Source organism: Shuttleworthella sp. (assembly GCF_057251025.1).
In genome coordinates this window covers 1-57671 of sequence record NZ_DBHIDN010000008.1, presented here as the reverse complement: position 1 = coordinate 57671, position 57671 = coordinate 1, and the positions used below count along the sequence as shown (strand labels likewise).

The following is a 57671-nucleotide window of genomic DNA, read 5'->3' as shown; positions in this document are numbered from 1 at the left end:
CGCCGCCCTGCTTTATTTTCTCATCCCGCTCGGATCCAACGGTTAAGATCTCCAACTCCCTCCGGATGATGGAAGCCCTGGATGCGGCGGGAATTACCTTTGAGAGTCACATCTATGCCGGAGGCCCCCACGGATTCAGCACAGGAGAGTATTGGCTTCATACCAGGTCAGACAAATTCTGTGATCGGATTCCCCATTGGGTAGATGATGCGCTTGGCTTCCTGGCTGATGTCATGGGAGAGAACCGGCCCTTCGCCGGCAAGATCGAACCCAGGTACGGCCGTCATATCAATGGGGATTGGGATGCCTATCTGTCCGCGGATTGCACCGTGAAGCGGATCCTGGGGAATCCCCGGGCGGTTGAGGCCATAAAACCCTTGCTTGAGCGGATACGAAGGGAGATGGAGTCTTTTGTCCCGATGATGGCCCCTGAGGATATGCTGCGGGCGGTCGAGGGGATGACTCTGGCGGAACTGCTCGCCGAGAGACAGATCCGCTATCGGGAGGAGGAAGTGAGGGGGCTTCAAGCAATCCCAAATGACAGGGCAGGAGATCTCTCGGACGGATCGGACAGATAGCCAAAAGCGAGGCGGCGCCTCGCTTTTATTAATTCTTCCAATATGAATTGCGGCAAAGTAAACCGCTTCATAAACAGATTGCTTCAATTGATTATTTCTTAAAATGATTACTTCTTAAAGCCACTCCTTTTTCTCAGCAGGGGGTCCAAGATCTTCTTTCGGATCCGCAGGGACTCGGGCGTGACCTCCAGGAGCTCGTCGGTGTCGATGAAGTCGATGGCCTGCTCCAGAGACATGATCTTAGGAGGGGTCAGGGTCAGAGCCTCATCGGCGGAAGACGACCGGGTATTGGTCAGGTGCTTCTTCTTGCAGACATTGAGCTCGATATCCTCAGAGCGGGAGGACTGGCCGATCACCATGCCGGAGTATACCTTCTCACCGGGTCCGATGAAGAGGGTGCCTCTGTCTTGCGCGGCGAAGAGACCGTAAGCGACGGAAATACCTGTCTCAAAGGAGATGAGGGAGCCCGTAGCCCGGTACTCGATGTCGCCCTTGTAGGGTTCGTAGCCGGCGAATTCCGTGTTCAGGATCCCGTTGCCCTTGGTATCTGTCATGAAGTCGCCCCGGTAGCCGATCAGCCCTCTGGAGGGGATCTTGAACTCCAGGCGGGTATAACCGCCCTGGATGGGGTTCATACTGCGAAGCTCTCCCCTGCGGGCGGACAGCTTCTGAATGACAGCTCCCTGGAACTCATCGGGGACATCAATATAGGCGATTTCCATGGGCTCTAACTTCTTGCCCTTCTCGTCCTGCTTATAGAGAACTTCTGCCTTGGAGACGGCAAATTCGAAGCCCTCGCGGCGCATCTCCTCGATCAGGACGGACAGGTGAAGTTCGCCGCGGCCGGATACCTTGAAGGTATCGGCGGAGTCCGTGTCCTCGACCCGGAGGGAGACATCCGTGTTGAGCTCTCGCATGAGACGGTCCCGGATGTGGCGGGAGGTGACATATTTACCCTCCTGTCCGGCCAGGGGAGAGTCATTGACGATGAAGTTCATGGCGATGGTGGGGTCGGAGATCTTCTGGAAGGGAATTGCCTCCGGCTCACCGTCCGTTCCGCAGATGGTGTCTCCGATGTGGAGGTCTGAGATGCCGGAGATAGCCACGATAGAGCCGATCCTGGCCTCCTCGACCTCGACACGGTTGAGACCGTCGAATTCAAAGAGCTTGGTGATGCGGACATTCTGTCTGGCATCCGGATTGTGGTGGTTGACAACAACAGCCGTCTGATTGAGCTTGAGAGAGCCGTTTGAGATCTTGCCGACGCCGATGCGGCCGACGAACTCATTGTAGTCAATGGTGGAGATCAGCATCTGCGCATTGGCGTCCGGGTCTCCGGTGGGAGCCGGGATCTTATCGATGATGGCGTCGAAGAGGGGCGTCATGTCCTTCTTCTCATCATCCAGGTCAGCAATGGCATAGCCCTCCCGCGCAGAGGCGAAGAGGAAGGGAGCATCCAGCTGTTCCTCGGTGGCGTCCAGATCCATGAGGAGTTCCAGGACCTCATCCTCGACCTCAAGAGGACGCGCATCCGGACGGTCCAGCTTATTGACAACAACGACAATGGGAAGCGCAAGAGCCAGGGCCTTGCGCAGGACGAACTTGGTCTGGGGCATGACACCCTCAAAGGCATCGACCAGGAGAATGACGCCGTCGACCATTTTCAGGACGCGCTCCACCTCCCCGCCGAAGTCGGCGTGCCCCGGGGTATCGATGATGTTAATCTTGGTATTCTTATAGGTAACAGCCGTGTTCTTAGAGAGGATGGTGATACCGCGCTCGCGCTCGATATCATTGGAGTCCATGACACGCTCCTGAACCTCCTGGTTCTCGCGGAAGATACCGGATTGCCGTAAGAGCCCGTCGACCAGGGTGGTCTTGCCGTGATCAACATGGGCGATGATGGCTACGTTGCGTATGTCGTCTCTAGACTGAATCATTGTGACCTCTTTCTCTGCCGTAAAATCGACTTTCCTATATTAGCACAATCTATTAAAACTGCAAGAAGCCGGGGGCATATCGCGGCAATTGATTCTTGCAGGGGGCATATGATAGAATTTTCACAAGTTCTATACAGCCGGCTGCAAGTGTCAGCGGAGCTTATACAGAGGCAGAAGGGGTCCGGATATGCCGCAGGGCAGGACCTGATCCGCTTCGACAGGAGCAAATATGCAAGAAGGAAAGATAACCGTCTATTACGGAGAGGGCTACGGTAAGACCTCTGCCGCGATCGGAAACGCGATCAAGGTGGCCTCCACCGGAGGTTCCGCTACGATGATTCAGTTCTTAAAGGGGCAGCTGAGTGAGGACTTCTTCAGCCGCCTGGAACCGGAGATCAAGGTCTTTCGTTTTGAACAGAACATCGAGGGCTATGATGACCTGACCCGCGAGGAGCAGGAAGAGGAGAAGAAGAACTTCGAGAATGCCATCATGTTCGCCAAGAAGGTCCTGACCGTGGATGAATGTGACCTTCTGGTCCTGGATGAGGTACTCGGTGTCATAGAGCGAGGCCTGATTCCGGCAGAGGCCCTGGTGGAGGTCCTCTCGGTCAAGTCTCCCCCGGTCTCCGTCATCCTGACCGGAAATCACCTGCCGGATGCCATTCGGCAGATCGCGGACACGGTCTATGACATTGTGCCAGAGAAACTGCCTGCCGGCAGTTGACACCGGCGGCCCATAGAGAGTATATTGCTAGTGTCGAGCAGGTCTCGGCAGACAACTGAATTCTGTCGAGAGATCGACAGCACAAGGTAGAGGTTGCGCAGATTAAGAGTAGCTGAGTGGATGCGGCAGACGCAGGTGAAGTTCAGTGGAAGGAATCCGTGCCGAAGGGAGCGCTGTTGCGGGCGACTCCCTGGGTGCAGTCTGAAGAAGGCTGCAACTGTCATCTGATAAGATGGGGCGCTATCAGTGATCATTTAGAGGAATGATGACCGGCTGTGCCCCAGCCGGTCTTATTTTATGATCCCTTCCGGGGGCTCGTCCCGGCCGGGGATGAAAGGAGAGCATATGCCTGTTTTCAGAGGAAGCGGAGTCGCCATTGTCACTCCCATGAACGAGGATCAGACGGTCAATTACGCCAAGCTCAAGGAATTGATCAACTACCACATTGATCATGGAACCGACGCGATCATCATCACCGGGACCACCGGTGAGAGCCCGACCCTGTCCGAGGAGGAGCACAAGGAGGTCATCCGGGCGGCAGTTGATTATACCGGGGGCAGGATTCCTGTTGTCGCGGGCACAGGATCCAACTCGACGCTCACAGCCATCCAGCTGACTCAGGCCGCAGAGGAGGCGGGCTGTGACGCTGCTCTTGTCGTGACGCCCTATTACAACAAGGCGACCCAGAAGGGCTTGATCGAGCACTACGAGGCGATCGCGGACGCCACAAGGCTTCCCATCATTGTCTACAACGTGCCGGGCAGGACCGGGACTAATGTCCAGCCCCAGACCATGGCAAAGCTCTTTTGGGAGAGGGACAACATTGTCGGACTCAAGGAGGCAACCGGGAATATGGCGCAGGCCTCAGAGACCATGCGCCTGTGCGACGGGAAGCTGGAGCTCTACTCCGGAGAGGACGGACTGGTTGTCCCCCTGCTCTCGATCGGCGGCGTCGGTGTTATCTCAGTCATCGCAAACATCGCGCCCCAACACACCCACGACATGGTGCAGGCCTTCTTCGATGGGGATGTGAAGCTGGCGGCCAAGATGCAGCTGGAGTCCTTGGACATGGTGAACGCCCTCTTCTGTGAGGTCAACCCCATCCCGGTTAAGACAGCCATGAATATGCTGGGCGCCGACTGCGGTCCCCTGCGGGCCCCCCTGTGCTCGATGGAGCCTGAAAATGCGGCTCGACTCAAGGCTTCTCTCGAGGCCTTCGAGGAGCATATTGATCTGTAAGAGAAGGAGGAAAGAAGCATGGTGAAGGTGATTATGCATGGCTGCAAGGGTCATATGGGAAGAATGATCACAGAGATCATTGAAGAAGACCCTGAGATAGAGATTGTGGCCGGTGTGGACCGCTGTACGGAACCGGAGGACTCCTACCCGGTATTTACGGATATCAGGGATTGTCATGTAGATGCGGATGTCATTATTGATTTCGCAAATGCCTCGGCCGAGGATGCCCTGCTCGATTACTGTGTGGCAGAGCAGATCCCCCTCGTCCTCTGTACGACCGGACTCTCGCAGGCGCAGCTTGACCATGTGAGAGAGGCGGAGAAGGAGGTGGCGGTTCTCAGGTCTGCCAATATGTCCCTGGGAATCAATACGCTGATTGACCTGCTTCACAGGGCCTCGGATGTATTCTGCAGGGCAGGATTTGACGTCGAGATCGTGGAGAAGCATCACAATCGGAAGCTGGATGCACCCTCAGGCACGGCCATCGCCCTGGCGGACGCGGTCAATGAGTCGCAGGAGAATTCCTACCACTATGTCTATGACAGGAGTCAGCAGCGCCGGGCCCGCGATCCGAAGGAGATCGGGATTTCCTCTGTCCGCGGGGGGAATATTGTCGGGGAGCATGAGGTCATCTTCGCGGGCATGGATGAGCTGATCAGCTTCCGCCACACCGCCTACTCCAGGGCCGTCTTCGGCAAGGGGGCGGTTGAGGCAGCCAAATTCTTGGCGGGAAAGCGGGCCGGCCACTATGATATGGCGGACGTGATTGCGGCCGGAAGTTCGTCGCAGCTGTGACGGCCACTTGTCAATTCTCGAATGAATCGGCAAAGAGAGGCTTGCCCCCAGGTGGAATGGGACCATCCGGGGGCAAGCCTCTTTTCTTATAAAAAGTCCCCTATATATGGATTGAGACCGGAATCGTCGGGCCGGGTCAAAAGCGACTCAGATCAGAAGAGGAGTTTTCGCACATCCTCCGCCTGATAGACAACCTGGTTTGGACCCGATTCATCCGTCTCAAGCAGGTAGAGGGCATGAGCGACCAGGTGCTCTGCGGCCTGCTCTAAGTCACGGACTCCGGAGACCTTGGAATAGCGGTCAATGATGGCGTCAATGGCCTCATCCGTGAAGCGGATCTCAGATCGGGACAGTCCCATCCGGTCCATGGTCTTGCGCAGGGAGTAGTCGCGGAAGATGACCTTCTTCTCCGCGGGACTGTAGTCCGGGATGTCGATCTGGGCAAAACGGGTCAGAAGCGGAGCGGAGATGAACTGGCGGTCGTTGGCCGTTGCGATAGGATAGACGCCGGAGGTTGGGATCATGCACTCCATATAGTTGTCCGTGAAGCCGATGTTGTCCAGGAGGGTCAGGAGGGCGTCAGCGGGGTTGCCGCTGTTGGCATTGATTCCGGCCTTATCAAGCTCGTTGATGATGAAAACCAGGTTAGAGGAACCTGCCTGCTGGAAGGCCTCCATGATCTTGCCGGGCTTGGCGTTGGTGTAGACGCGGGGAGACCCGGTCAGAGCCTCTGTGTCCCGGATAGCACTCATATCCAAGGAGGTCCAGGGGAGTTTCAGGATGCGGGCCACGGCGTAAGCGACACGCGACTTGCCGGTTCCCGCGGGCCCGACCAAGAGAAGTCCGTAGGCCGGAAGCGTGTGGGTCCGGTTGATCTGGATGATGGTCTCGATGATCCGCTGCTTGACCGCCTCCATGCCGTAGAGCTCCTCGTCGAGGATCCGCTTGGCCTCTGCCGGATCAATTGGGGGGAAATAGTTGCCCTGCCACTGGACATTGAGCATGATGGAGAGAGCGCGCTGGGCGTGCTTTTGCTCCTCGGTGCTGACGGACTCAGACTTGACCATGGCGATCTGTCGGCGGGACCAGTTCAAGATATTGGAGGGCAGGGCATCTTGGGCGCAGTTGACATAGTCGATGATGGCCGGCATGTCGGTCATCAGCATGGTCTGGTCGGATAAGTCCAGCTCCTCCTCGGTCTCCTTAGGCAGAGTTTCCTTGGGATTGGAGGCCAGCATGCGGCGGATGACCAGTTGGAGGAAGTCATTATTGGCCGTCTGCAGGATGCTGTTGGCATTCAGGTCGACGGCGGTGATCTTGTAGACCGCATAGCCGCTGACATGGGTCAGACCGTGGCGGTCACGGAGCGGATCGGTCCGGGAGGCATCGAAGTGGCGGCCGGACAGCTTGACTGCGATGTGGCAGCCGCCCAGCCAGGAGAGCAAATGGACAAAGCGGCGGTCCAGCTGGAGGATCTTGACAGAGGTCGCAGAGCCCTGGTAGATGAATTCGAAGGCCGTCTGCCGGGCGGGATCCGTGAAGGCTCCGACCTGGTGATGGGGGATCCGGTTCATAGGGTCGGAGAGGATCATAAGGGGATGCCTCTCATCCGCCTGACGATTGGTCTGGAAGAGCAGTTGCCAGGAGGCTTCCAGCCCGGGATGGTCTGCCTTCGGACCAGGGGGGAGGGTCGGCAGCTTGGAAATCCCATCCATCTTGCTTACAGGGGAGGTCGCGGGACTTGCTCCGGCTTGATCCGGGGGGAGGGAGGCCGCCGGATCGATATTGGCTCCGGTCAAGGCTGCGCCGGCCTTCCTGTCATTTCCGCCGGCAGTGGAAGATTGGATTTCCTGCGTCAGGGCATCCAGGAGGTCGTCGGCCTTTTTGTCGGCTGACCGAAGCGCCTCCTTGCCGGCCCCGATGATATCAGAGGTCTTGTCGATCAGACCCTTCTTGAAGTCATTTACGGCCGCATCAGGATCTTTTTGGTCCTCGATCTCCGGCTGATCATAGCCCCCGTTCAGCCAGTGGGCGATGGCGGATCGGGTCGGCTTATGACCTCTTGCGCCGGCCTCCCAGGTCCGGTCGAGCGCCCGCAGCTCCTTCTCCTGGTCGCTGTTGATGCTATCGGCGGGCACAATGACGCCCAGTCCCTTGTAAGTACTCAGGACGGAGTCGATTTCCGCATCGGTCACAGACCCACGATCGCCTACAAGATTATCCCAGAAAGCGCGGATTTCATCCTTTCCGGCATCATCCAGGAAATCGCTGAAGCGCAGGCCGTCCTGCTCTAATATCATGTCAAAGAGATTGCTCATAGCCGTCCTCCAAATCTGCCTCTCATCATAGCAGATCGCGCAGTGGATTTCGTGAGCAAAAAGGACAAATGCCCATTTGCTGAGAAGGACCTGTCGAAACTTTTGCCTTTACTTCTTGAGATAATCTTTATACTAAGATGATATATTGCCATAAGATAAGACCTCCTTTCGTTTTTCTGATACTTTGATGTGGCGATGGATAAGACTTCCCCAAAAAATCGGATAGCTTTTATCCGATTTCTTTTGGGAAGTACACAAGGGGTAGGAAATTTATTTCCGTAGGGGAGTGTAGCTCCCCTGTATCAGCGTTAGCTGATATGCCCTCTGCTAAGAGCCTTCGGAGAACGCACACACCCTTTAGGGTGTATAAGTGCACCCTTGTAAACAAGGGACTATTCCTCGATGTCCGTTACTTTCTCTTGTGTTTCTGTATTTTGATTTTCGCTTTGTCCTCGCTTCCCTATGATTTTTAGAATTTTTCGATTGACTTCTTCTTTGATGTTTGGGAATGTGATGAGCTGATAGAATTCATCTTTGGTAAAATTCTTACTCTCGGTAAAGATACTTTCAAAGCCTGCTCCTTTTTTATAAAGCCGTCTATCTCTTTTCTTTCGTTCTTCCTGTTTCTGCTGACTGATGAGCTTTTTTCTTTTGTTTTGTAACTGCTTGATTTCTTCTTCTGCCATTAAAATTTTTTCGTCTATATTTTTCATTTTCTGTTTTCCTTTCTTTCTGTTTTCAGGCAAAGAAAAAACAGTAAACCATTTTTGATTTACTGTTTCTCATAAATTGTTTCTTACCTGACTGTTATCTTGCTTCACTAACATACTTTTGAATTGAATTGCAAGCATATTCAGCTGTTCCAACTCCAAATCTATCTATATTACTTTTGAATTCAGGGTTTTCTTTATATCCATAACCTATACCTGAAAATGCTTCTATTGAACAATCAAAAGAATACTGACGGATGTATTCATGTAAACTCTTTGCAAGCTCAACATTTTCTTTTGATGTTGCTTCAACTCCTTTAGCCATATTTTCTGCAAATGAAGTGAATATTTGATTTAGCTTTTCTGTAAATTCTACTTCTTTTCCCTTTAGAGTTTTCATAGATTTTTCAATTACATCTTTTCCATACTTATCAATTGCCATTTCTTCATACTTCTGATTGTCTTGATAAACAAATCCACTAAATTTTTCTTTTGTTGACATAGTAATTTTCCTTTCTTCATAATCAATAGTTTTTTGTAATGTTTCCATCAATGTTAAGAGCTTCTCTTTTTCCTTTTGCATTAAGTTCAATTGTCTTTTCAAGTGAGTTAATATTTCGGTATTATCTTTTTCTATTAGTGATTTAATCTTTTTTAATGGAAACCCCAAATATTTGTAAAATAGTATTGTTTGTAAACATGCCATATCTTCTTCTGTATAATACCTATATCCATTCTCTGATTTTTGGGGAGACAGCAAACCAATCTTATCATAATGATGTAACATTCTTACTGACACACCACTAATCTCACTTGCTTTTTTTATCATGTACATGTACCTACCTCCTAACAATTTATATTCTAAACTATGACATTATGTTATAGTCAATATTTTTTTTAGAAATATTTTTATTTTATTTTTCTTGCTTAGAATGTATTACCTTAAACAGTTTATCTTGAAATGTTTCCTTGCTGTTTTTGTCAAAATATATCTCCGTTACAAAGGTCTTGCCCTTTATATTTTTTGTTAGAATACCGTCGGGCTTTCGGTGTCGGGGTTGTTCTTCTATCTGTTTTTCTTTGATGTCTGTTTTCTCACTTTCTGCCATTCAGTTCCTCCTTTCGACTTGCACAAAAAAAGATTTCCTGTGATTAGGAAACCTCTTTTTGTATTGGTTGATATTTGATTTTAGGTTGTTGCTTGTAGCTTCTTTCTTGCTCTGTATTCTCGTGCTTTTATCCGTTCATACTCTCTCAACTTTTCAAGATTTTTAGCTTGGTATTCTTTGGAATATGCCCTGTGATATGCTCTTGATTTTTCTTATAATGGGTCAGTTTTCAAGACAAAAATCCGAGATTTTTATAATGAACTGATATCCATAGTTATGAGAGTATTGATACCCTGAGTTACGGATGTTCAAGCTATATTCCTGGCTTCCTCATAAAGCATTGCCGGGTAATACACAGAAGCCATAGATTTTTATCATCAGCTAAAGGGCGCTGTCCTCGACGCTGTGGACGAAGGACTGATTCCGCGTGATCCCACCAGGAAGGTGATTATTAAGGGGAGAGCCCCTTCACAGAAGAAGATCAAATTCTTGAATCGGTCAACGGCATTCTGGAGAGGCGCTGCAAGAAGGCGGGGATTCCGGTGATTTCAGTCCACGGGCTTCGCCATATACATGCCTCTATTCTCCTGTATGCCGGGGTCTCCATTGCAAGTGTGGCCAGAAGATTGGGACATGCCAATATGACAACAACGCAGAAGACCTATCTCCATGTCATTCAGGAATTAGAAAATCAGGATATCGGTCTTGTCATGAGGTTGCTGTCGAATTTGATATAAGGAAGCGGGAAAATGCCGGCGAGGGACTTACATTTTTCGAGAGAGGAGGTTATAATGTCTTCAGTTAGCAATGACTAACAATGAAGACGTCCACAGAATGGAGGAAGGAAAATGAGCAAGGTTGCAATTGTGTACTGGTCTGGCACAGGGAATACGGAGGCCATGGCCAAGGCGGTCTCAGAGGGCGTGCAGAAGGCAGGCGGCCAGGCAGACCTGATCGCAGCGGCAGATTTTAACTCTGCGCAGATCGCTTCTTATGATGCTTTCGCCTTCGGCTGCCCCTCAATGGGAGCTGAGGTCTTGGAGGAGACTGAGTTCCAGCCCATGTGGGATGAGGTCAAGGACTCTCTCGGCGCCAAGAAGGTGGCCCTCTTCGGCTCCTGGGGCTGGGGCGGCGGCATCTGGATGGACGACTGGAAGGCCGATGCAGAGGGAGCCGGCATCAGCCTGGCCTGTGATCCGGTCATCTGCAACGATGCTCCGGACGATGAAGCGGTTGAGGCCTGCAAGGACCTGGGCGCAGCTCTGGTGTAAGCTGAAGCCCAAAGAAACCGGATGAAGCCGAATCGAATCTTAAAATTGTTACAGGCCATACAAAGCCAGGAAGAATCCCCCGGGGCATAAGAGCTCCGGGGGATTCTCTCGTGGTGCGCCCGGCGGCGCACGTTTCTAACCGGTGCAAGTCCGGAATCCGCCCGGTAGTGGGAAGGATATAGCCGAAGGCAAGGGTGTCCGCCGTGAGGTGGAATCTGAAGGAAGCCGGATTCTGGGAACCTACTAACCCGAGGGCAAACCTCTGGCCTGACGAACAGAAATCTCATATAAGGTTGTCGCTGAGGGTAAGACTGCCATACAAGCCGAAGCCCAATAACTACACGGAATCAGCGAAAATAGATGAGGCAGGTAGATGGAGGGAAAGAAACGTGTGGTACCCGGGGAGGCCTGTACGATAGGCTCTGAAAGGAGTAACCACCGTCGCAAGACAGTGCTGAACGTACAGGAGTCAGCAGAGGTCATAGTAGCGGCATAACCGTGAAGGACCGAATCAACAGGAGTCTTAAGTACGACCCGGAAAGGAAGAACGGGCACATGATTGCAGAAAACAAAGACAGCTGCTCGCAAAGAGATAGCGCGGAACGCAAAGGGTATGTGAGAGCGCACCGCTCGTTCAACCGGATATGGAAGGAAAGAGACAGTGCAGAGCCGGATATTCTCGGAAAGATCCTGGATAAGGGCAACCTGAACCGGGCCTATAAGAGAGTAAAGGCAAACAAAGGAGCGCCCGGAATCGATGGGATGACCATCGAGGACGCGCTTCCATGGCTGAGGGAACATCAAAGCGAGCTGATCGCAAAAATACGGAGTGGACATTACACCCCATCGCCTGTGAGGCGTAAAGAGATCCCGAAGCCGGACGGCGGAGTACGAAAGCTTGGTATTCCGACGGTAATCGACCGCATCATCCAGCAGGCAATCGCCAGCAGTTGATGCCCATCTATGAGCCGTTATTTTCGGACGGAAGCTATGGCTACCGGCCGGGAAGAAGCGCGAAGGATGCCATTCAAAAGATCAAAGAGTACGCGGAAAAGGGATACACAAGGGCGGTAGTTCTTGACCTATCCAAGTACTTTGACACGATCGATCATGTAAAACTGCTTAATCTTCTGAGACAGAATGTCAAAGATGAAAGAGTGATTCAGATGATCAAACGGTATCTGAAGAGTGGCGTGATGGAGGACGGTGTTGTTGTTCGGACAACGGAAGGTTCCCCGCAGGGCGGAAATCTATCGCCATTGCTTGCGAACATCTATCTGAACGAATTCGACCAGGAATTCAAGAGACGAGGGGTGCCATGCATCCGCTATGCGGACGATATTGTTCTGCTGGCGAAAAGCGAGCGGGCATCTCAAAGACTATTGGAATCCGGTGTGAAGTATCTTGAGGGAGCCCTGAACCTGAGGGTGAACCGGGAGAAAAGCAGAACGGTCAGCGTGTTTGCAATCCGAAATTTTAAGTACCTTGGCTTCTGTTTCGGGAAAGGGAAGAACGGAGTATATATCCGCGTACACCCGAAGTCATACAGGAAGTTCAAGGATAAACTGAGGATGCTTACTTCCCGGAGCAGATGCGGCAGTATCGTAAAAGCCATGAAGCGAATAGAGGTTTCTGCGCGCGGATGGCTGAACTATTATGGAATTGCGGACATGAAGAGCAACATCGAAGACCTGAACGGGTGGCTGTACAGACGCATACGGATGTGTATCTGGAAGCAGTGGAAACTGCCACGGACACGTAAACGGAAGCTTCTCGGTCTGGGATTGCCAGAATGGGCCGCATGCAAGGGAGCATACAGTCGAAAGTCGTATTGGAGAACGGCGCATACGCCGTCGTTACAATGGGCTTTAAGTAAAGAAAGACTGATACACTGGGGCTATTATGATCTCGCCTCAGCGTACCAGTCCATGCACGTCAACTGTTGAAACCGCCGTGTACCGAACGGTACGCACGGTGGTGTGAGAGGACGGCGGCTAATCACCGCCTCCTACTCGATCGCCCGGCGGCTAATCACCGCCTCCTGCTCGATATGAAGTGCCAGGGGACTCTCTCATGGGAGGACGAAGGACAAGGTCCTTGTCTCTTCCTTGTGCTAAAATAATAATTTCTAAAAGAAAAGCGGACAGGCTGAACCGAGGTGGACCATGACAGCAGGTTGGAAGGAATATTTCTCAGGAGCAGAGTTGGAAGAGGGTGTCCGTCTCTGTCACAAGAAGGCGGTCAAGGGATTCATAGCCACGAAGGACAGCTGCATGGCCAGGGTCCTGGCGGACCGGGTCTATGATGTCTCGATTCGGGGCCTTTCAGAGGGAAGGCTCTCCATGGGCTGTAACTGCCTAAAGGCCCAGGAGGGGAAGAATTGCGCACATATGGCGGCGGTGCTCTTGTTCCGGCAGCAGGAGAAGGGAATCGACCTTTCGGAGAAGGAGGTCTTGTTCGGGGATGAGACAGAAGGCTACTTGGAAGAGGCGGACGCCTTCTTTCAGATCAGAAAGCTGACCGCCGACTTCAAGGCATCTCCGGACTTAAAAAGCCGGGCCAACGAGCTGATCGAACAGGGGAGAATGCGGGTCGATTTCTTCAAGATGCACTATGGATCCGGAGGCCGGGCGGACACGGCCTGGGCGGAGTTTCAGGCCCTCTATCGGCCTAATAGTTCCACATCTTTCGCCAGGCATCCGGGCAAGGTATACTTTTGCTTCTCACGAGATCGCTTTACGGATATCCGATGTGAGAACTGCCGGAGCTATCTCTTCGGTTACCGGAAGCATGAGATCTGCGTCCACGAGATGGCAGCGATCTACCTGCTCCAGGACTACATCAGACAGTACAATCCCGGAGATGCCACGGATGAGAGGGGAGACCGGTTCCTGTCCTCTTTCTCCCGCCTGGTGACGGCGCAGGAGGATGGAAGGCAGGGGGCAAATCCGATCATTCGGCTGATTCCCCGTCTCATTCAGGATGCAGAGGGGCTCACGCTCTCCTTTCGGATCGGGGTGAATCAATTCTATGTGGTCAAGGATCTGACGAATCTGGTGGACCTGGTCGAGGAGGGAGGTTCTCTGCCCCTGGGAAAGCGGGATACCCTGCATTTTCAGCAGGAGACCTTTCATGAGAGCTCCCGCGAGGCCTATTCCCTGATCCGGAGCCAGGTGGATGCCAGACTGCTTCTTGAGAAGCGCCTGAGTGACAGCTATCCCTATTACAAGCAGTCCTCCTTTCAGCTGGCTCAGGGGATGCCCTTGGAGGGGGATGCGGCGGACTTCCTCTACCGGTATCTCGAGGCGGGCCGGTCTGCAGAACTGCGTGATAAGACAAGGAGTGCAGGATATACGAGCCTGCGGCCGGGAAAGCATATTCCAAAGATCCGGCTTCGCATAGATCCTCTCCTGAACTTGGACAAGCTCGGCCCGGATCAGTTGGACAAGCTCTATCACAGGGCACTTGCGCAGGAAGGAGATGCCTATGCGGAGATCGAGGCCCATGAGCCCCACGCTGCTTCTGAGATGGCGGAGAGACTGGAGAATCTGGTCAGGCCGGAGGACCTCTATCGCCTGGCCGGTGGCACAGACATCATCTCGGCCTCCGATGTCCAGGGACTGATCGTAACCGGCGATCTGCCGGTGCAGATTCGGGGCAGGGAGGCCTCTTATGCGGTTTACGACGGGAAAATGGTCCGCTTCTCCAGGGAGGATGAGGAATCTCTGATGCCTTTGACCAAGGCGGCGGAGGGGAGATCTCTGCGGCTCTTTATCGGGAAGAAGCACCTGGCGGAGTTCTACTATAGGGTACTTCCCCGTCTGGAGGAAAATCCGAGGATCGCCATTTTAAAAGCAGCTGATTACGAGGCCATGGGAATTCTGCCGGAAGAGGCCGAGTTCTCCTTCCGGCTGGACATAGAGGACGGCCTCCTGCTGGCAGACGGCAAGGTCAGCTACGGGGACAGGACCTTTCCCCTGCTGCCGCAGGAAGACCGGCGGGATGTCTATGACGCGGGGAGGGATCCGGAGCAGGAGGCAAGGGCTCTGGCCGCCTTGCAGGCGGACTTCCCCTTCTATGAGAGAAAATGGGCCTCTTTCTGTAGAGAGGCGACGGACGACGCCATCTATGAGATCCTGGATTCCGGGATCGCTCGTCTTAAGCGCCTGGGCCGGGTGGAGGGGTCGGAGGCCTTCCGAAAGTTGTCCATCCACAATATGCCTCGGATTCGGGTTGGCGTGTCTGTGACCTCAAATCTCATGGACCTGGAAATTTCCACCGAAGACATGTCGACGGGAGAACTGATGGAGCTCCTGGACTCCTATCGGCGCAAGAAGGCCTACCACAAGCTCCGCAGCGGGGCCTTCATCCGCCTGGACCAGGAGGATTCCATGAAAATGCTAGTCCGGCTCATGGATGACACGGGGGTGAAGCCCGAGGATTTCACAGAGGGGAAGATGCGCCTGCCGCTCTACCGGGCCCTCTATATCAATCAGATGTTGGAGGATCACGACGCCATTGCCGCAGACAGAGACCGGGGCTTTCGCAAGCTGATCAAGGGCTTTAAGACCGTGGCAGAGTCGGATTATGATGTGCCCCGGAACCTGTCCGGGGTACTCCGCAAGTATCAGACTTATGGCTACAAGTGGATTCGGACTCTGGCGGCCAATCACTTCGGGGGGATTCTGGCCGACGACATGGGCCTGGGAAAGACCCTGCAGATGATTGCCGTCCTGGCAGCAGAGAAGAGGGAGCGCAGTGAGGGGGGAGGAGAGGTCAAGCGGCCGTCTCTGATTGTCTGTCCGGCCTCCCTGGTCTACAACTGGCAGGAGGAGTTGACCCGCTTTGCCCCGGAACTTCTTGCGGTTCCCGTAACAGGAATGGTCTCACAGAGGAAGGAGATTCTGGCCGACTGGAAGCAGACGGATGTCCTGATTAGCTCCTATGACCTGCTCAAGAGAGATATAGCCATCTATCGTAAGATGACCTTTGATTTTCAGGTCCTGGATGAGGCGCAGTACATCAAGAACCCCGGAGCGGCGGTCTCCAAGGCGGTCAAAATCATTCACAGCGACCATCGATTTGCGCTGACCGGGACGCCGATTGAGAATCGTCTGTCGGAGCTCTGGTCCATTTTCGACTTCCTCATGCCCGGCTTCCTCTATCGCTATGAGACTTTTCGGACGGACTTTGAGCTCCCGATCGCAAGAGAGGAGAATGAGGCGGTGATGGCCAGGCTGCGGCGGATGACAGGGCCCTTTATCCTGCGCAGGTTGAAGAAAGATGTCTTGAAGGACTTGCCGGCCAAAATAGAAGAGGTTCGCTATGCGCGTCTAGAGGGAGAGCAGAGAAAACTTTACGACGCCCGGGTGATCAGAATGCGATCTATGCTTGCGGTGACCGGAGAGGTCTATAACCGGAACAGAATCCAGGTCCTGGCGGAGCTGACCAAAATCCGGCAGATCTGCTGCGATCCATCGATCCTGATGGAGGGGTACAAAGGGAAGTCTGCCAAGCGGGAGGCCTGCCTGGACTTGATCACATCTGCCATTGACGGAGGACACAAGATGCTGGTCTTCTCTCAATTTACCTCCATGCTGGCCCTTCTGGAGGAGGACCTGGCCCGGGAGGGGATCTCCTTTTACAAGATTACGGGCGCTACCAGTAAGGAGGACCGCCTTCGTCTGGTGCATGCCTTCAACGAGGACGAGACCCCGGTCTTTCTGATCTCTCTGAAGGCGGGGGGGACCGGTCTGAATCTGACCGGGGCAGACCTGGTGATCCACTATGATCCCTGGTGGAATCTGGCGGCACAGAATCAGGCGACGGACCGGGCCCATCGGATCGGTCAGACCAGAGACGTCTCTGTCTTTCGCCTGATTGCAAAGGACACCATAGAAGACCGCATTCTCGACTTGCAGGAGAAGAAGAAGGACTTAGCGGATGCCATTCTGAGCGGGCGGTCAGATTCTCTGGGCCGGCTGTCTCAGGAGGAATTGCTGGACCTTCTGTCCTGAGCGGGTGAGACCTTCGAATCCCGGCAGAGCGGCTTCGGCCGTCGTGTGGTAGAATAGCGGAGTATCTACAACTGACTCGGAATGGATTCATCAGATCCGGCCGGGTCCAAGAAGAGATGGATCTGATTCAGACCGGAGAGGAAACGCAGGAAGAAGCATGACCAGGCATCAAGAGAAAAAAGACAGCTTTGCCCGGGAACTGACTCCGATGGAGAAGGAAGCCTATCAGGCCTATCGCCGGCTGATGGACGCCCTCTGCAAGTCGGATACAGTCCTTCTTCGCAGTCTGATGGATGAGAATGTCCGCATGAGCGGCGTCAACGGCAGAGACCGAAAGCTGGAGGAATTTCTGGAGGAACTGAAGCGGGGAGACATCTCCTATTCCGGGATTGAGCTGCAGAGGGTGCAGGTCCATCTTGTGTTCGAGGAAAGCGGGGAGGACGAACCGGCGGAGGACGAACCGGCGGAGGACGAACCGGCGGAGGTCGAATCAGCGGAGGCCGAATCAGCAGGGGCCGAGTCAGTTCAGCTTGAATCGGCAGAGGAAGAAGCTGAGGAGAATTCGGATCCGGGAGCGGATTCGGCTGCAGACTGCTATGCCACCGTCACCGGAGTCAGCCTGCAAAGGGCCAGGATTTATGGCATGAAAGGCTTTTTTCATCGGCATTTTGTCGCGAGGCTTCGCCGAAGGGATGGCCGCTGGACTTACATTGGAGAGTAGCAGATGAACTTGATTCACATCATTGTGCTGGTGGTCGCGATTGCCCTCGCAGCCCTCTGCCTGCTTGCTGCGGGCTTAGCTATGTACATCACCGGGATCAGGCGCCAGACCATCGAAGAGGCCAAGGCCTGGCAGGATGCCCACTATGATACTTCCTACTGGGACTCGCTTGAGAAGAAGGAGTACCGGGTCAGAGGATACAGGGACTACCTGCTTCACACCCTTTTCGTCGCCAATCCCAAGCAGCCGGATTCTAAGAAATACGTCATTCTCTCCCATGGCCATACGGACAACCGCATGGGAGATCTCAAATACCTGCCGACCTATCTGAGCCTGGGGTTTCACTGTATCATCTACGACCTGCGCGGGCACGGATGCAACAGTCCCTCCCCCTGCTCCTATTCCATTCGGGAGAGGGAGGACCTGCTTGCCCTGATCAGGGACAGCAGGGACCGCTACGGAGAGGATATCATCCTGGGCCTGCACGGAGAGTCTCTGGGAGCGGCAACGACAGTCGCATGCCTCTATGCCAGGCCGGAGGTCGCCTTTGCAGTTGCGGACTGCGGCTTCGCCGATATAGAGAATGTCCTAAGAGGCGCCGGTTCCAAGGCCCGTATCCCGGACTTCCTTCTGACCCTTGCCATGTTCATGGCTAAGCTTTTCTTCGGCTTCGACCTAAAGAAAGCAAGGCCAATTGACAGCTTGCGGGGCAATCAGGTGCCCATCCTCTTCATGCATGGAAGGGAAGACCGTCTGATCTCTCCGGAGAACAGCCGGAGAATGGAGGAGGCAACAGAGGGTGAGACCGGCCTTCACCTGTTTGAGGGAGCGGGACACGCCGAGAGTGTTCTTGTGGATCCGGAGCGCTACCGCCGCTATGTCGGAGCCTTCCTGGGCCGGATCATGCCCGAGGATATGCGGCCCCACAGGGAATAAGCCATCTGTGCCGTTTCGCGACTCCCCATCGGCTCTCTCAGGAGAAGGGGGAGGACGCTTTCTGACTATGAAGGAGAAGTTCATGCCTGTCTTTCAAATAAATGATTACGAGAAAGCACATCTGGAACAGGTGCTTGCGCAGGCCTCCGAGTGCGCGGTCCTTTTGAAGAAGAAGGGAGATTTTCCCCTCCGGGAACCGGGAAAGCTTGCCCTCTATGGTTCCGGCGCCCGCCGGACCATCAAGGGGGGGACCGGGTCAGGGGATGTGAATTCCCGTTTTTCCATCAATATCGAGGAAGGGCTGAAGAGGGCCGGATTTATCATCACGACCAGGGCCTGGCTGGATGCCTATGACCGGATCAAGAGGGCGGCGGTCCTTCCCTGGATCAGGAGGCTCAGGAGAGAGGCCCGTGCGGCCCACCAGTTTCTTGCGGTATACGGGATGGGGGCTGTCATGCCTGAGCCGGTTTATGATCTGCCCTTGGAGGGCAAGGGGGATACGGCGGTCTATGTCTTAAGCCGTGTCTCCGGAGAGGGGAGTGACAGGAAATTTCTGCCCGGCGACTTCCTCCTGACCGAGACGGAGATCCGGGATATCCTCGCGTGCCAGTCCCGCTATCGGCACTTTATGCTGGTATTAAATGTCGGCGGGCCGGTTGATTTGAGTCCCCTGGCAGACCGGGTCGACAACATTCTTCTGCTCTCTCAGCTGGGGGCTGTGACCGGGCAGGTGCTGGCCAGAATTCTCCTGGGCATTGCCTATCCGTCAGGAAAGCTTACGACCAGCTGGGCGGGACAGAAGAGCTATCCTCAGATCGGGGACTTCGGCGGGAAATACGACACCCGCTACCGGGAGGGGGTCTATGTTGGCTACCGCTATTTCGACAGCCTGAATAAGCCCGTTCTCTTCCCCTTCGGCTATGGACTCAGCTACAGTGAATTTGCGCTGGGACAGACACGCGCTTTCCCTGAGCCCTCGGGCCATGTCAGAGTGGATGTCTCTGTGAAGAATATCGGGAGCCGGGCCGGCAAGGAGACCGTCCAGGTCTACGTCTCAGCTCCGGAGGGTCGGCTCGATAAGCCCTATCAGGTCCTGGCGGCATTTGCCAAGACGGGAGAGCTGGCAGCCGGAGAGGAAGTTCTTCTCCACCTCGAATTCGACCTGGCGGACCTGGCCTCCTATGACAGTGACAGGTCCTGTTATCTGCTGGAAGAGGGCCTCTATGTCCTCCGCGTCGGAAGGGACAGTCGGAATACCCGGCCGGTTCTGGGCTTGGAATTAGACCGCACCTGTGTCACCCGCCGGGTGAAGAAATTGCCGGGGACCGTTGATTTCAGAGATTTCAGGCCGGAGAAGGCTCGGCGAAGACTGCCGGAGGAGGACCTCCCGGTCTTAAAATTAAGCGGAGAGGGGATCCGCTGCCAAGAGGTCTCTTATGAGAGGAAGGAAAAGATCGATCCGCTGGCGGAGAAGCTGACCAATGAGGAGCTGGTCCTGGTGACAACGGGGGCCTTCCAACCCGGGGCGCGTTTTCTCACGGCGATCGGCGAGGCCTCCTCGCATGTCTCCGGCGCCGCGGGAGAGACGACCGGATGCTTTCGGGCGAGAGGACTCAAGCCAATCATCATGGCGGACGGACCGGCCGGTCTGCGCTTGAACCCTCACTATGTCGTCAATGAGAACGGATCTGTGACCAGTTACGGTCATAATCCCATGATTGACAGCATGGGACATCTCCTGCCCGGTGTGGCCATCTGGTGGCTTCGGTATTCCTCCAATCGGACCATGCGAAGAATTCGAAAGTCCGGAATGACCATCTATGACCAGTTCGCCACGGCCATCCCGATCGGGACGGCCATTGCCCAGACCTGGAACCTGTCTCTGGCAGCCTCCTGGGGTGCCATTGTGGGGGATGAGATGCAGCGCTTTGGGGTCCAGCTCTGGCTGGCGCCCGCCCTGAATATCCAGAGAGATGTGCGCTGCGGTCGCAACTTTGAGTACTTCTCGGAAGACCCCCTGGTCTCCGGCAAATTCGCAGCCGCGATCACGAAGGGCGTTCAGGGGAATCCGGGATGCGGCACGACCATCAAGCACTTCGCGGCCAACAACCAGGAGACCAACCGCTACGGAAATAACTCCCTGGTCTCCGAGCGGGCCATGCGGGAAATCTACTTGAAGGGATTTGAGATCTGCATTCGGGAGAGCCAGCCCTGTGCCCTGATGACCTCATACAACCTGCTGAACGGGAGACACACCTCCTGCAGCAAGGCGCTCAATGAGGACATTCTCCGGTCTGAGTTCGGATTTGAGGGGATTGTCATGACGGACTGGCTGATCGAGGGGGGAACCGTCCCAAGGAAGGGGAAGTATCCTGCTCCGGATCCGGCTCTGGTGGCCGCGGCCGGGAATGATCTCTTCATGCCGGGAAGCAAGAGGGACTATCAGAGGACTCTGGCGGGACTGGCTGAGGGCAGAGTGACCAGGGAGGACCTCCTGAAGGACGCTTCCCGCCTGGTCCGTATGGCGGAACGGCTTACAGCTGCCACAAAGAGGGGAGAAAAGGGTAAAATAAGACGGTCATAGTGCAGGAGATCAGCGTGGAATAAACCGGATCCCGCGCAGAGCAGGAGATCCGCAGGAGAACAGGGAGAGTGTTATGGAACTTCATTTCGGTTCAGATGAGGGAAAGAAGAGTCGGCGGTCGATCAGGTCAACCTACAGTGACTTCTTCAGCCCCTCCGATCGACGGAAGAAGCCAGCAGAGGATATGCCAAGCTCGGCAGATCGATTGACCCAGTCGCAGAATGCGCTGAGACAGGCGGAGGAGGCCTTGAGGCAAGTCAAGGACCGATTCGGTACATTGAACCGGGACCGGTCGGATTCCGGACCGGCCGGGCTTGGGCCAAGTTATGCAGATCACCTGGACCGAATCCAAGGAGGATCGGATGAGGGAGAGGGGCTTGACAGGGCGCCTGACCTTCAGAGTGAGGGGACAGAAGCCGGCAAGGAGGCATCTGAGAAGAAGATAAAAGGGACTGAGGAGGCTGGAAATAAGGAGCCTGAGACGGATCCCATGGAGGACCTGGACGCTCTGGTGGGGCTTTCTTCCATTAAGCATGATGTCAAGGAACTCTATGATTTCGTCAAGGTCCAGAAGATGCGCCGGGATGCCGGCATGAAACTGGCTCCGGTCTCCCTGCACCTGGTTTTCTCAGGGAATCCGGGTACCGGCAAGACGACAGTCGCCCGCATCATTGCCCGTCTCTACAAGCAGATCGGTGTCCTCTCCAAGGGGCAGCTGGTTGAGTGTGACAGGTCCGGTCTTGTGGCCGGATTCGTGGGGCAGACGGCCCTGAAGACCCAGGAGAAGATCCAGGCTGCCCTGGGCGGCGTCCTCTTTATCGATGAGGCATATGCCCTGACGCCGGGAGACGGAAGCAATGACTATGGGCAGGAGGCGGTGGAGACCATTTTGAAGGCGATGGAGGACCACCGGGACGATCTGGTCGTCATTGTTGCCGGATATACCGAGCCCATGAAGCGGTTTGTGGAGTCGAACCCGGGTCTGAGGAGCCGCTTTAATAAGTACATTGATTTTCCCGATTACAGCATCGAGGAACTTCTGACTATATTTGAGGGCAACTGCAGAAAATACGAGTATGTTCTGGCAGATGACGCAAGAGACCGGGTCAAGAGCCTGCTCCTGCTGAAGAAGGCGCAGAATCCCAGGAATTTCGCGAATGCCCGTGAGGCAAGGAACCTCTTTGAGACGGTTATCACCAACCAGGCCCGCCGCATCGCAAGGCTTGAGAACCCCGGAGCGGAGGAGATGAAGCAGATTCTTCCGGAGGACCTAAGAGATGAGTTGGATCCTGGAAAAGACCCGGGAAAGGACCCTGGAAAAGACCCGGGAAAGGACCCCGGAAAGGACCCCGGAAAGGGCCCGGAAAAAGATGAGGGAAAATCCGATCATTCGTGAGTGGATCAGGACTTGCCCAAGAGGCGCGGATCGCAGTTGATGGGCAGACTGCTTTGTGAATATGTCTTGTGAGAGGGAGTGCCCGCAAAAAGGAAAGAGATATGGAAAGAGAGAGATTAGGAAGTCGGCTTGGTTTTATTCTGATTTCGGCGGGCTGCGCCATCGGAATCGGCAATGTGTGGAAGTTCCCCTATATGGTGGGACAGTATGGGGGCGGGATATTCGTCATTATCTACCTGCTCTTCCTCGTCATCCTGGGAGTCCCGGTTCTGACGATGGAGTTCTCCCTGGGCCGCGCCTCACAGAAGAGCCCGGTCAAGCTCTATCAAGAGCTTGAGAAGCCAGGGTCCAAGTGGCATATTCACGGTGTCTTTTCCATGCTGGGCAACTACCTGCTTATGATGTACTACACCACGGTTGCCGGCTGGATGCTCCAGTACTTCGTCTACATGGTTCAGGGCCGCTTTGAGGGCATGGACGCCGGTGGGACGGCGGAGGCCTTCTCCTCTATGCTGGGAAGCCCGGCGGCGAACGTGATCGCTGTCCTTGCGGTTGTGGTCTTCGGCTTCGTCATCAATATGGGTGGACTCCAGGGCGGCCTGGAGCGGGTGACCAAGTGGATGATGCTGGCGCTTCTGGCAGTCATGATTGTCCTCGCCATCAACTCCGTTCTGCAGCCGGGAGCGGAAGAGGGGCTTAAGTTCTATCTCATGCCCTCGGCCGAGCATATCAGGCAGGCCGGTCTCTTCCGGGTTATCGTCGGCGCCATGAACCAGGCCTTCTTCACCCTGAGCCTGGGCATCGGGTCTATGGCCATCTTCGGATCATATATTGACAAGAAGCGGAGTCTGATGGGAGAGGCCGTCAATGTGGCAGTCCTTGACACCTTTGTGGCAATCACGGCCGGTCTGATTATCTTCCCGGCCTGCTTTGCCTACGGGATCCAGCCGGATCAGGGCCCCAGTCTCATCTTCATCACCCTTCCCAATGTCTTCAATCACATGGCCTTTGGCCGCTTCTGGGGGAGCTTCTTCTTTGTCTTCATGTCTTTCGCGGCCATGTCCACCGTTCTGGCGGTCTTCGAGAATATCATGGCCTGCTATATGGACCTGACCGGCTCTTCCAGGAAGAAGGCCGGGATTATCAATATGCTGATCGTCGGCATCCTCTCCCTTCCCTGCGCTCTGGGCTTCAACGTCCTCTCCTTCATTCAGCCCCTGGGCAAGGGGACGGGCATCCTGGACCTGGAGGATTTCCTGGTGTCCAACATCCTTCTGCCCGGCGGAGCCCTGACCTTCATCATCTTCTGCGTCAGCCGCTACGGCTGGGGCTGGAAGAAGTTCACGGATGAGGCCAATGAGGGCGAAGGCCTTAAGGTGGCCGGTTGGATGAGAGGCTACATGACCTATGTCCTGCCTGCGATTGTCGCCCTGATTCTGATCTACGGACTGGTCAATGCCTTCATCTGAGCGCGGTCAAGAGGAGGATATGAAAGAAGCCAAAGCCCTATTGAAAGCGTATTTTGGCTATGAGGATTTCCGACCCGGCCAGGAGGAGATGGTGACGGATATCCTGGCGGGGAGGGATGTCCTGGCCGTCATGCCCACCGGCGCCGGAAAGTCCATCTGCTATCAGCTTCCGGCTCTTATTCTTCCCGGGGTGACCATCGTCATTTCGCCTCTGATCTCCCTGATGGTGGACCAGGTTCGCGCCTTAAACGCGGCGGGAATTCACGCTGCCTATATCAATTCGGCCCTGACAGATGCGCAGATTGTAAGGGCCTTAAGCTATGCTGCCCGGGGCCGCTATGACCTGGTCTATGTCGCTCCGGAGCGGCTCTCTACACCGGAGTTCATGACCTTCGCCATGACGACGGATATCTGCCTGATCGCCGTCGATGAGGCGCACTGCATCTCCCAGTGGGGGCAGGACTTCAGGCCCGGCTACAAGAGAATTCATGACTTCGTCATCAGCCTGCCTAAGCGGCCGGTGGTCGCCGCCTTCACAGCCACAGCGACCAAGCGGGTCCAAGATGACATTGCCATGAGCCTGCACCTGCAGGATCCGGGACTCTTAGTGACCGGTTTTGACCGGCCCAATCTCTACTTCGCCCTGGTCCGGCCCGCCGACAAAATCGCCTGGCTGATCACTGACATGGCAGGGCACAGGGAGGAGACAAGCATCATTTACTGCTCCACCAGGAAGAAGGTGGAGGAGGTCTACGAGGTCCTCAGAGAAGAGGGCCTGTCGGTGGGCAGATACCATGCCGGCATGGAGGCCGAAGACCGAGCCCGAAGTCAGGAGGACTTCATCACGGACCGGACCCGGGTCATGGTGGCGACCAATGCCTTCGGCATGGGGATTGACAAACCGGACGTCCGCCGGGTCATTCACTTTAATATGCCCCAGAGCATGGAGAATTACTATCAGGAGGCGGGCCGGGCCGGCCGTGACGGGGAGGAGGCTGAGGCCCTTCTCCTGGTGGACGGACAGGACTATGTCATCGCCAGATATCTGTTGGAGCACAAGGACTACCCCGAGGGGATGACCGGAGCAGAGATTCTCACGGCTCAGGACCGGGATCTGGACCGCCTTCGGTTCATGGAGCGATACACCAGGACCGGTAAGTGCCTCAGGTCTTATATTCTCCGCTATTTCGGAGAGAAGCCGCAGGGAGAGTGCGGCAAGTGCTCCAATTGCTGTCGGGCAGAGGAGGAGGCCGGGGCGGCCGCGGGGGAGAGAGAGCCGATCTCTGAGCCTCGGGCTCATCTCACCGGCATCGGATGGGATGATCTGACGGCGGTGGCGGCAGATTCGGATGACTTCATGCATGGGGACAGGAAGCGGAAGGATCATCCCGGAGGAGGAACAGGCATCGCAGGCTCCGGGACATACCATAGCCACCTGCAGGCGCTTGACATCCGTCGGGTTGTAGCCCCTGAGGGAGATGGATTCTCGGATGAGGACAGGGAGCTTCTGAGACGGCTGGATGACCTGCGCAAGGAGATCGCCGGAGAGAACGGCGTCGCTCCCTATATGATCTGCAATCTGCGCACCTTAAAGGAAATCTGTCGGCGAAGGCCCGGGAACCGAGCGCAGATGCTTGAACTGCCGGGAATGACGGAGACCAAATACGATAATTTCGGCTGGCGCTTTTTTAAGCTGCTCTCAGAGGCAGAGGACTAGCGTTCAGGGGATGTTCAGAGGATGGATGCAGAAGAGAGGCAGACAGAAACGTTCTGTCTGAGTTTCTCAAGAGAGCCAGCAGGCCCAGATGGCAATGACCTCCCGAAGGTAGAAGAGGAGAAAGCTTCTCTTGGGATTGGGGGCGGGAAGGGCAAGGCAGGACAGCCCCTCTTTTCGGCCCAGATAGACCGCCCGGTAGCAGTGGAAAGCGGAAGTGACTAAGATGACGGACTCGCTACGGGCCAGAGAGGCAATCAGCCGGTGGGAGAAGGCCAGGTTTTCTCTCGTATTTTTGGAATGCCCTTCCATGGGAAGGCGCTTCCAGTCGATGCCGAGGGCCGAAAGGCCCTCTTTCATGTACCGGGCCTCTGAGGTCTCCTCATCTTCTCCCTGCCCGCCGGAGCAGATGCAGATGCTCTTGGGATGGGCTTTGAGCCAACTCGCCGCAGTCCGAATCCTGCCCTCAATGGAAGGGGTCCTGGTCTTGCATCCCAAGAGAATCAGAGTGTCGGGAAGATGCGCCGAGGCCGGATCAGGCGTGAGCCTGCGGGCGGCATAGAGCATGGCGCCCGTCGCCACAGAGAAGGCGAAGACGATCGCGATGAAAAGAAGGTAGATAATCAGGATGACGGGGTTCATAATTCCTCCCTGTGCTTTACTCGGATTCGGCGGATTCGCAGTTTCGCGAAAGCATTGTGAAAACTGCTCTCATCTTAACACAGTTGTCAATTTATTAACTTTCTATTAAATTGCGCACAAGGGCTGGATTGCTAGCAGACAAAGTGATAGAGTGCTAAATATATCAAAAGCCATCTCCGATGAGAAGATCGAGACGGATTTTGTGTGACAGACCGATTTCACGACAGAAAGTGAGCGTTGTTTATGAATGAAGTTAAGAAACCAAGGCGTCCGCTGGCAGTCTATTATCTGGTGATCCTGCTCGCTGTGATCGTTATCAATACCATGATCCTGCCAAGGCTTGCGTCCTCCCAGATTAAGAATGTGGACTACTCCACTTTCATCCAGATGACCAATGATAAGCAGATTGATGAGGTCAGCATCGACAGCAGTCAGATCGTATTTACAGACAAGACCGGCAACAAGTATGCGACCGGCCTGGTGAATGACCAGGGACTGACCGACCGGCTCTACCAGTCCGGGGCCAAGTTCTCCGGTCAGATCCGCACGCAGGTCAGCCCGCTGATGAGCTTCCTCCTCAGCTTTATCCTGCCCCTTTTGATCTTCTGGGCCATAGGCGAATTCCTGTCGCGGAGAATGATGGATCGGATGGGAGGGGCGCTTGGCGGCAACTCTCTGAGCTTCGGCATGGGCAAGTCCAATGCCAAGGTCTACGTCAAGAGCTCGGATGGCATCCGGTTTGACGATGTAGCCGGAGAGGAAGAGGCCAAGGAAAACCTGCAGGAGATCGTCGAGTACCTGCATGATCCGCACAAGTACACGGCCATCGGAGCCAAGATGCCCAAGGGGATCCTGCTCGTGGGCCCTCCCGGAACCGGTAAGACCATGCTGGCCAAGGCCGTCGCGGGCGAGGCCAATGTTCCCTTCTTCTCCATGAGCGGATCTGAATTCGTCGAGATGTTTGTCGGCATGGGAGCCTCCAAGGTCAGGGACCTCTTCCGCCAGGCCAAGGAGAAGGCCCCCTGCATTGTCTTCATTGATGAGATCGACGCCATCGGCAAGAGGAGAGAGGGCGGCAATTTCGGCGGCAATGATGAGAGAGAACAGACCTTAAACCAGCTTCTGACCGAGATGGATGGATTTGAGGACAATCTGGGAGTTGTAATCCTGGCGGCCACCAACCGGCCTGAGGCCTTAGACCTTGCCCTGACCCGTCCCGGCCGCTTCGACCGCCGGGTCCCGGTCGAGCTGCCGGACCTGCAGGGGAGAATTGACATCCTCAAGGTACACGCCAAGAAGGTCAAGATCGGTGACGATGTGGATTTCGACAAGATCGCCCGCATGGCCGCCGGAGCCTCCGGCGCGGAGCTTGCCAATATGGTCAATGAGGCTGCCCTTCGTGCGGTCAGGGCCGGCCGGTCCTTTGCGACGCAGGAGGATCTGGAGGAGTCGATTGAAGTCGTCATCGCGGGCTATCAGAAGAAAAATGCGATCCTGAGCGACAAGGAGAAGCTGATTGTCGCCTATCATGAGATAGGCCATGCTCTGGTGGCGGCTCTCCAGTCCCACTCCGCGCCGGTCACGAAGATCACCATTGTTCCCCGCACCTCCGGAGCCCTGGGCTACACCATGCAGGTGGAGGATGAGGGAAACCACTATCTGATGAGCCGGGAGGAGATGGAGAATCAGATCGCCACCCTGACCGGTGGAAGAGCGGCGGAGGAAGTGGAGTTCCACTCTGTCACAACAGGTGCGGCCAATGATATCGAGAAGGCGACCAAATTGGCCAGGGCCATGATCACCCGCTATGGTATGTCCGATGAATTTGACATGGTGGCGATGGAGACCGTGACCAACCAGTATCTGGGAGGAGACGCCTCCTTGGCCTGCTCTCCCGAGACCCAGACCCTGATCGACCGGAGGGTGGTTGAGCTGGTCGCAAGACAGCATGACAAGGCCCGCAAGCTGATCGCGGACAACAAAGCCAAGCTGGACGAACTGGCCGAGCACCTATACTTCCGAGAGACGATCAGCGGGGACGAGTTCATGGAGATCTTAAATGCCCCCGTCAAGAGAAGAGGGATCCCCATGGCAGAAGACCCCGTCGATGTCTCGGAGTCCTAAGAACTCTCACAGAATATTCAGCTACAGGCGGCAGGAGAATCTCTCCCGGCCGCCTTTTGTATTGACAAAGCGGGGGCGGATTTTTATGATATAAAATGCAAGCGAGTTGCAAAATGGAGAGGGCCATGCAGAAGCGATATCAATCCAAAGGGGTTCGAGTCATTGCAGATTATATGCGCAGGCATCCGGAAGAGGTCTTTGACGCGGGAAGCCTGATCCGGGACATGGAAGAACAGGGACAGACCGTGGATCGGGCCACGATCTACAGGACACTGGACCGCATGACGCAGGACCGTCGCCTGCTGGCCTTTCGCCCCAATGACGCGGACCGGCTCTATTACCAGAGCGCCACAGACCGGTCTGCCTGTCATGACCACCTGCACGCCAGATGCAGGACCTGCGGGCGCGTCATCCACCTCGAGAAAGTCTTCGCGGAGGATTTTCTGCAGAGGGTACAAGAAGAGTATGGCTTCTCTGTCCTGACGGATCTCAGCAGCTTATCCGGCTACTGCGACAGTTGCAGGCCCAAGACAGGCGCCCCCGTCTGACGATCGCCTCGCAAGACGGATGGGGCAGAGCAAATGAGTGATTCAAAAGTGCGATTCAAATGAGCGATTTCATGGAAAGGATTTAGAAATCAAATGAAAAGAAGAGTGATATCCCTGCTACTAGCCTTGACTCTCATCCTCACTGCGCTCACGGGATGCCGCCCTTTAGCCGGGCAAGACAAGAAGGCTTCCTCCAGGGAGGCGGGGGCCAAGCAGGATAAGTACAAGATTGTATGCACCACATTTCCCCAATATGACTGGGTCATGAACCTGGTCGGCGATCTCAAGGATAAGTTTGAGCTGACTTACCTGATGGAGAGCGGGGTTGATCTGCACAGTTATCGGCCCAGCGCAACGGACATGGCGAAAATCGAGGGGGCCGATCTCTTTATCTACGTGGGGGGCGAATCGGACGCCTGGGTTGCGGATGCTCTTAAGGATTCCAAGAATCAGTCTCTTAGGACTGTGAACATGCTGGATTCCCTGGGCGACGGTAAGAAGGAAGAGGAAGTCGTAGAGGGAATGCAGAAGGAGGAAGAGAAAGAAGAAGAGGGCGACAAGGGGCCGGAGTACGATGAGCACGTCTGGCTGTCTCTCAAGAACGCCCGGAAGCTGACGGGTCTGATCTCAGACCATATGAAGAAGATAGATCCCGCTGACGCAGACGCAATCGATGCAAACACGAAGGCCTACCAGAAGAAACTCGAGGCCCTAGACCAAACCTATGCCGAGGAGATCAAGAAGACGGGGCACAAGCCGGTCCTCTTCGGGGACCGCTTCCCCTTCCGCTATCTGATTGATGACTACGGATTGAAATACTACGCTGCCTTCGTGGGCTGCAGCGCCGAGTCAGAGGCCAGCTTTCAGACGGTCAGCTTTCTGGCCGGGAAGGTCGATGAGCTCCATCTGCCGGTCATTCTCACGATTGAGAAGTCCGATCATAAGATTGCGGAGACCATCCGGGAGAACACCCGGGATAAGAATCAGAAGATCCTGACCCTGGATTCGCTTCAGTCGGTCAGCAGAGAGGATATTGAAAAGGGCAGAAACTACCTGAAGGCCATGGAAGAGAACCTGGATGTTCTGAAGGCGGCACTCAAGTAAGACTTAAGCTAGAGGAGCAAGACGATCCATGTCATATATCAGATGCAGGAACTTATCGGTCGGATACGGGGGGAAGCCGGTGGCGAGCGACCTCAACTTCGAGATCAACCAGGGGGACTATCTCTGCCTGGTCGGGATGAACGGCGTCGGAAAGAGCACCCTGATGAAGACCCTTCTTCACCTGCTCGATCCGGTGTCCGGGGGGATGACGGTCGGAGACGGGCTGAAGCCGCAGGAGATCGGTTACTTGCCCCAGCAGACCTCTTACCAGAAGCATTTTCCGGCAACAGTCTGGGAGCTGACCCTGTCGGGGACCATTGCAAAGAGCCGCCGTCTCTTCTATACTGCGGCCCAGAAGGAGATGTGCGAGACCAGATTAAGACAGCTTGGCATGTGGAATATGCGGGGGAGGAGCTATCGGAGCCTGTCCGGGGGGCAGCAGCAGCGGGCCCTGTTGGCGAGAGCTCTCTGCGCGGCATCCAAAATCCTGGTCTTGGATGAGCCGGAGGCGGGGCTTGACCCGGCGACAAGAGATCAGCTCTACAAGATCACGGAAGAGCTCCATCGATCCGGGGTTACGATCGTGATGATCACGCATGATCTGGGGGCCTTGGAATACGCAAGTCATGTCCTCCAGCTTGGAAGAAGGCAGCATTTTTACGGGACACGGGATGATTACCGGAAGAGCAGGCAGTGGGTTATGCTCAGGGAATGGGAAGAAGGATCGGGAGACCTATGATTGACTCATTGATGTATTATCTGCAATTTCCCTTTGTGCAGAGGGCTCTGATCGGGGGGATCCTGATTGCCATGTGCTCCGCCCTGCTGGGCGTGATTCTCGTACTCAGGGGCTTTTCTTATATCGGAGACGGGCTGTCCCATGCGGCCTTTGGGGCGATGGCGGTGGCCGCCGTCTTAAAACTGTCCAACAACAGCCTCCTGATCCTGCCGGTCACGGTCATCTGCGCCCTGGTCCTCTTTCGCTTCGGATCAAGCGAGCGGGTGCACGGGGATGCGGCGCTCGCCGTCATGTCGGTCAGTACCCTTGCGGCCGGCTACCTGATCATGAATGTCTTCTCGGTCTCGGCCAATGTCTCGGGAGATGTCTGCACAACCCTCTTCGGGTCCACGTCCATTCTGACTTTGACCCGGGCGCAGGTGCAGGCCTGTCTTCTCATGTCGGTCCTGTCGGTCCTGGTCTTCGTCCTCTTCTTCCATCGGATTTTCGCAGTGATCTTCGATGAGGACTTCGCCAGGGCATCCGGAATACCGGTCAGGGCCTATCAGACCCTGATCGCGGTCCTGATCGCAGTCATCATCGTGATGGCCATGGACTTGGTCGGGTCGCTTCTGATCACAGCCCTCCTGATCTTTCCGGCCCTCTCCGCCATGCAGCTGTTCGGAAGCTTTCGGGGAACCGTGGTATATGCGGCCCTCCTGTCCATGCTGGGCGCCGGATGCGGGATTATCCTGTCGATTCTCGCCTCCACACCGGTGGGGGCAACTGTAGTCCTCTTTGATATGGGAGTCTTCTTCCTGCATTTTGTCATAGGAAAGATCAGAGGTTGATGGAATGATGAATTCATATAAGTGTCTTGTGAAGACCATAGCGATCCTGTCCTCCCTTTTTCTTCTTACGGCTTGTTCTTCTGACCGGGCGGTCAGTCGGGGAAGTCAGGGGAACAAGGTCGAGGACACCATCCAGGGACAGATTCAAAAAGAGAATGCCTCCTCCGGGGGACCGACGGGTCAATCCGGGGCAAGGGAACAAAAAGAGCAGGCGGGAGCCGGGACGAGCGGGTCGAAGGAGACCGGGCAGGAGAAGGACCTTAAAAGTGTGGACCTCGACCTGACGAAGATGGGCAAGGATATGGTCTACGCCAATGTCTTTCAGATGATGACCGAGCCGGATAAATTCATCGGAAAGAGGGTCAAGATTGCGGGAATTCTGAATGTGGTGCCTGTCGAAGGGCAGAATTATTACTGCTGCATCATCAAGGACGCCCAGGGCTGCTGTCAGAATGGAATTGAATTCGTCTGGGGAGATGGCAGTCACAAATATCCGGAGGAATATCCGAAAGAAGACGCAGAGATCTGTGTGACCGGAGTCTTTGAGACCTATCAGGAAAATGGGGGTCAAAACAAGTACTGCAGGTTAAGAGATGCGGATTTGAACTGGTAAATAGAACCGGTAAAGAAAAATGGAGACGGTGGGACTTGAACCCATGACCTCTTGAATGCCATTCAAGCGCTCTCCCAACTGAGCTACGCCCCCGGATCGGATGTGTCTAGGATAACAGAGTCTCTCACATCAGACAAGCATATTTTCGCAGAAGATGCGGGCATATTCTAAGAGACCGAAGACGGACCGGTCCGGTCCCGGCCGGAGGTCCCGACCGTCCCGTCCCGGCCCGGCCGGATCACTCCGGCGGCAAAAGGATGGTTTACATCCGGGAATAGGTGTATTAGAATTGATAAGACGATGCTTGTTTATAAGCAGTAAGGTGCGTGATTCATATGCAGAATTTAGAAAATACGCAGTATTTCAGGTTGACCAAGGATAATGAAGTGAGCACGAAGGAGATCCTTCGGGTTGTCTACGATGCCCTGGTGGAGAAGGGCTACAGTCCCTCCAACCAGATCGTAGGTTATATCATGTCGGGAGATCCCACATTCATCACAAGCCATAATGGGGCCAGAAGCCTGATCATGAAGCTGGAGCGGGATGAGATTGTCGAGGAATTGCTCTGCTCCTATATCCGCAGTGAACTGAAGGACCATGCGTAAGACTCACGGAAGGGATCATCTGATGGCACTGGACTACGGAGCCAGGACCGTCGGTGTGGCCTGCACAGATTCCCTGGGGCTCACGGCGCAGGCGGTGGAGACCGTCTGGCGCAAGCGGGAGGACAAGCTGCGGAGGACCCTGGCCAGAATCGAGCAGATTGCCGGGGAGAGGGAGATCCGCCGGATTATTGTGGGACTCCCCCTGAATATGGATGACAGTGAGGGTGAAAGGGCCAAGAGGGCCAGGGCCTTTGCTGATCAGCTTGCCAGAAGGACCGGCCTTCCGGTTGAGATGTATGACGAGAGGCTCTCTACGGTGGAAGCGGATGAGATCCTGGAGGAATGCGGGGTCGCCGCCGAAAGGCGCAAGGAGCATATCGATGTCCTGTCCGCGCAGCTGATCTTAGAGCGTTATATGGATGACCTGCGTCAATGACAGGTCCTTTTCTGCATGAAATAGTAATCACAGAGCTCCGCTTCGGAACTCTTTTTTGTGTGCCAGAGACAAGTGTCTGATCAGCCCCGCCGATGCCGGGACAAAGGGATCAGCCCTTTGGGCAGAAAGGAACAGGAAAGGATTTAGGATGGAGGAGAGACTTCCCACAATTATATTTACGGATACCGGGAGCGAGGAGACGAAGACCCTCTATGTCCTGGAGGAGACCAGTCTGGCCGGAAGGAAATACCTTCTGGTGACGGATGCCCCGGAGGGGGATGCGGAGGCCTTTATCTTCCGCGAGGACGGCGAGGATGAGGAGAATATCACCTATGGTCCGGTCGAGGATGACAGGGAGTATGAGGTGATTGCCAAGCTCTTTGAGGAGCTCTTGGACGATACGGAGTTTGCCAGGGAATAAGAGGTCCTGTGTACGCCGGCGGGCCGCAGGGCCACAAGGCAGAACAGGGACCCAAGGCAGATTGGAATTTGATCCTTTGATCGATTGATTTGAAATGTAAGAAAGGATGACATATGACAGAAGAGATGAATCAAAAGAAGGAAACTCAGAAGAAGGAAACTCAAAAGAAGGAGACGCAGAAGGAACAGGCCGGCAGAACCTATCGCCGCAGAAGCCCCCGCAAGGAGGGGACGGATCGGGACAAGCCGAAGCAGGCGAATCCGACTCGGATGAGGGCTGAGGCCGGGACAGAGAGAAGGGATGAGGATCCGGGAAAGGCCTCTGCACCCAGACGCAATCCACGTCCGAGAAGGCAGGAGAGCCCGGCCCAAGCCGATGCGCCCCAGGTGAAAAGCGCCAGAAGCCGGGGCCGCAAGAAGGCCAATGGGCCGACGGTCAAGATTATCCCCCTGGGAGGTCTGGGACAGATCGGCATGAACATCACTGCCTTTGAGTACGGGAATGACATTATTGTGGTCGACTGCGGCCTGGCTTTTCCGGATGATGATATGTACGGCGTGGACCTGGTCATTCCGGATATCACATATCTGAAGGACAATGAGAGCAAGATCCGGGGATTCTTCATCACCCACGGTCACGAGGATCATATCGGGGCCATCCCCTATGTTCTCAATGAGATCAATGCCCCCCTCTATGCGACGAAGCTCACGATGGCGATCATCGAGCACAAGCTGGAGGAGAAGCATATGCTGTCCAAGGTCAAGCGCAAGGTCGTCAAGTTCGGCTCCACCATCAGCGCAGGCCAGTTCAAGGTTGAATTTATCAAGACCAACCACTCGATTCAGGATGCAGCAGCGCTCGCCATCAGCTCTCCGGCGGGAACCATTGTGCACACCGGAGACTTCAAGGTGGACTACACCCCGGTCTTCGGAGACCCCATCGACCTGCAGCGCTTCGCAGAACTCGGGAAGAAGGGTGTCCTTGCCCTGCTCTGTGACTCCACGAACGCGGAGCGAAGCGGATTTACCGCCTCGGAGCGCACTGTCGGCCATACCATTGACACGATTTTCTCAGAACACAAGACCCAGAGGATGATCATCGCCACTTTTGCCTCCAATGTGGACCGGGTGCAGCAGATTATCAATTCCGCCTATAAGTATGGGCGCAAGGTGGTTGTCGAGGGCCGGTCCATGGTCAATATCATCGGGATTGCCTCGTCCCTCGGCTATCTGGAGATCCCCGATAACACCCTGATTGATATCAATGAGGTCCGCAACTATCCGGACAATAAGATCTGTCTGATCACGACCGGATCGCAGGGCGAGACCATGGCGGCCCTGTCCCGCATGGCAAACGGAATACACCGCAAGGTTCAGATCACACCCAATGACGTGGTTGTCTTCTCCTCGCACCCGATTCCGGGGAATGAGAAGTCGGTCTCCGGGATCATGAATGAGCTGATCGCCAAGGGCGCCGAGATCGTCAACCAGGATGTTCATGTCTCCGGCCATGCCTGTGCCGAGGATATCAAATTAATCTACTCCCTGGTCAAGCCCACTTACTCCATTCCGGTACACGGAGAGATCAAGCACCGCATGGCGCAGGGACGCCTGGCAGAGGCGGTCGGCGTGCCCAAGGACCATATCCTTATGATCCAGACCGGCGATGTGCTTGAGATCAACGAGGACTTCCACAAGGTGGTCGGCAAGGTGCAGACCGGCGCTGTCATGGTCGATGGACTGGGCGTGGGAGATGTCGGAAACATTGTGCTTCGCGACCGGCAGAAGCTGGCAGAGGACGGCATCATTATAGTCGCCATGACAATGGACTCCGCCTCCGGCGAGGTGGTGGCCGGACCGGACCTGGTATCCCGCGGATTCGTCTATGTGCGCGGGGCAGAGGACCTGATGGAAGACGCCAGAGCTGTCTTAAACGAGGCGGTCAAGAGGTGTGAGAGGGAGGGAATCTCGGATTGGGCCGAGATCAAGACCCAGGTCAAGGATTCCCTGTCCTCCTTCGTCTGGAAGCAGACGCAGAGAAGCCCCATGATCCTGCCGATTATTATGGAAGTATAAGGGGATGGATGACAGAAGACTCAAGGGATACCTGCGCTCTCTCTACCCGGATCTGACAGAAGAGCTGGCGGGGATTGAGCGGGAGGCCCTGGCCTCCGGCATTCCCATCATTCGAAAGGACACCCAGCAGTATTTGAGGACCCTGATGGCCCTGCGTCGTCCGGCCCGGATCCTGGAGGTGGGAACGGCAGTCGGCTTCTCGGCCGCCTTTATGGCCACATATAATCCGGTCGATTGCAGGATCACAACCCTTGAGAATTATGAACCCAGAATTGTCCTCGCCAGAGAGAACTTCCGGAGAATGGGCCTTTGTGATACGATCCGGCTCCTGGAGGGGGATGCCCTGGAACTTCTGCCCCGGATCAAGGAGAGCTGCGACTTGATCTTCATGGATGCGGCCAAGGGCCAGTATATCAATTACTGGCCGGAACTGGTCCGGCTGAGCCGGCCGGGAAGCGTCATTGTCACGGACAATGTCCTCCAGGAGGGAGATATCCTGGAATCGCACTATCTGGTGACCAGGCGCAATCGAACCATACACAAGCGCATGCGGGAATACCTGTGGGAACTGACCCATGACGACCGCTTCGTGACAGACATTCTGAATGTCGGTGACGGCCTCGCAGTCAGCGTGCGTGTCAAAGAGTAAGGAAGTGTGATGAGACCGATTGAACTGCTCTGCCCCGCCTCGAACTTAGAGGTCCTAAAGACGGCGGTCATCTATGGGGCCAATGCGGTGTATATCGGCGGTGAGGCCTTTGGCCTTCGCGCCAACGCCAAGAACTTCAGCCGGCGGGACATGGAGGAGGGGATCGCTTTTGCCCATGCGCGCGGGGTCAAGGTCTATGTCACCGCCAATATCTATGCCCACAATGAGGACCTGGAGGGGATCCGCCTCTATTTCAAAGAACTGGCCCAAATCGGGCCGGACGCCATATTGATTGCGGATCCGGCTGTCTTCATGCTGGCAAGAGAGATCTGCCCCCGGATCGACATCCATATCTCGACCCAGGCCAACAATACCAACTGGGGGACCTACAACTTCTGGCACTCTCTGGGGGCGACCCGGGTGGTGGCGGCCAGGGAGCTGTCACTTAAGGAAATCCGACAGATCCGGGACCACATTGACCCGGACCTGGAGATCGAGGCATTTGTCCACGGCGCCATGTGCATGGCCTACTCCGGCCGCTGCCTGCTCTCTAATTACATGACCGGCAAGGACGCCAACCAAGGTGAGTGCACCCATGCCTGCCGTTGGAAGTACAATTTGGTGGAGGAGAAACGCCCCGGGCAGTATCTGCCGATCGAAGAGGACGCTCACGGGACCTACATTATGAATTCCAAGGACCTGTGTATGATCGAGTACCTCCCCCAGATGATTGAGGCGGGAATTGACTCACTCAAGATCGAGGGAAGAATGAAAACGGCCCTCTATGTGGCTACGGTGGCCCGCACCTACCGGCGGGCAATCGACGATTACTTGAGAGATCCGGCCCTCTATCAGGCCCATATGGGCTGGTACAAGGACCAGATCCGGTCCTGCACTTACCGTCAGTACTCTACGGGTTTCTTCTTCGGAAAGCCAAGCGGAGAGGACCAGATCTACGAATCCGCAAGTTATGTCAAGGGAGCAACCTATCTGGGACAGGTAGAGAGGGTCAGGCCGGATCAGACCTTCCTGATCGAGCAGAAGAATAAGTTCTGTGTCGGGGATAGCATTGAAATTATGAAGCCGAATGGGGATAATATAGAGGTAACGGTGACCTCGATCACTGACCCGGAGGGGAATCCTCAGGATTCCTGCCCTCACGCCAGACAGAAGGTCTGGATCGGAATCAAGGGAGGCACAGTCGAGGAGTACGACATCTTACGAAGACATGAGGAGGCCTAAGAGGGAATATGGCGAGCAGGAAGTATGTAGCTTATGTCGGCATTTACACACAGAAGGATCCCATGGGAATCCACATCTATGACTTGGACGGGCAGACGACGGTTCTTAAGGAGAGAGCCGGGGTGAAAGCGGACAATGTCTCTGATATCCGAATCTCAGGGGATGGGCGCTATCTCTATGCAACAGTCGATGAGGGCCTGTCCGCCTATCGGGTGGATGAGAAGGGAGACCTGACCTTCATCAATACCAACTGGATCGGGGGTATGCGGGGTCACTCCCTCTGCCTGGATTCCAGGAACCGCTACGCCTTTGTCGGTGGCTTCCACGATGGACGGGTTACCATGATGAGGCTGAATCCCGACGGCTCTGTCGGGGATATTGCAGATGGGATCTTCCATCAGAGGCTTGGCTTCTCCTCTGTCGAGAAGCGGGAGGATCCCCATGTGACCTGTGTGATTCTGACGCCGGATGAGAAGTACCTCTGCGCGGTGGATAAGGGAATTGATCAGGTCAAGATCTATGCGGTTGACTATGAGATGGGAAGGCTGAAGCTTGAGAACATTATCCGCTGTCCCATGAATTCCGCTCCCCGCACCATGGCTTTCGGGGAGAACGGAAAGCAGGCCTATGTCCTGACGGAGACCTCCAACACTGTGATGGTCCTTGACTACAGCCTTGATAAGGGACCTCAGTTCGACCTAATTCAAGACCTGCACCTCTTTACCAAGGCGGGCAATGCCGCCAGCGCTGACTTGGAACTGTCGAAGGACGGCAAGTACCTCTATGTCTCCGTTGATGCCAGAAATTCGATCGCCTGCAATGCCATTGATGGAGAGGGAAAACTGACCTGGCTCTTCACGACGCATATTTCCGGCGACTTCCCCAAGGATCTTGCCATTATGCCCGGGGGAGATGACTATCTTGTCCTGAACCATGACAGTGACGAGATCTGGGCTTTTCACATCAACCACGAGAAGAAGTATGCCCTTATGAAGAGCAAGCCAATCAGCCTGTCAACACCCAATTGTATCCTGATTCACGAGCTCGGCTGATCTGAGGCCAGAGGGGAAAAAGGTGTTCATACAAAGTCGGCCGCCATATATCGCATGGGCCATCGGATGCAGGCGCGAGTATGGGGCCGGCTTTTCCTGCGTCATCCCTCTTTTGCGCCCGTCGATCGGGGGAGGACAAGCGACGCGGACACAGAGATCAGAGTAGAGAGGAAAGCATATGGCAGGATCTACATATGGAAAGCACTTTCGGGTCAGCAGCTGGGGTGAGTCCCACGGCAGGGCTCTGGGCTGTGTCATTGACGGGGTCCCTGCGGGATTGGAACTGAGCCAGGAGGAGATCCGGCATATGATGGACCGCCGCAAACCGGGCCAATCCCCTTATACCACCGGGCGCAGAGAGGGAGATGAGATAGAGATCCTATCGGGCCTCTTCGAGGGGAAAACCACCGGCACACCCCTCTCTCTTCTGGTGCGTAATTCGGACCAGCACTCCGGGGACTATGGGAAGATTGCTCATGTCTTTCGCCCGGGGCATGCCGACTGGGGCTTTTTCGCCAAATACGGCTTTCGCGATTACAGGGGCGGCGGCAGGTCCTCCGGCAGAGAGACTGTTGCGCGCGTAGCGGCCGGAGCAGTGGCCAAGAGTATTCTTATGGAACTTGGGATTTCGGTCTCAGCATATACTTGGTCCATCGGGCCGGTCACATGTCGCCGCTACGATGCAGACCAGATCATGAAAAATCCCCTCTATATGCCGGATGCCGATGCGGCGCAGGAGGCAGAAGCCTATCTGAGAGATTGCATCAAGAAGCTGGATTCCTCCGGAGGTGTGATCGAGTGCCGGATTCAGGGGATGCCCGCGGGCGTGGGAGAGCCTGTATTCGATAAGCTGGACGCCTCCTTGGCCAAGGCGGTATTCTCCATCGGAGCGGTCAAGGGATTTGAGATCGGCTCCGGATTTGCGGCTGCCAATGCCAGAGGGAGCGAGAACAATGACTCCTTTATCATAAGAGAGGGGAAGCTTGCCAAGGAGACCAATCACGCCGGAGGCATTCTGGGCGGCATCTCGGACGGCGATGAGATTGTATTCCGGGCGGCAGTAAAGCCCACACCCTCCATTGCCGGACCTCAGAAGACGGTGAATGAGGCGAAAGAGGAGGTTGAGATTGAGATCTCGGGCCGGCATGATCCGGTGATTGTTCCCAGAGCAGTTGTCGTCGTGGAAGCCATGGCGGCGATCGCCCTGGTGGATCTGCTCTTTGAGAACATGTCATCTCGCATGGACCGGGTCCTTGACTTCTATCGGTCCGTCTGATGCAGTGCAGGGATCTCGGGGGCCGGGCGCATAGAAAGAGAAGCGAATGTATCAGATCTTGAGAACAGAGGGGAGGGCCAAACGGGCCGTATTCACGACGGTGCACGGGACGGTCCAGACCCCCCTTTTTATGAATGTCGGAACGGTTGGTGCGATTAAGGGAGCCGTCTCCACAGAGGACTTGAAGGAACTGGGCTGTCAGATCCAGCTGTCCAATACTTATCATCTGCACGTTCGGACGGGAGACGAGACTATACGCGATCTGGGCGGGCTGCATAGATTCATGGTCTGGGACCGGCCGATTCTGACGGATTCCGGCGGCTTCCAGGTCTTTTCCCTGGCCGGTCTGCGGAAGATCAAGGAGGAGGGGGTTACCTTCAGGAGCCATATCGACGGGCACAAGATCTTCATGGGACCGGAGGAGAGCATCCGAATCCAGTCCAACCTGGGCTCTACGATTGCTATGGCCTTCGATGAGTGCCCGGATGCCCTGGCTGAGCGCGATTACGTGCAGAAATCCGTGGACCGGACCTATCGCTGGCTGGTCCGTTGCAAGGAGGAGATGGCCCGATGCAATGCCGCGGAGGGAAGCGTCAATCCCAACCAGCTCCTCTTTGGCATTAACCAGGGGGCGATCTATCCGGATATCCGCATCGAGCACGCCAGGCGTATCCGGGAACTGGACCTGCCCGGCTATGCCATCGGGGGTCTGGCAGTGGGAGAGAGTCATGAGCAGATGTACGATGTCCTGGATGCCCTTGTGCCGCACCTGCCCCAGGATAAGCCCACCTACCTGATGGGGGTCGGGACGCCCCAGAACATTCTGGAGGCGGTCGACCGGGGGGTTGATTTTTTCGATTGCGTCTATCCGAGCCGCAATGCCCGCCACGGTCAGCTCTACACCCATCGGGGCAAGATCAACATCAAGAATGCCAGATACGCCAAGGACATGGGCCCGATCGAGGAGGGGTGCGGCTGTCCTGCCTGCCGGACCTATTCCAGGGCCTATATCCGCCATCTGATGAAGGCGGGCGAGATGCTTGGCATGCGGCTCTGTGTCATGCACAATCTCTATTTCTACAATCATCTGATGCGAGAGATCCAAGATTCTCTGGATGAAGGGCGCTTTGCGGCCTTCAAGCGAGAGACACTTGATGCGATGGAGCGGGGACAGGGAGATTGAGGGCCGGACACAGAGAAAATCGGCGGAAACAGGCCGGGATCTCAGCTTGTCAAAGCCCCTTGCTTCCGATACAATGGCAATATATTTTTTAGGAGGAGAACAGAATGTTAGCATCAACCGGTAGTTCGATTACCATGATTATCTGGATCGTTGTCATCTTCGGATTTATGTATTTTATGATGATTCGTCCCCAGCAGAAGGAACAGAAGAAGAAGACGGCCATGCTCAATGCGCTGGCGGTCGGAGACACCGTCATGACGACCAGCGGCTTCTACGGTGTCGTCATCGACATTGACGAGGAGACAGTGATCGTCGAGTTCGGAAGCAACAAAAATTGCCGTATTCCCATGTCCAAGTCCGCAATCTCACAGGTAGAGAAGCCGGAAGACGCAGCCAAGGCCGCAGATGAGGCCAAGAACCCCATTGAAGAGCCGGAGAAGAAGGGACTCTCAGGTCTCTTTGGAAGAAAGAAGGACTGATCGCATGACCAAGCATGTATTTGTTACGGGCGGCGTTGTATCCGGGCTCGGCAAGGGAATTACCGCGGCCTCTCTGGGCCGCCTGCTCAAGATGCGCGGCTACAAGGTGGCATCGCAGAAGCTGGATCCCTACATGAATATCGATCCCGGTACCATGAGTCCCTTTCAACATGGCGAGGTCTATGTCACAGAAGACGGGGCAGAGACAGACCTGGATCTGGGACACTATGAGCGCTTCATCGACGAGAACCTGAACAAGTACTCCAACCTGACTTCCGGAAGGACTTACTGGAATGTCCTGAACAGGGAGCGTGAGGGCGGTTATTTGGGAAAGACTGTCCAGATCATCCCCCACATTACGGACGAGATCAAGAATTTCATCTATATGGGGGCAGAGACGACCAAGGCGGATGTCCTGATCACAGAGATCGGCGGGACCATCGGAGATATCGAGTCTCAGCCCTTTTTGGAGGCAATCCGGCAGATCTCTCTGGAGAAGGGGCCGGAGAACTGCCTCTTCATCCATGTAACCCTGGTACCCTTCCTGTCCGGGTCTGATGAGTTGAAATCAAAGCCCACCCAGCACTCTGTCAAGGAACTGCGGGGGATTGGAATCAACCCCAATGTCATCGTCTGTCGGGCAGACCGTCCGATGACGGAGGACATTATCGGCAAGATCGCCATGTTTTCCAATGTACCCAAGGACTGCGTCGTCGAGAACTCGACCATGGACTGTCTCTACGAGGCGCCCCTGATGCTGCACCGCAATGGCTTAGACCGGGCGGTCTGCAGGCAGCTGGGACTGGACAGCGAATTGGCCGAGGATAATGAGAAGCTGATCGCCTGGACCGAGATGGTAGACCGGGTCAAGCATCCCAAGAAGACGGCGACGATCGCCATCGCGGGGAAATATGTCACACTTCATGACGCCTACCTGTCGATCCGGGAGGCCCTCTATCACGGAGGATACGCCAATGACGCGGAGGTCGACGTCCGCTGGATCAACACGGAAGAGGTCACGGCAGACAATGTCAGATCTGTCTTCGCCGGTGTCTCCGGAATCCTTGTCCCCGGCGGCTTTGGCGAGCGCGGGATCGAGGGCATGGTGCAGACCTGCCGCTACGCGCGAGAGAACAATATTCCCTATTTCGGGATTTGCCTTGGCATGCAGATCAGTGTGATTGAGTACGCAAGAAATGTGGCGGGCATCCCGGATGCCAATTCCGGGGAGTTCAGCGAGAACGGCAAGAACAATGTCATCGATCTGATGGAAGAGCAGATGCACATCGTTCGAAAGGGTGGAACCATGCGCCTTGGAGCATACCCCTGCAAAATTGCGGAGGGGACCATGCTTAAGCGGGCCTATGGACAGGACCTGATTCAGGAGCGCCATCGCCACAGATTCGAGTTCAACAACAAGTACCGCGATCTCCTTAAGGAGGCCGGCCTGACCATATGCGGGACCTCTCCCGACGATCTGATTGTCGAGGCGGTCGAGGATGACAGCAGAAGATTCCATGTGGGCGTACAGTTCCACCCGGAATTCAAGTCCCGTCCCAACAAGCCCCACCCCCTCTTCGCCAAGTTCATCGAGGCCAGCTTAGAGGACTGACGGAAGATCAGAGGAGATTCTGTCGAACAAAATATAAACATTTTATAAAATATGTCTTGTCGGGTCTGCCAGCCATGGCCTATAATAGACTCGTTCATTACGAAGGCACCTTATTCGCTATGGATAAGGTGTTTTTCATTGGCCGGTCTGTTCTCATGACGTGGACAGGGATCTTAACATCGGAGCCCTCTCTGCAACTCCGGACGGACCAGGGAATCCAACATATCCAAAGGAGGAGAATCAAAGGATGTTAGAAAAATTGTTTAAACTCAAGGAGAACAACACGACGGTTCGAACAGAGGTGCTCGGTGGAATTACCACCTTTATGACCATGGCCTATATCCTGGCGGTCAATCCCTCAATCCTGTCCGCGGCCGGCATGGATGCAAGCGCTGTCCTCATGGCGACGGCCCTGGCTGCTTTCGTCGGCACCATGGTTATGGCCCTCTTCGCCAATTATCCCTTCGCTCTTGCGTCCGGCCTTGGCCTGAATGCCTATTTCGCCTATACCGTCTGCGGCAAGATGGGCTACTCCTGGCATATCGCCCTTCTGGCTGTCTTCGTCGAGGGTCTGATTTTTATCGTCTTGTCTCTGACCAATATTCGGGAGGCCATCTTCAATGCCATTCCTGTGACCTTGAAGAAGGGCGTGTCCGCAGGCATCGGTCTCTTCATTGCCTTCATCGGCTTCCAGAACGGCAAGGTCGTTGTCAATGACGACTCCACCCTGGTTGGAATTGTCAATTTCCACGGCCAGGACTTCCACACGGTGGGAATCTCCGCTCTTCTGACCCTGATCGGTCTCATGATCATCTTCATCCTCTCAATCAAGAAGGTGAAGGGATCTCTTCTGATCGGTATCTTCGCCACCTGGATCATCGGTATCATCTGCCAGCTGACCGGCATCTACACGGTAGACGCAGCCAATGGGTTCTACTCCCTGATCCCCTCATACGCAAGTTTCGACATCACGGCCATCGGCCTGACCTTCGGCAAGGCCTTCGACCTGCAGGGTGCTTCCTTCAATCCGGTCGACTTCGCAGTGGTGATCTTCGCCTTCCTCTTCGTTGATGTCTTTGATACTCTGGGCACGGTTGTCGGATGCGCCAACAAGGCCGGCATGCTGGACAAGGAGGGACGTCTTCCCAGGATCAAGCAGGTCCTGACCGCAGATGCGATTGCGACATCGGTCGGTGCTGTGCTCGGAACTTCAACGACCACGACTTTCGTAGAGTCTTCCGCCGGTTTTGCGGAGGGTGCCCGCACCGGTCTGGCATCGGTTGTGACGGCGCTTCTCTTCCTGGTATCGATTGTCTTCGCGCCGATCTTCACCACGATTCCCAGCTTCGCGACTGCCCCGGCTCTGATCTATATCGGTTTCCTCATGGTTGAGGCCGTAGTTGAGATTGACTTCAGTGACATGACAGAGGCAGTCCCCGCTTATCTCTGCATGATTGCCATGCCCCTGATGTATTCCATCTCCGAGGGAATCGCAGTCGGTGTCATCTCATTTGTCATCCTGAACCTAGTCTGCGGCAAGACCAAGAAGATCACACCGCTCATGTACATCCTCTGCTTGCTCTTTATTCTCAAGTACGGATTTATGTAAATCGATGTCCTTGTCGAATGAATTGAATACAGGCCAAAGGACTGCTTTAGGAATGAACCCTGCCTCTTAGGAGGCGGGGTTTTTCTGCCTTCGGAGGAAGGAATTATTCTGCCTGCGTAAATCCCAGATCTGTTAGAATATGTAGCAGACAGAGGGATAAATTCTCTGCCCCAAGCGAGGCCGGACGAATCGGGATCAAGAGGAAGAGTAGGAGATGATGGCAAGAAGAGAGCGTTCCTGGGAAAAACTGGATAACACGGCGAATATCTTCCCTGTCATTGCCAGCGATCAGATGACCAATACCTATCGGATCTCCTGCTGCCTGACGGAGATTGTGAACGCCGATCTCCTGCAGGAAGCGGTCGACCTGGTGACACCCAAGTTCCCGGGCTTTCACGTCCGCCTCAGGAGCGGTATGTTCTGGTATTACCTGGAGGAGAACAATAAGCCTGCCCCGCGGGTCAAGGAGGAGCACACCTATCCCTGCCGCCTGATCCACACGAGCCGCAACAATTCCTACCTATTCCGGGTGACCTACTTTCGCGACCGGATCAATCTGGAGGTCTTTCATGCCCTTGCGGACGGCATGGGAGGGGTTGGCTTTCTGAGAGAGTTGGTCTACCAATATCTGCGCCTGGCACACCCAGAACTCAGGAGAGAGGGAGACGGACTCTCGGCGGAGACCTCTTTGGACAGGGAGGATTCCTTTCTCCGCAATTACCACCGGGCTCATAAGAACAACTACAAGTCCGGCAGAGCCTACCTGATTCGGGGCCGAAAGCTTGAGGCCGATGCGATGGCGGTCTTTCACGCCTATATGTCCGTCGCGCGGCTCAAGGAAGTGGCCGGAAGCTATGGGATATCGATGAATGACTACCTGATCGCCTGCTTTGTCTGGGCAGTCTATCGGGAGGATTATCACAGGCTGGCTAAGAGCGGCCGCCCTCTCCGTGTGGCTGTTCCGGTCAATCTGCGCCCCTTCTTTGAATCGGGGACCACGAAGAACTTCTTTGTCATGGTCTCGGCGGAATTTTTCCCTCGGAAGGAGGAATATTGCTTTTCGGAAATAGCGGCGATCATACATGAGAGCCTGCAGAGCCAGATCAATAAGGAGAATCTGGAGGCGATTTTCTCCTATAATGTCTCCAATCAGGACTACCTGGCCGCCCGCGCCGTTCCCCTCCCCCTCAAGAATCTGGCCATGCGATTCGTCTATAATCAGACGGCGGCGGCCAATACAACGACCATCACCAATATCGGAAATATTGGGGTCGATCAGAAGTACCGGCCCTATATCAGAGCCTTTCACTGCATCCTGGCCTTCTCCAAGGGACAGGGGATGAAGGCCACAATCAGCTCCTACATGGATACTTTGGTCTTCTCCGTCAGCAGCCGCTGGGAGGGGACAGGGATTCAGAGGGAGATGTTCCGGCAGATTGCCCGCGACGGGGTCGCACTGGAATTGGAGTGCAATGGGGTGTTCGAATGAGATATTGTAAGAAATGTTCCGTGAAAATCCTGGATGAACTTGCCTACTGCCCGCTCTGTCATAATGTTCTGCTCTCCGAGGAAGAGACAAGCGACTGCGACAGGGACCGAATCCGGCTCCTGGAGGAGGATGCGGTCCGGCTGGATGAGCAGGAGAGAGAACTTGCGGTAAAGAGGGGAGATCTGGATGCCTCCTGCAGGAAGAGGGATGAGGCCATACAGAAGTTAAGAGAGAGCAAGGCGGACCGCCGGATGGACTCGAAGGAGGCCGGCAGGCAGATCCGTCGGGCTAAGGAGACCTTCCGGCAGGAGGTCAGGGAATCGGAAGTCGTGACCCGGGGACAGCTTCGCCTCCTTGGGCATAAGTTGGAGCGAAGGAGACAGAGAAGGGAGGGAGGTCTGATCGCCTATCCCAATGTGGTCATCCGCCGGCGCAAATATTCCATTGTCCTCCGGGCGCTTCTTCTGGCGGCCCTGATCATCAGTTCCGTCTCCCTCATGCTTGACCATTATCCGGACCATAGATTCAGCTGGAGTCTGACGGTCCTTGAACTTCTTGCCTTTATGGCATGGATGCTCTATCTCTTCTACAGAGACTGGGGCTATATGCGGCGCATCTTCGGTGCCGTCTTCGGCGGCCTGATCGCCTTCTTCTTTGTGGACTTGCAGTACGGGCTTTTTCGCTGGTCTTTCACTTACTCCTATCCCATCGCTGTCCTTCTGATTGAGCTTGCGCTCTTAATTCTTATGCTGGTCAACCGAAAGAACTGGGAGAGTTATCTGATGATTCAGATTCTTATGCTGCCTCTTGGCCTGCTCTGTGTGATTTTCTATCGGACGGGCCTGGCGGACCGGGAACTTCTGGCGGAGACCGCCTTTTTGCTCCCCATCCTGGTATTTCTTGGGACCCTCCTGTTGGGAGGACGGAAGGCCTTAGCGGAGCTGAGGAGAAGGTTTCATATCTGAGTCCGGCCTGGGTTCAGTCTGTCATTCTTCTTATCTCCTCAGATGGCACCCTCTGATGGTACCCTCAGATGTGACAGGTCCAGATAGTCCGGAAGACCCTTTTGGAAGGAGAGAGAGGGCTGGCCCTCGATCAGAGGGGACAGGTAGTCGATCATCTCCTGGCTGACGTCATTTCCGGCCGCATTGATCCAGCTGCGGGGGACTGCCTTGACTTCATTGGCGATTTGGGCGATCGGGAAGGAGGAGATGACTGTCTGATAGCCCTCCCCGCTCTTGCGGCTGATGGTCATCATGCGCCCGCTCTCGCCGCGCATGGCGGAGTCCAGGGCATAGACGCCCTGGTCATGAGATTCGGTCAGGTCTGTCTCGGAGGCGCAGTGGGCAGCTGCCCTCTGGAGAACATTGATCTCAACAGAGCGGACCTTGACAGACAGACGGTCTTTCATGGCCAGCTCCAGCGCCTTGCCGGTACCGGAGAGCTGGGCGTGGCCGAATTTGTCTGCGACCGCCCGGTCAGAGCTCAAGTAGTTGCCCCCGGCGTCATGGATTCCCTCTGAGACGGCAATGATGATGTTGTTCTCCCGGTCCAGCAGGCGCCTTGTATCTTCGATACAGGTGTCCAGGTCGAAGGCGACCTCGGGCAGATAGATCAGCTGCGGAGCAGGAGACCAGTCGGTTCGGGCCAGGGCGGATGCTGCGGTCAGCCAGCCGGCATCCCGGCCCATGATTTCAACGATAGTGACCGATTGAATGGCGTAGATATAGGCGTCATAGGCGATTTCTCTGAGACTGGTCGCTATATACTTGGCGGCGGAACCGAAGCCGGGGGTGTGATCGGTATGCATGAGATCGTTGTCGATGGTCTTCGGAATTCCAAGGATCTTGACGGAAGAGCCGGTCTCTTGGGCGAATCGGGAGAGCTTCAGGACGGTGTCCATGGAGTCATTTCCCCCGATATAGAAGAAGGAGTCGATCTGATGGTCCTCGAAGAAAGAGAAGATCTGCCGATAGGTCCTCCTTTCCTCCTCGCCTGCGGGGTCCGGCAGCTTATAGCGGCAGGAGCCGAGATACATGGCGGGAGTGTGGATCAGGCGGTCCGTGAAATCAGAGTGGGCGGACATCCTCTCGGACAGGTCCAGGAGGCGGTCCTCCAAGATCCCGGTGATCCCGTTCAAGGCGCCGTAGCAGCGGTCGAAATAGGCCTCCTTCGCATTGGCATCGAGCAGGCCCGCAAGGCTTGCGTTGATGGCGACCGTGGGTCCTCCGGACTGGGCGATGATGCAGTTTCTCATGTGATTTCCTCCGCAGTGAGCTAAGCTTTTTCGATTTCATATTAAAAAAAGCGGAGCTGATTTACAAGGGAATAAATATCCCATAAATGTCCTATAACAGATGCTATGCTCTCCCCATCTATAGAAAGTGAGGAAGAGATATGCATACAGAGCTAAGAGAAAGAGAAAGACTGAAGTCGAGGAAGCCGTCCCCGGATATCGGCATGGTCCTTGGGCTGGGCTTTCTGGCCTCCCTGGTGTCCATGACCCTGACCTGCGCGGGACTCTGGGTCATTGACACAGGGGTCAGTGGAGAGAATATCAAGCAGGTGATCAGCATCTTCTTTCTGATCCAGACAGGCAGCTTCCTTGGTCTGGTCCTTTGCAATCGGAGGAAACTGCTGGTGCGGGACCGGCGGGGCTAGCGTTTGACGATACCGGAGCATTTCCTTATAATTTGTTAGAGCAAGGTAGCCGAGTGTACCCGAACGGATGTACCTTCGAGCAATAAGGAGATAAGCATGAGACAAAGAGCTGCGCAAGTCGCGATTGCACTTGTTGTCACTGCCACGGCAGCGTCTGCGGGAGAGATCCCTGTGAATGCGGCAGGCAGCACCTATATTTATGTGTCTGACTCAAGACCCAAGGCGGGAGAGACCATCACCGTCAGAGTGCGCGCCACCAAGTCGAATACACTGACGGTAACCTATGACAATACACTTCTGGATCCGGAGCAGATCAACGCCTCAGGCTACACTAAGGTGGGCAACAAGATCTCCTTTAACGGTATTTCGGGGACCATCACCTTCAGAACCATCGACCAGGGGACAGCAGGGCTCAAGGTTACCGCGGCGGACCCTTCTCTTGCGGCCTGCAGCACCCTGGTCCGGGTTTCCGCCAAGAGCCAGGAGGGGCGGCAGCAGGATCAGCAGAATCAAAGGCAGGAGGAGCAGAGGCAAGAAGAGCAGAAGCCGGAGACCCCGACATTCAGCTATGATGGGCGGACCTATAAGATCTCGGACAAGTTCGATGCGCAGGCTCTTCCCTTTGGCTTCAACTTGGATCAGCAGAAGATTCAGAACCAGGACGCTAAGGTCCTGACCAATCCGACTCTGAAGATGACACTGGTCTTCCTGCAGGAGGCCGATCAGCAGGATGCGAGCGGACACTTCTTTATCTACAAGCAAGATGGGACGGTAGCTCCCTTCTACCAGCTGGGGAGCGCCGACCGGTACCTGGTCCTGGAAGCGGCGGACCCGGTCAGTGGCCTGACTGCAACCAGTTTGACAAGAGATCATGTAACTTATCCTGTATACAGAGATGACTGGGGGAACCTCTATGTCTATGGACAGGATCAGACGGGGACCGGTTCCTGGTTCAGCCTGAATGCCGATACGGCTGCCTTTACGGCCCTCTCCGATATCAAGACCAGCCTGGCAGCTGCTGCAGAAGAGGCGAATAAGCCGGAAGAAACTTCTTCCGGGAAATCTCTCCTGGACAAGATCAAGGGCCTTCCCCCGGCAGCCAAGATCGCGGGCCCCCTTCTCTTGCTCCTTCTGCTTCTGGCCACTCTTATGACCGCGCTTCGCCGCAGGAAGAAGCCTGCGGATAGGCCGGAGACAAAGGCCCGGGAAAATACTCCGGACCGGTCTAAGGAGGATCATCAGGCCGGGGTTCTGAGTCAAGACACCGTTGTCTATGCTCCAACGGGGGGGCAAGAGGAGAGGGAGAAAGATGAATCCGATCCGGGGCAGGTGGAGTCGCCTGAGGATGATCTCTCCTCAGAGAATGCGGATGCGTCTGCGAGCGAAGAGGACGAGGATTTCATAATAGAAGAGGAAGAAGATCAAGAAGCCGAACCGCAGGCCGGAGAGAATCCGGAGGATGGGGGGCCGGCAGAGGAAGGAATGCCTGAGGATGATCCCTCTGTAGAGCAGGCTCTTGACTCTTCGATCTACGACAAAGTCGAAGCGGGCCGCAAGCTAAGACTTGCCAGAATTTTCACCCGCTCCGGAGAGGCGAAGAAGCCAAAGAGAGATGCTTCCGAGGATCTGCCGGAGGATCTGTCGGATGGTTCGACAGAAGAAAGCTCGTCAGATCTCGGGGAAGACGCTTCAGGCCGGGCGGCGGAGGAAGAGTCCGCGGAGGAATCTGCAGAGAAGACAAGAGGTCCTCTTGCTATGGGAGATACCACCAATCTTGATCCGGGGAATATCTCAGTTGCCGCCGAGAACAAGGGCTCGAATGACGGCGTCCTTGAGGCTGTCGAGGCAGCTGTCGCCTATGCGAGACGCAAGGCGGAGCAACAGGCCAAGGAAGAAGCGGCCAAGCACAAAGAGGACCGGGAAAATCCGCCGGAACTTCAGGTACTTGATCTGAATGATTTTTAAAGGCTAGAGAGCGTCTGATCACCGTCGGCGCTCTCTTTTCACAGAAAAAGAGGTTGCGATGAAATACACCCCCCAGGCTCAAGCCGCACTTGACTATGCAAAGGTCATATCCAAGCGGCTGGGACATCACTATATAGGAACAGAACACCTGCTCCTGGGACTCCTGCACGGTGAGACCCTGTCCTCTATGGTTCTAAAGGAACAGAAGCTGGATGAGAACCGTCTGGTCAGCCTGATCCAGGAGCTTCTGACCAAGGGAGACGGGACGGCGGTCGCAGAGCGGGACGGCTATACGCCCAAGCTGAGGCAGCTTTTGGAGGAGGCAAGGATTGAGGCCAATACCAGTCGGGTACAGGAGATCGGGACGGAACATCTCCTGGTCGCTATCATCCGCCTGCCTGACTGCGCGGCGGCCCGCCTCCTGAATGCGGTCGATGTAGACCCACAGAAACTCTTCTCGGACATCATCACCGCCATGGGTGAGGATGGGGAGATATACAGGGAGGAGCTGGCGGCCAGGGGGGAGGCGGACCAGGCCGGAGCGGAGTCTGTCCTTGAGAAATACTCCAGAGACCTGACCGCGATGGCGGCGCAGGGCCGCCTGGATCCTGTGATTGGCCGAGACCGGGAGATCCGCCGCCTGATTAGGATCCTAAGTCGCAGGAGCAAGAACAATCCCTGCCTGATCGGAGAGCCCGGCGTGGGCAAGACTGCAATTGTCGAGGGACTGGCACAGCGCATCGTCACAGAGTCGATTCCGGAGAGCGTCCGGGACAAGCGGCTTCTGTCTCTGGACCTGTCCGGGATGGTGGCCGGTTCCAAGTACCGGGGTGAATTCGAGGAGCGGATTAAGGGAGTCATTGGAGAGGTAGTCAGCGCCGGAAATATCATCTTATTTATCGATGAGATCCATACATTGATCGGAGCCGGAGGGGCAGAGGGGGCGATTGACGCCTCCAATATCCTAAAGCCGGCCATGGCCAGGGGCGAAGTTCAGCTGATTGGAGCCACAACGATCAGCGAGTACCGCAGACACATCGAGAAGGATACAGCACTGGAACGCCGCTTTCAGCCGGTGGTGGTGGAGGAGCCCGGTGAGGAGGAGACCATTGCCATCTTAGAGGGTATAAGCCCCCTCTATGAGAAGCACCATGGGGTCCGCATCAGCCCGGAGGCAATCCGCGCCTGTGTGCATTTGGCCTCCCGCTATATCAGTGACCGCTTCCTGCCGGATAAGGCGATTGACTTGATGGATGAGGCGGCGGCCAGACTGCGTCTGTCAGACAACAAGAGGGGAGCGGCCCTCTATGAGATGGAGAGGATGCTTGCAGATCTGGAGCAGGCTCTTCTTGAGGCACTGAAGAGGGGAGATATCGATGCTGCAAGGGGGATCCGAGAGGAATCGGAGAAGCTCGAGGCCAAGCTTGAGGCGGCGAGGAGACGTCGGGAGAGAAAGTCTGCCGGGGGAAGTAAAGTCCTGACGGAAAACGCCGTCGCGGAGGTGGTCTCCGAGTGGACCAAGATTCCGGTGTCGAGGCTGGGTCAGTCGGAGGCAAGCCGCCTGCGCAAATTGGAGGCGACCATTCACAAGCGGGTGATCGGTCAGGAGGAGGCGGTAGAGGCTGTGTCCAGGGCGGTTCGCCGCGGCAGGATCGGTCTCAAGGCTCCGGGGAAGCCGATCGGATCCTTCCTCTTTCTGGGGCCGACCGGGGTCGGCAAGACAGAGGTCGCCAAGGCTTTGGCCGAGGCGGTCTTTGGGACGGAAGAGGCCATGATTCGCGTCGATATGACGGAGTATATGGAGAAGCAGAGCGTGGCCAAAATCGTCGGGTCCCCTCCGGGCTATGTCGGCTATGAGGAGGGCGGCCAACTCTCCGAGAAGGTTCGCCGCAGCCCTTACTCCGTCATCCTCTTCGATGAGATCGAAAAGGCGCACCCGGATGTCTTCAATATCCTCCTGCAGATTCTGGACGACGGACATGTGACGGACTCGCAGGGCCGCAAGGTGGATTTCAAGAACACCATTATTATCATGACCTCCAATGCCGGTGCGCAGCGCATTGTGGACCCCAAGAAACTGGGCTTTAGCTCCGAGGAGTCAGAGACCGGGGACTATGAACACATGAAGAGCGGGGTCATGGAAGAGGTCAAGCGTCTCTTTAAGCCGGAGTTTCTCAACCGGATTGACGAGATTATTGTCTTCCGCATGCTGTCCAAGGCGGATATGAAGCGGATCGCATCCATCATGACGGGCGAATTGACCAGGCGGTGCAGGGAACAGATGGATCTGGAACTCAAGATTTATGATTCCGTCAAGAAATATATCGTAGAGCACGCCTATGAGCCAAAGTACGGGGCCCGTCCCCTGCGCCGGAGGATTCAGTCAGACCTGGAGGACGGACTGGCAGATGCTCTTTTGTCAGGAGAGATCGACCGGTCCGGTCCTGTTCTCGTCCGCCTGAAAAGAGGCAGGATCGTATTCGAAAACGCCTGATAAAGTCGGAGAATTCTGTTGAAAATGCTAAGAGGGCTTCGCTATAATCAAATCAAGTATAGTTTTAGAGAAAGGCTGGGTATTATGGCTGTACTGATTCGAGTGGAAGAGGATGGAAGCATCAGTTTTGGGAATGCCGCTTTGAAGGAGAAGTCCAAGCAGGATGATTTCAGTCACGAGGGGGATATCTATAAGGTCAAGACCTGGGAGGAGATCACCAAGCTGGAGAGAAACGGCTTATTCGCCTATGAATCTCTTCCGGGCACAAATGTAGAGCACATGCAGGTCGGAGCCGATCGGGTCAGCTTCACCGTCTCCGGTCCTCAGGATGCGGAGATTACCTTGGGTCTGGAGGCAGGATGCGAATATGACATTCAGATCGACGGCAAGGATGCCGGGTCTATGAAGACCAATCTGGGCGGCAAGCTCACCCTGTCCGCAGAGCTTGCGTCCAAGGGCAAGGTACAGGTCCTGGTGACGAAGGCCTGAGCGGGAAGTCGGAGCATGGTCCTGCGGCCGGGCTCAGCTGACCCGGGCGGAAGAAGGATTGATTGAGAGAAGCAAGCAGAGGAACATGTTCTGTCTTCGGACGGGACATGTTTTTCCCTTGTAAGGAGTGACCGTATGGCTACAAAGGGAGGAAAAACTGTTTATTTCTGCCAGGAGTGTGGCAATGAATCTCCGAAATGGCTGGGACAGTGTCCTGTCTGCGGGGCCTGGAACAGCTTCGTGGAGGAGGTCGTAAACAAGTCTGGAGGGACCGGCGGGCACAAGAGACAAGCCGCCAGACCCTCCCACCTGTCCGAGATTGTCTCATCGGATGAGAAGCGGATTTCCTCGGGAATGCCCGAGCTGGACCGGGTCCTGGGCGGAGGTATCGTCAGGGGATCCCTGGTCTTGGTGGGCGGTGATCCGGGAATCGGGAAGTCAACCCTGCTCCTGCAGGTCTGCCGCAATCTCTGCCAAGAAGAGGTCGACATCCTCTATGTCTCCGGGGAGGAGTCCCTGCAGCAGATCAAGATCCGCGCCGACCGCATGGGAGTATTTGACCATCATCTCTCTCTGCTCTGTGAGACGGATCTGGAGGCCATCCGCTCGGTGATTGACCGGACCGGGCCTCAGCTTGTGGTGATCGACTCCATTCAGACCATGTACAATGAGGCGGTCAGCTCAGCACCCGGGTCTGTCTCCCAGGTCAGGGAGGCCACGGCAGCCCTCATGCAGATCGCCAAGGGAATGAACATTATGGTCTTTATTGTGGGGCATGTGACCAAGGAGGGGCTTGTGGCCGGCCCCCGCGTCTTAGAGCACATGGTGGATACAGTCCTATACTTCGAGGGGGACCGCCATGCCGCCTATCGGATCTTAAGAGGCGTCAAGAACCGCTTCGGATCCACGGACGAAATCGGCGTCTTTGAAATGTGTCAGGACGGCCTGCGAGAGGTCGAGAACCCATCGGAATTTATGCTGAACGGAAAGCCAAAGGGGGCCTGCGGGTCCGTTGTGGCCTGCTCGGTCGAGGGGACCCGGCCGATCCTGGTCGAGATCCAGGCCCTGGTCTGTCGGAGTAAATTCAATATGCCCCGCCGCACCGCTGCCGGCTGCGACTACAACAGGGTCAATCTCCTCATGGCGGTGATCGAAAAACGGGCCGGCTTAAGCCTGTCCGAGGCAGACGCCTATGTCAATATTGCGGGCGGGATCCGCATGAATGAGCCGGCGGTTGACCTGGGCATTGTCCTGGCCATCATCTCCTCCTACCGGGAAGTGCCCCTTCCGGACGATGTCATCTGCTTTGGTGAGGTGGGCCTGTCCGGGGAGGTTCGGGCCGTCAACCTGGCAGAGCAGAGGATCGCGGAGGCCGCCAAGCTGGGCTTCTCCAGAGTGATTCTGCCGGAGGTCAACCGCAGGAGCCTGCGCAAGAAGTATGGGAATCTGGACCTGATCGGGGTGGAAAATGTCCGGGAGGCGATGCGGGTCTTTCAAGGGGTATGAACAGCCTTTTATTGTCTGATAAATTCAAAAGATTGTTGTAATCCCGAAAAAATGCTAAGATTTACTCGTATGAAATATAACATTTAAGGATAGGAGGAAGCGTGGCAGATCTCACACAAGCGGATCGAGAAGAGGAATTGGAGAGAATTCGCAAGCTGGAAGCATCGCCGGATTTTCAGGCGAAATTGGACCAGCTGCGAGAGAAGATGAAGAACAATCTGCAGTGGAAGATGGGCTTGACCATCTGTATTGTGGCTGCGTTTTTCCTGTGGATTATGTTCAGATATAAGGGTCTGATCCTTGCTGCAATCATTGCCTTCATTGTGATCTACCCCAAATACAAGAGGCGGCGGGAACTCTTTGGTGGAGAGAAGGAGAACAATGATCGCCTCTATGTTGAGGGCCTGCTCGATCCCATTGTCAAGGAGATCTTCCCGGAGGGGGAGATCCGTGTCAGCTCGGATTTTGCCCTGGACGCGATCAAGTCTGTGATTCCCAGATCCAAAACCTATCAGAGCTACCGGCAGATCTCCTTTCACAATGAGAGTGACCTGGCCGTGACCAATGTCTACGCCTATCACACGGAGGAGAGAACAAGCAACAACGGCCAGAATAGTACGACCGTGACCGTCGAGGATTTCCGGGGCCAGGTCTACCGGATGCGCTTTCCCGGGGCGTTCACCGGTCACATACGCGTTGTCCCGACCAGGAGAACAGCCATTTTAAAGCACGAGGTCCAGGACTATCCGGGGACTCTGAGACAGGAGATGAAGATCGATACAGAGGACATTCAGCACAATGAGAACTATAATATCTATTGTACGGATGAACTTGTAGCGAGAAACTTCCTCAACCCGACGGTGCTCGACTGGTTCGATCAGAATATCTCCCAGAGCCAGACGGCGATTTACATTGAGGACGATATGCTCTATATTTCCCGCTATACGGGCCAGGATCTCTTTCCCATTCCAAGGACTCCGGCTGCGATCGACAAGCTCTCTTTGATGGAGGAGTATCGGAAGCTGCGTGAGGAAATCGATTTTATTCAGGGATTCACAGCAATCTTCCGGTGAGGAACGGACCGGGTCGGTTGCTTTTGAAAGGAGTATGAAATGACTTTTGCAGTTGTAGTTGTAATTGTGGTCCTTATCTTGATCGGCTGGTTGATCGGACAGAGCAACCGGTTAAACCGCTATGAGGTCTCGATCGAAGAGTCCAAGAAGACGGTTGATATCACGCTGGCGAAGCGGCACGACACAATCTCCGAGATGCTCAAGGTTGCCAAGGCCTATGCCAAGCACGAGGAGAAGGTCTTCACGGAGTTAGTCAGCCTCCGCCAGTCTGCCAGTATCAAGGAGACCAATGAGGCCATGGCCAATCAGAATGATGTCCTGGGACAGATCCGCGCGGTGGCGGAGAACTATCCGGACCTGGTCTCCTCCGAACAGTTCTTGACCCTGCAGAAAGAGATTGCCAGTGAGAATGATGAGCTGGCCGCATCCAAGCGGATTGTCAACAGCAACGTGCGTGTGATCAACCAGGCCATTGTCAGCTTCCCGACCTCTCTTGTCGCCGGCTTCAAGGGGATGAGCAAGTTCGACTTCTTGGAGGAAGATCTGGAGGGGAAGAAGGATCTGAAGGATCTGGATTACAACATTGACTAGGATGTCCTCGCAGGGAGCATTTCTCTGGGCTTAGGCCCGCGGCACAGATCTTCGATCAGAGGTCTGTGCCGCTTTTTTGATTGCTGATCCGGTTTTTGCGGACAGGATTGTAGCCGATCGGAAAGATTGATAGAATCCGAGACAGAAGGCATATAAAATCGTTCATTCGGGATATCAAGGAGGCGGTATGGGTTACTTCAAGAAAATGGTCCAGGGCTTATCTCAAAAGACCAAGGAGACAGATCCGGAAAGGTCCGCGCGTCCGCGTCAAGAAGCTCCCCTCGCCTACTGGGAAGAATATTCCTATATGTCGGCTTTGCTGACGGAAGACGATGCACTGACTGAGGATATTTTCACAAATATTGAGGCCCTGGAGGGCATAGAGCTTAAGCATAGGAAACTCCCGGGTGCAGACGGCCCCGGACAAGTCCTTGTGTCATACCAGGGATTGGATTTTGCTGTGGGCTTTTTTCCGGGCGATTTCTCTCCGGACGGCCTTATGCAATGGCAGGTCCAGTATTTTGCAGAGAGGGAGAAGGAGGAAATTCTAAAAGCAGGGCGGGTATTAACCGTATTTATGAAGTTTGAGGGGGATCCCCAAAAGGCATACCACTTGCAGCTCAAGCTGGTCTATGCAATGGCC

46 protein-coding genes, 1 tRNA gene, 4 pseudogenes and 1 riboswitch (1 of these 52 running past the window's edge) are annotated in these 57671 nt (G+C 55.3%); of the genes and pseudogenes, 42 read left to right on the top strand and 9 right to left on the bottom strand.

All coding sequences use genetic code 11. The features are described 5' to 3' along the window. Nucleotides 1-578 carry the 3' portion of an alpha/beta hydrolase gene (locus ACO5R6_RS03540; protein WP_485625810.1) on the top strand. Its footprint begins 487 nt before the window's first position, so 578 of the gene's 1065 nt are visible here — the last part of the coding sequence; the start codon falls outside the window, past its left edge; the stop codon is at nt 576-578. Between the two features lie 107 nt (nt 579-685). Here ACO5R6_RS03540 and typA read toward each other — a convergent pair whose 3' ends face one another. After that, nucleotides 686-2518, bottom strand: a complete 1833-nt coding sequence (gene typA / locus ACO5R6_RS03535; protein WP_485625809.1) for a translational GTPase TypA — start codon at nt 2516-2518, stop codon at nt 686-688. Between the two features lie 229 nt (nt 2519-2747). On the opposite strand from typA, the gene ACO5R6_RS03530 reads away from it, so the two are divergent. The 3 genes from ACO5R6_RS03530 (at nt 2748) to dapB (ending at nt 5276) form a co-directional block, all read left to right on the top strand. Beyond that, complete coding sequence (locus ACO5R6_RS03530) at nt 2748-3242, top strand: cob(I)yrinic acid a,c-diamide adenosyltransferase (RefSeq protein ID WP_485625808.1); 495 nt, start codon at nt 2748-2750, stop codon at nt 3240-3242. A gap of 79 nt (nt 3243-3321) precedes the next feature. Further along, nucleotides 3322-3493: riboswitch (Lysine riboswitch) on the top strand. 94 nt (nt 3494-3587) lie between these two features. Beyond that, the gene (gene dapA, locus ACO5R6_RS03525; RefSeq protein ID WP_485625807.1) at nt 3588-4481 is read left to right on the top strand and encodes a 4-hydroxy-tetrahydrodipicolinate synthase; all 894 of its coding nucleotides are present in this window, start codon (nt 3588-3590) and stop codon (nt 4479-4481) included. An 18-nt stretch (nt 4482-4499) separates the two neighbouring features. Further along, entirely contained in the window at nt 4500-5276 is a 777-nt protein-coding gene (gene dapB, locus ACO5R6_RS03520; RefSeq protein ID WP_485625806.1) for a 4-hydroxy-tetrahydrodipicolinate reductase, read from the top strand. A 152-nt stretch (nt 5277-5428) separates the two neighbouring features. Here dapB and ACO5R6_RS03515 read toward each other — a convergent pair whose 3' ends face one another. The 5 genes and pseudogenes from ACO5R6_RS03515 to ACO5R6_RS03495 form a co-directional block, all read right to left on the bottom strand. After that, the gene (locus tag ACO5R6_RS03515) at nt 5429-6991 is read right to left on the bottom strand and encodes an AAA family ATPase (RefSeq protein ID WP_485625820.1); all 1563 of its coding nucleotides are present in this window, start codon (nt 6989-6991) and stop codon (nt 5429-5431) included. A gap of 995 nt (nt 6992-7986) precedes the next feature. Then, nucleotides 7987-8307: a DUF3847 domain-containing protein gene (locus ACO5R6_RS03510; RefSeq protein WP_485625805.1), complete on the bottom strand. Its 321-nt coding sequence runs from the start codon at nt 8305-8307 to the stop codon at nt 7987-7989. A gap of 94 nt (nt 8308-8401) precedes the next feature. Beyond that, complete coding sequence (locus ACO5R6_RS03505) at nt 8402-9139, bottom strand: MerR family transcriptional regulator (protein ID WP_485625804.1); 738 nt, start codon at nt 9137-9139, stop codon at nt 8402-8404. Nucleotides 9140-9218: 79 nt separating this feature from the next. Further along, nucleotides 9219-9413, bottom strand: a complete 195-nt coding sequence (locus tag ACO5R6_RS03500; protein ID WP_485625803.1) for a transposon-encoded TnpW family protein — start codon at nt 9411-9413, stop codon at nt 9219-9221. A gap of 80 nt (nt 9414-9493) precedes the next feature. Beyond that, nucleotides 9494-9625, bottom strand: a pseudogene (locus tag ACO5R6_RS03495) (DUF4368 domain-containing protein); the annotation flags it as partial. A 151-nt stretch (nt 9626-9776) separates the two neighbouring features. On the opposite strand from ACO5R6_RS03495, the pseudogene ACO5R6_RS03490 reads away from it, so the two are divergent. From ACO5R6_RS03490 to ACO5R6_RS03445, 10 genes and pseudogenes are all read left to right on the top strand, one after another. Beyond that, nucleotides 9777-10150, top strand: a pseudogene (locus ACO5R6_RS03490) (tyrosine-type recombinase/integrase); the annotation flags it as partial. A 111-nt stretch (nt 10151-10261) separates the two neighbouring features. Next, the gene (locus ACO5R6_RS03485) at nt 10262-10684 is read left to right on the top strand and encodes a flavodoxin (RefSeq protein ID WP_485625802.1); all 423 of its coding nucleotides are present in this window, start codon (nt 10262-10264) and stop codon (nt 10682-10684) included. 555 nt (nt 10685-11239) lie between these two features. Further along, a pseudogene (ltrA, locus tag ACO5R6_RS03480) lies at nt 11240-12630 on the top strand (group II intron reverse transcriptase/maturase). 219 nt (nt 12631-12849) lie between these two features. After that, nucleotides 12850-16701 (top strand): SNF2-related protein, encoded by a 3852-nt coding sequence (locus ACO5R6_RS03475; protein WP_485625801.1) that lies wholly within the window; start codon nt 12850-12852, stop codon nt 16699-16701. A gap of 157 nt (nt 16702-16858) precedes the next feature. Next, nucleotides 16859-17422 (top strand): nuclear transport factor 2 family protein, encoded by a 564-nt coding sequence (locus tag ACO5R6_RS03470; RefSeq protein WP_485625800.1) that lies wholly within the window; start codon nt 16859-16861, stop codon nt 17420-17422. A 3-nt stretch (nt 17423-17425) separates the two neighbouring features. Then, nucleotides 17426-18358: an alpha/beta hydrolase gene (locus tag ACO5R6_RS03465; RefSeq protein WP_485625799.1), complete on the top strand. Its 933-nt coding sequence runs from the start codon at nt 17426-17428 to the stop codon at nt 18356-18358. Nucleotides 18359-18440: 82 nt separating this feature from the next. Next, nucleotides 18441-20942: a glycoside hydrolase family 3 N-terminal domain-containing protein gene (locus ACO5R6_RS03460; protein ID WP_485625798.1), complete on the top strand. Its 2502-nt coding sequence runs from the start codon at nt 18441-18443 to the stop codon at nt 20940-20942. Between the two features lie 73 nt (nt 20943-21015). Continuing rightward, a complete protein-coding gene (locus tag ACO5R6_RS03455; RefSeq protein WP_485625797.1) occupies nt 21016-22338 on the top strand; it encodes an AAA family ATPase in 1323 nt (440 codons plus the stop codon). Between the two features lie 101 nt (nt 22339-22439). Then, entirely contained in the window at nt 22440-23807 is a 1368-nt protein-coding gene (locus ACO5R6_RS03450) for a sodium-dependent transporter (protein WP_485625796.1), read from the top strand. 19 nt (nt 23808-23826) lie between these two features. After that, nucleotides 23827-25524 (top strand): RecQ family ATP-dependent DNA helicase, encoded by a 1698-nt coding sequence (locus tag ACO5R6_RS03445; protein WP_485625795.1) that lies wholly within the window; start codon nt 23827-23829, stop codon nt 25522-25524. Between the two features lie 66 nt (nt 25525-25590). Here ACO5R6_RS03445 and ACO5R6_RS03440 read toward each other — a convergent pair whose 3' ends face one another. After that, entirely contained in the window at nt 25591-26163 is a 573-nt protein-coding gene (locus ACO5R6_RS03440) for a YdcF family protein (RefSeq protein WP_485625794.1), read from the bottom strand. A 243-nt stretch (nt 26164-26406) separates the two neighbouring features. Here ACO5R6_RS03440 and ftsH point away from each other — a divergent pair, with 243 nt between their 5' ends. The 6 genes from ftsH to ACO5R6_RS03410 all read left to right on the top strand — a co-directional run bounded on the left by ftsH (nt 26407) and on the right by ACO5R6_RS03410 (nt 32121). After that, entirely contained in the window at nt 26407-28287 is a 1881-nt protein-coding gene (gene ftsH, locus ACO5R6_RS03435) for an ATP-dependent zinc metalloprotease FtsH (protein WP_485625793.1), read from the top strand. Nucleotides 28288-28412: 125 nt separating this feature from the next. Further along, nucleotides 28413-28835: a Fur family transcriptional regulator gene (locus ACO5R6_RS03430; protein ID WP_485625792.1), complete on the top strand. Its 423-nt coding sequence runs from the start codon at nt 28413-28415 to the stop codon at nt 28833-28835. A gap of 93 nt (nt 28836-28928) precedes the next feature. Then, on the top strand, nt 28929-29939 hold the full coding sequence (locus ACO5R6_RS03425; RefSeq protein WP_485625791.1) for a metal ABC transporter substrate-binding protein: 1011 nt from the start codon (nt 28929-28931) through the stop codon (nt 29937-29939). A 28-nt stretch (nt 29940-29967) separates the two neighbouring features. Further along, entirely contained in the window at nt 29968-30678 is a 711-nt protein-coding gene (locus tag ACO5R6_RS03420) for a metal ABC transporter ATP-binding protein (protein ID WP_485625790.1), read from the top strand. Next, a complete protein-coding gene (locus tag ACO5R6_RS03415) occupies nt 30675-31508 on the top strand; it encodes a metal ABC transporter permease (protein ID WP_485625789.1) in 834 nt (277 codons plus the stop codon). Before ACO5R6_RS03420 ends, ACO5R6_RS03415 begins: the two co-directional genes overlap by 4 nt. A gap of 4 nt (nt 31509-31512) precedes the next feature. After that, on the top strand, nt 31513-32121 hold the full coding sequence (locus tag ACO5R6_RS03410; protein WP_485625788.1) for a hypothetical protein: 609 nt from the start codon (nt 31513-31515) through the stop codon (nt 32119-32121). 20 nt (nt 32122-32141) lie between these two features. Here the strand turns inward: ACO5R6_RS03410 and ACO5R6_RS03405 are convergent. Next, nucleotides 32142-32214, bottom strand: a tRNA-Ala gene (locus ACO5R6_RS03405). 242 nt (nt 32215-32456) lie between these two features. On the opposite strand from ACO5R6_RS03405, the gene ACO5R6_RS03400 reads away from it, so the two are divergent. The 14 genes and pseudogenes from ACO5R6_RS03400 (at nt 32457) to ACO5R6_RS03335 (ending at nt 47214) form a co-directional block, all read left to right on the top strand. Further along, nucleotides 32457-32726 (top strand): IreB family regulatory phosphoprotein, encoded by a 270-nt coding sequence (locus tag ACO5R6_RS03400; protein WP_485625787.1) that lies wholly within the window; start codon nt 32457-32459, stop codon nt 32724-32726. A 22-nt stretch (nt 32727-32748) separates the two neighbouring features. Beyond that, the gene (gene ruvX / locus ACO5R6_RS03395) at nt 32749-33162 is read left to right on the top strand and encodes a Holliday junction resolvase RuvX (RefSeq protein ID WP_485625786.1); all 414 of its coding nucleotides are present in this window, start codon (nt 32749-32751) and stop codon (nt 33160-33162) included. A gap of 148 nt (nt 33163-33310) precedes the next feature. Continuing rightward, entirely contained in the window at nt 33311-33583 is a 273-nt protein-coding gene (locus ACO5R6_RS03390) for a DUF1292 domain-containing protein (protein ID WP_485625785.1), read from the top strand. A 113-nt stretch (nt 33584-33696) separates the two neighbouring features. After that, nucleotides 33697-35658, top strand: coding sequence for a ribonuclease J (locus ACO5R6_RS03385; protein ID WP_485625784.1), 1962 nt, complete (start codon nt 33697-33699; stop codon nt 35656-35658). A gap of 4 nt (nt 35659-35662) precedes the next feature. Continuing rightward, entirely contained in the window at nt 35663-36307 is a 645-nt protein-coding gene (locus ACO5R6_RS03380) for an O-methyltransferase (RefSeq protein WP_485625783.1), read from the top strand. Nucleotides 36308-36316: 9 nt separating this feature from the next. Beyond that, the gene (locus tag ACO5R6_RS03375) at nt 36317-37549 is read left to right on the top strand and encodes a peptidase U32 family protein (RefSeq protein WP_485625782.1); all 1233 of its coding nucleotides are present in this window, start codon (nt 36317-36319) and stop codon (nt 37547-37549) included. A gap of 8 nt (nt 37550-37557) precedes the next feature. Beyond that, nucleotides 37558-38601: a lactonase family protein gene (locus ACO5R6_RS03370; protein WP_485625781.1), complete on the top strand. Its 1044-nt coding sequence runs from the start codon at nt 37558-37560 to the stop codon at nt 38599-38601. 178 nt (nt 38602-38779) lie between these two features. Then, on the top strand, nt 38780-39877 hold the full coding sequence (aroC, locus tag ACO5R6_RS03365; RefSeq protein ID WP_485625780.1) for a chorismate synthase: 1098 nt from the start codon (nt 38780-38782) through the stop codon (nt 39875-39877). 46 nt (nt 39878-39923) lie between these two features. Continuing rightward, on the top strand, nt 39924-41060 hold the full coding sequence (gene tgt / locus ACO5R6_RS03360; RefSeq protein ID WP_485625779.1) for a tRNA guanosine(34) transglycosylase Tgt: 1137 nt from the start codon (nt 39924-39926) through the stop codon (nt 41058-41060). Between the two features lie 104 nt (nt 41061-41164). Beyond that, nucleotides 41165-41458 (top strand): annotated as a pseudogene (gene yajC, locus ACO5R6_RS03355) (preprotein translocase subunit YajC); the annotation flags it as partial. 85 nt (nt 41459-41543) lie between these two features. Continuing rightward, a complete protein-coding gene (pyrG, locus tag ACO5R6_RS03350) occupies nt 41544-43151 on the top strand; it encodes a CTP synthase (RefSeq protein ID WP_485625778.1) in 1608 nt (535 codons plus the stop codon). Between the two features lie 247 nt (nt 43152-43398). Further along, nucleotides 43399-44760 (top strand): NCS2 family permease, encoded by a 1362-nt coding sequence (locus tag ACO5R6_RS03345; protein ID WP_485625777.1) that lies wholly within the window; start codon nt 43399-43401, stop codon nt 44758-44760. A gap of 214 nt (nt 44761-44974) precedes the next feature. Continuing rightward, nucleotides 44975-46249, top strand: a complete 1275-nt coding sequence (locus ACO5R6_RS03340; protein WP_485625776.1) for a hypothetical protein — start codon at nt 44975-44977, stop codon at nt 46247-46249. Between the two features lie 20 nt (nt 46250-46269). Next, on the top strand, nt 46270-47214 hold the full coding sequence (locus tag ACO5R6_RS03335; RefSeq protein WP_485625775.1) for a DUF6320 domain-containing protein: 945 nt from the start codon (nt 46270-46272) through the stop codon (nt 47212-47214). A gap of 38 nt (nt 47215-47252) precedes the next feature. Here ACO5R6_RS03335 and ACO5R6_RS03330 read toward each other — a convergent pair whose 3' ends face one another. Then, nucleotides 47253-48506 carry a 6-phosphofructokinase gene (locus tag ACO5R6_RS03330; RefSeq protein WP_485625774.1) on the bottom strand — a complete coding sequence of 418 codons (1254 nt, stop codon included), beginning with the start codon at nt 48504-48506 and terminating at the stop codon, nt 47253-47255. A gap of 140 nt (nt 48507-48646) precedes the next feature. On the opposite strand from ACO5R6_RS03330, the gene ACO5R6_RS03325 reads away from it, so the two are divergent. The 8 genes from ACO5R6_RS03325 to ACO5R6_RS03290 all read left to right on the top strand — a co-directional run. Beyond that, a complete protein-coding gene (locus ACO5R6_RS03325; protein WP_485625773.1) occupies nt 48647-48910 on the top strand; it encodes a hypothetical protein in 264 nt (87 codons plus the stop codon). A 96-nt stretch (nt 48911-49006) separates the two neighbouring features. Beyond that, complete coding sequence (locus ACO5R6_RS03320) at nt 49007-50875, top strand: hypothetical protein (RefSeq protein ID WP_485625772.1); 1869 nt, start codon at nt 49007-49009, stop codon at nt 50873-50875. A 58-nt stretch (nt 50876-50933) separates the two neighbouring features. Next, nucleotides 50934-53369: an ATP-dependent Clp protease ATP-binding subunit gene (locus tag ACO5R6_RS03315; protein WP_485625771.1), complete on the top strand. Its 2436-nt coding sequence runs from the start codon at nt 50934-50936 to the stop codon at nt 53367-53369. 75 nt (nt 53370-53444) lie between these two features. Then, complete coding sequence (locus ACO5R6_RS03310) at nt 53445-53858, top strand: endosialidase (RefSeq protein ID WP_485625819.1); 414 nt, start codon at nt 53445-53447, stop codon at nt 53856-53858. 135 nt (nt 53859-53993) lie between these two features. Next, nucleotides 53994-55364, top strand: a complete 1371-nt coding sequence (radA, locus tag ACO5R6_RS03305; protein WP_485625770.1) for a DNA repair protein RadA — start codon at nt 53994-53996, stop codon at nt 55362-55364. 101 nt (nt 55365-55465) lie between these two features. Next, the gene (locus ACO5R6_RS03300) at nt 55466-56437 is read left to right on the top strand and encodes a DUF3137 domain-containing protein (protein WP_485625768.1); all 972 of its coding nucleotides are present in this window, start codon (nt 55466-55468) and stop codon (nt 56435-56437) included. A 39-nt stretch (nt 56438-56476) separates the two neighbouring features. Continuing rightward, entirely contained in the window at nt 56477-57028 is a 552-nt protein-coding gene (locus tag ACO5R6_RS03295) for a LemA family protein (protein WP_485625767.1), read from the top strand. 187 nt (nt 57029-57215) lie between these two features. Beyond that, nucleotides 57216-57671 (top strand): DUF4026 domain-containing protein (locus tag ACO5R6_RS03290; protein WP_485625766.1); only part of this gene is annotated, 456 nt, incomplete at its 3' end.

Coding starts and splice junctions, on each gene's coding strand:
- ACO5R6_RS03400 (WP_485625787.1), top strand. CDS start 32,457: ATGCAGAATTTAGAAAATACGCAGTATTTCAGGTTGACCAAGGATAAT.
- ACO5R6_RS03375 (WP_485625782.1), top strand. CDS start 36,317: ATGAGACCGATTGAACTGCTCTGCCCCGCCTCGAACTTAGAGGTCCTA.
- ACO5R6_RS03440 (WP_485625794.1), bottom strand. CDS start 26,163: ATGAACCCCGTCATCCTGATTATCTACCTTCTTTTCATCGCGATCGTC.
- ACO5R6_RS03500 (WP_485625803.1), bottom strand. CDS start 9,413: ATGGCAGAAAGTGAGAAAACAGACATCAAAGAAAAACAGATAGAAGAA.
- ACO5R6_RS03380 (WP_485625783.1), top strand. CDS start 35,663: ATGGATGACAGAAGACTCAAGGGATACCTGCGCTCTCTCTACCCGGAT.
- ACO5R6_RS03420 (WP_485625790.1), top strand. CDS start 29,968: ATGTCATATATCAGATGCAGGAACTTATCGGTCGGATACGGGGGGAAG.
- ACO5R6_RS03385 (WP_485625784.1), top strand. CDS start 33,697: ATGACAGAAGAGATGAATCAAAAGAAGGAAACTCAGAAGAAGGAAACT.
- ACO5R6_RS03390 (WP_485625785.1), top strand. CDS start 33,311: ATGGAGGAGAGACTTCCCACAATTATATTTACGGATACCGGGAGCGAG.
- ACO5R6_RS03465 (WP_485625799.1), top strand. CDS start 17,426: ATGAACTTGATTCACATCATTGTGCTGGTGGTCGCGATTGCCCTCGCA.
- ACO5R6_RS03315 (WP_485625771.1), top strand. CDS start 50,934: ATGAAATACACCCCCCAGGCTCAAGCCGCACTTGACTATGCAAAGGTC.
- ACO5R6_RS03450 (WP_485625796.1), top strand. CDS start 22,440: ATGGAAAGAGAGAGATTAGGAAGTCGGCTTGGTTTTATTCTGATTTCG.
- pyrG (WP_485625778.1), top strand. CDS start 41,544: ATGACCAAGCATGTATTTGTTACGGGCGGCGTTGTATCCGGGCTCGGC.
- ACO5R6_RS03475 (WP_485625801.1), top strand. CDS start 12,850: ATGACAGCAGGTTGGAAGGAATATTTCTCAGGAGCAGAGTTGGAAGAG.
- ACO5R6_RS03370 (WP_485625781.1), top strand. CDS start 37,558: ATGGCGAGCAGGAAGTATGTAGCTTATGTCGGCATTTACACACAGAAG.
- aroC (WP_485625780.1), top strand. CDS start 38,780: ATGGCAGGATCTACATATGGAAAGCACTTTCGGGTCAGCAGCTGGGGT.
- ACO5R6_RS03505 (WP_485625804.1), bottom strand. CDS start 9,139: ATGTACATGATAAAAAAAGCAAGTGAGATTAGTGGTGTGTCAGTAAGA.
- ACO5R6_RS03325 (WP_485625773.1), top strand. CDS start 48,647: ATGCATACAGAGCTAAGAGAAAGAGAAAGACTGAAGTCGAGGAAGCCG.
- ACO5R6_RS03445 (WP_485625795.1), top strand. CDS start 23,827: ATGAAAGAAGCCAAAGCCCTATTGAAAGCGTATTTTGGCTATGAGGAT.
- ACO5R6_RS03430 (WP_485625792.1), top strand. CDS start 28,413: ATGCAGAAGCGATATCAATCCAAAGGGGTTCGAGTCATTGCAGATTAT.
- ACO5R6_RS03340 (WP_485625776.1), top strand. CDS start 44,975: ATGATGGCAAGAAGAGAGCGTTCCTGGGAAAAACTGGATAACACGGCG.
- typA (WP_485625809.1), bottom strand. CDS start 2,518: ATGATTCAGTCTAGAGACGACATACGCAACGTAGCCATCATCGCCCAT.
- radA (WP_485625770.1), top strand. CDS start 53,994: ATGGCTACAAAGGGAGGAAAAACTGTTTATTTCTGCCAGGAGTGTGGC.
- ACO5R6_RS03295 (WP_485625767.1), top strand. CDS start 56,477: ATGACTTTTGCAGTTGTAGTTGTAATTGTGGTCCTTATCTTGATCGGC.
- ruvX (WP_485625786.1), top strand. CDS start 32,749: ATGGCACTGGACTACGGAGCCAGGACCGTCGGTGTGGCCTGCACAGAT.
- dapB (WP_485625806.1), top strand. CDS start 4,500: ATGGTGAAGGTGATTATGCATGGCTGCAAGGGTCATATGGGAAGAATG.
- tgt (WP_485625779.1), top strand. CDS start 39,924: ATGTATCAGATCTTGAGAACAGAGGGGAGGGCCAAACGGGCCGTATTC.
- ACO5R6_RS03485 (WP_485625802.1), top strand. CDS start 10,262: ATGAGCAAGGTTGCAATTGTGTACTGGTCTGGCACAGGGAATACGGAG.
- ACO5R6_RS03470 (WP_485625800.1), top strand. CDS start 16,859: ATGACCAGGCATCAAGAGAAAAAAGACAGCTTTGCCCGGGAACTGACT.
- ACO5R6_RS03330 (WP_485625774.1), bottom strand. CDS start 48,506: ATGAGAAACTGCATCATCGCCCAGTCCGGAGGACCCACGGTCGCCATC.
- ACO5R6_RS03425 (WP_485625791.1), top strand. CDS start 28,929: ATGAAAAGAAGAGTGATATCCCTGCTACTAGCCTTGACTCTCATCCTC.
- ftsH (WP_485625793.1), top strand. CDS start 26,407: ATGAATGAAGTTAAGAAACCAAGGCGTCCGCTGGCAGTCTATTATCTG.
- ACO5R6_RS03415 (WP_485625789.1), top strand. CDS start 30,675: ATGATTGACTCATTGATGTATTATCTGCAATTTCCCTTTGTGCAGAGG.
- ACO5R6_RS03320 (WP_485625772.1), top strand. CDS start 49,007: ATGAGACAAAGAGCTGCGCAAGTCGCGATTGCACTTGTTGTCACTGCC.
- ACO5R6_RS03510 (WP_485625805.1), bottom strand. CDS start 8,307: ATGAAAAATATAGACGAAAAAATTTTAATGGCAGAAGAAGAAATCAAG.
- ACO5R6_RS03530 (WP_485625808.1), top strand. CDS start 2,748: ATGCAAGAAGGAAAGATAACCGTCTATTACGGAGAGGGCTACGGTAAG.
- ACO5R6_RS03515 (WP_485625820.1), bottom strand. CDS start 6,991: ATGGATGGGATTTCCAAGCTGCCGACCCTCCCCCCTGGTCCGAAGGCA.
- ACO5R6_RS03345 (WP_485625777.1), top strand. CDS start 43,399: ATGTTAGAAAAATTGTTTAAACTCAAGGAGAACAACACGACGGTTCGA.
- ACO5R6_RS03455 (WP_485625797.1), top strand. CDS start 21,016: ATGGAACTTCATTTCGGTTCAGATGAGGGAAAGAAGAGTCGGCGGTCG.
- ACO5R6_RS03410 (WP_485625788.1), top strand. CDS start 31,513: ATGATGAATTCATATAAGTGTCTTGTGAAGACCATAGCGATCCTGTCC.
- dapA (WP_485625807.1), top strand. CDS start 3,588: ATGCCTGTTTTCAGAGGAAGCGGAGTCGCCATTGTCACTCCCATGAAC.
- ACO5R6_RS03460 (WP_485625798.1), top strand. CDS start 18,441: ATGCCTGTCTTTCAAATAAATGATTACGAGAAAGCACATCTGGAACAG.